This window comes from Kitasatospora sp. McL0602 (assembly GCF_052076145.1).
In the GTDB taxonomy this organism is placed as follows: Bacteria; Actinomycetota; Actinomycetes; order Streptomycetales; family Streptomycetaceae; genus Kitasatospora.
The window spans coordinates 224,098-280,584 of record NZ_CP197246.1 but is presented as its reverse complement, the minus strand read 5'-3'; the positions used below and the strand labels follow the sequence as shown (position 1 = coordinate 280,584).

Annotated in this window: 50 protein-coding genes and 3 pseudogenes (1 of these 53 only partly in view); 24 read left to right on the top strand and 29 right to left on the bottom strand. The window is 73.4% G+C overall.

What is annotated here, in order from left to right; genetic code table 11:
• Window positions 1-46: 46 nt before the first annotated feature.
• Window positions 47-335 (bottom strand): annotated as a pseudogene (locus tag ACR68M_RS01385) (pyridoxamine 5'-phosphate oxidase family protein); the annotation flags it as partial.
• Window positions 336-462: 127 nt separating this feature from the next.
• Between ACR68M_RS01385 and ACR68M_RS01380 the strand changes: the two are divergent.
• Entirely contained in the window at window positions 463-1,341 is an 879-nt protein-coding gene (locus ACR68M_RS01380) for a glycoside hydrolase family 18 protein (RefSeq protein WP_441251800.1), read from the top strand.
• Window positions 1,342-1,707: 366 nt separating this feature from the next.
• Window positions 1,708-2,770: pseudogene (locus ACR68M_RS01375) on the top strand (IS630 family transposase).
• Between the two features lie 70 nt (window positions 2,771-2,840).
• Here the strand turns inward: ACR68M_RS01375 and ACR68M_RS01370 are convergent.
• Window positions 2,841-3,008, bottom strand: coding sequence for a hypothetical protein (locus ACR68M_RS01370; protein ID WP_441248510.1), 168 nt, complete (start codon window positions 3,006-3,008; stop codon window positions 2,841-2,843).
• Window positions 3,009-3,167: 159 nt separating this feature from the next.
• Here ACR68M_RS01370 and ACR68M_RS01365 point away from each other — a divergent pair, with 159 nt between their 5' ends.
• Together ACR68M_RS01365 and ACR68M_RS01360 are read left to right on the top strand one after the other, a co-directional pair.
• Complete coding sequence (locus ACR68M_RS01365; RefSeq protein ID WP_441248509.1) at window positions 3,168-4,085, top strand: WD40 repeat domain-containing protein; 918 nt, start codon at window positions 3,168-3,170, stop codon at window positions 4,083-4,085.
• A 71-nt stretch (window positions 4,086-4,156) separates the two neighbouring features.
• A complete protein-coding gene (locus tag ACR68M_RS01360; RefSeq protein ID WP_441248508.1) occupies window positions 4,157-6,949 on the top strand; it encodes an AfsR/SARP family transcriptional regulator in 2,793 nt (930 codons plus the stop codon).
• 7 nt (window positions 6,950-6,956) lie between these two features.
• Here the strand turns inward: ACR68M_RS01360 and ACR68M_RS01355 are convergent, their stop codons facing one another.
• Both ACR68M_RS01355 and ACR68M_RS01350 read right to left on the bottom strand, forming a co-directional pair.
• On the bottom strand, window positions 6,957-7,784 hold the full coding sequence (locus ACR68M_RS01355; protein ID WP_441248507.1) for an ABC transporter permease: 828 nt from the start codon (window positions 7,782-7,784) through the stop codon (window positions 6,957-6,959).
• Window positions 7,781-8,701, bottom strand: a complete 921-nt coding sequence (locus tag ACR68M_RS01350) for an ABC transporter ATP-binding protein (protein WP_441248506.1) — start codon at window positions 8,699-8,701, stop codon at window positions 7,781-7,783. The genes ACR68M_RS01355 and ACR68M_RS01350 overlap by 4 nt, the downstream gene beginning before the upstream one ends.
• 172 nt (window positions 8,702-8,873) lie before the next feature.
• Here ACR68M_RS01350 and ACR68M_RS01345 point away from each other — a divergent pair, with 172 nt between their 5' ends.
• The 5 genes from ACR68M_RS01345 to ACR68M_RS01325 all read left to right on the top strand — a co-directional run bounded on the left by ACR68M_RS01345 (window position 8,874) and on the right by ACR68M_RS01325 (window position 14,121).
• Window positions 8,874-10,034, top strand: a complete 1,161-nt coding sequence (locus ACR68M_RS01345; protein WP_441248505.1) for a sensor histidine kinase — start codon at window positions 8,874-8,876, stop codon at window positions 10,032-10,034.
• Window positions 10,031-10,696 carry a response regulator gene (locus ACR68M_RS01340; RefSeq protein WP_441248504.1) on the top strand — a complete coding sequence of 222 codons (666 nt, stop codon included), beginning with the start codon at window positions 10,031-10,033 and terminating at the stop codon, window positions 10,694-10,696. Before ACR68M_RS01345 ends, ACR68M_RS01340 begins: the two co-directional genes overlap by 4 nt.
• 120 nt (window positions 10,697-10,816) lie before the next feature.
• Window positions 10,817-11,053 carry an acyl carrier protein gene (locus ACR68M_RS01335; RefSeq protein WP_441248503.1) on the top strand — a complete coding sequence of 79 codons (237 nt, stop codon included), beginning with the start codon at window positions 10,817-10,819 and terminating at the stop codon, window positions 11,051-11,053.
• 20 nt (window positions 11,054-11,073) lie between these two features.
• Window positions 11,074-12,114 carry a ketoacyl-ACP synthase III family protein gene (locus tag ACR68M_RS01330; protein ID WP_441248502.1) on the top strand — a complete coding sequence of 347 codons (1,041 nt, stop codon included), beginning with the start codon at window positions 11,074-11,076 and terminating at the stop codon, window positions 12,112-12,114.
• Window positions 12,115-12,528: 414 nt separating this feature from the next.
• Entirely contained in the window at window positions 12,529-14,121 is a 1,593-nt protein-coding gene (locus ACR68M_RS01325) for a hypothetical protein (protein ID WP_441248501.1), read from the top strand.
• Here ACR68M_RS01325 and ACR68M_RS01320 read toward each other — a convergent pair.
• From ACR68M_RS01320 to ACR68M_RS01290, 7 genes are all read right to left on the bottom strand, one after another.
• Window positions 14,118-16,247 carry an NB-ARC domain-containing protein gene (locus ACR68M_RS01320; RefSeq protein ID WP_441248500.1) on the bottom strand — a complete coding sequence of 710 codons (2,130 nt, stop codon included), beginning with the start codon at window positions 16,245-16,247 and terminating at the stop codon, window positions 14,118-14,120. The two genes, ACR68M_RS01325 and ACR68M_RS01320, sit on opposite strands and share 4 nt — an antisense overlap.
• A gap of 145 nt (window positions 16,248-16,392) precedes the next feature.
• On the bottom strand, window positions 16,393-16,929 hold the full coding sequence (locus tag ACR68M_RS01315) for a hypothetical protein (RefSeq protein WP_441248499.1): 537 nt from the start codon (window positions 16,927-16,929) through the stop codon (window positions 16,393-16,395).
• A complete protein-coding gene (locus ACR68M_RS01310; protein WP_441248498.1) occupies window positions 16,926-18,290 on the bottom strand; it encodes a DUF58 domain-containing protein in 1,365 nt (454 codons plus the stop codon). Before ACR68M_RS01310 ends, ACR68M_RS01315 begins: the two co-directional genes overlap by 4 nt.
• Window positions 18,287-19,303, bottom strand: coding sequence for an AAA family ATPase (locus tag ACR68M_RS01305; RefSeq protein WP_441248497.1), 1,017 nt, complete (start codon window positions 19,301-19,303; stop codon window positions 18,287-18,289). Before ACR68M_RS01305 ends, ACR68M_RS01310 begins: the two co-directional genes overlap by 4 nt.
• 56 nt (window positions 19,304-19,359) lie before the next feature.
• On the bottom strand, window positions 19,360-19,827 hold the full coding sequence (locus tag ACR68M_RS01300) for a hypothetical protein (protein WP_441248496.1): 468 nt from the start codon (window positions 19,825-19,827) through the stop codon (window positions 19,360-19,362).
• Complete coding sequence (locus tag ACR68M_RS01295) at window positions 19,824-20,864, bottom strand: DUF4129 domain-containing protein (protein WP_441248495.1); 1,041 nt, start codon at window positions 20,862-20,864, stop codon at window positions 19,824-19,826. The genes ACR68M_RS01300 and ACR68M_RS01295 overlap by 4 nt, the downstream gene beginning before the upstream one ends.
• A gap of 149 nt (window positions 20,865-21,013) precedes the next feature.
• Window positions 21,014-21,781 (bottom strand): alpha/beta fold hydrolase, encoded by a 768-nt coding sequence (locus ACR68M_RS01290; RefSeq protein WP_441248494.1) that lies wholly within the window; start codon window positions 21,779-21,781, stop codon window positions 21,014-21,016.
• Window positions 21,782-21,942: 161 nt separating this feature from the next.
• Here ACR68M_RS01290 and ACR68M_RS01285 point away from each other — a divergent pair, with 161 nt between their 5' ends.
• Together ACR68M_RS01285 and ACR68M_RS01280 are read left to right on the top strand one after the other, a co-directional pair.
• A complete protein-coding gene (locus ACR68M_RS01285; protein ID WP_441248493.1) occupies window positions 21,943-22,332 on the top strand; it encodes a hypothetical protein in 390 nt (129 codons plus the stop codon).
• A 73-nt stretch (window positions 22,333-22,405) separates the two neighbouring features.
• On the top strand, window positions 22,406-23,260 hold the full coding sequence (locus ACR68M_RS01280; RefSeq protein WP_441248492.1) for an S-methyl-5'-thioadenosine phosphorylase: 855 nt from the start codon (window positions 22,406-22,408) through the stop codon (window positions 23,258-23,260).
• Here ACR68M_RS01280 and ACR68M_RS01275 read toward each other — a convergent pair.
• A complete protein-coding gene (locus ACR68M_RS01275) occupies window positions 23,219-23,785 on the bottom strand; it encodes a GNAT family N-acetyltransferase (protein WP_441248491.1) in 567 nt (188 codons plus the stop codon). The two genes, ACR68M_RS01280 and ACR68M_RS01275, sit on opposite strands and share 42 nt — an antisense overlap.
• Before the next feature lie 301 nt (window positions 23,786-24,086).
• On the opposite strand from ACR68M_RS01275, the gene ACR68M_RS01270 reads away from it, so the two are divergent.
• The 4 genes from ACR68M_RS01270 to fusA all read left to right on the top strand — a co-directional run bounded on the left by ACR68M_RS01270 (window position 24,087) and on the right by fusA (window position 29,291).
• Window positions 24,087-24,770: an alpha/beta fold hydrolase gene (locus ACR68M_RS01270; protein ID WP_441248490.1), complete on the top strand. Its 684-nt coding sequence runs from the start codon at window positions 24,087-24,089 to the stop codon at window positions 24,768-24,770.
• 128 nt (window positions 24,771-24,898) lie between these two features.
• Window positions 24,899-25,609: a hypothetical protein gene (locus tag ACR68M_RS01265; RefSeq protein ID WP_441248489.1), complete on the top strand. Its 711-nt coding sequence runs from the start codon at window positions 24,899-24,901 to the stop codon at window positions 25,607-25,609.
• A 206-nt stretch (window positions 25,610-25,815) separates the two neighbouring features.
• Window positions 25,816-26,880: an acyltransferase family protein gene (locus tag ACR68M_RS01260; RefSeq protein WP_441248488.1), complete on the top strand. Its 1,065-nt coding sequence runs from the start codon at window positions 25,816-25,818 to the stop codon at window positions 26,878-26,880.
• Window positions 26,881-27,242: 362 nt separating this feature from the next.
• Window positions 27,243-29,291, top strand: coding sequence for an elongation factor G (gene fusA / locus ACR68M_RS01255; RefSeq protein ID WP_441248487.1), 2,049 nt, complete (start codon window positions 27,243-27,245; stop codon window positions 29,289-29,291).
• 67 nt (window positions 29,292-29,358) lie between these two features.
• Here fusA and ACR68M_RS01250 read toward each other — a convergent pair whose 3' ends face one another.
• The 5 genes from ACR68M_RS01250 to ACR68M_RS01230 all read right to left on the bottom strand — a co-directional run bounded on the left by ACR68M_RS01250 (window position 29,359) and on the right by ACR68M_RS01230 (window position 34,805).
• Window positions 29,359-31,392 (bottom strand): alkaline phosphatase family protein, encoded by a 2,034-nt coding sequence (locus ACR68M_RS01250; RefSeq protein ID WP_441248486.1) that lies wholly within the window; start codon window positions 31,390-31,392, stop codon window positions 29,359-29,361.
• Between the two features lie 162 nt (window positions 31,393-31,554).
• A complete protein-coding gene (locus ACR68M_RS01245) occupies window positions 31,555-32,277 on the bottom strand; it encodes a YcnI family copper-binding membrane protein (RefSeq protein WP_441248485.1) in 723 nt (240 codons plus the stop codon).
• 147 nt (window positions 32,278-32,424) lie between these two features.
• A complete protein-coding gene (locus ACR68M_RS01240; protein ID WP_441248484.1) occupies window positions 32,425-33,192 on the bottom strand; it encodes a hypothetical protein in 768 nt (255 codons plus the stop codon).
• A 45-nt stretch (window positions 33,193-33,237) separates the two neighbouring features.
• The gene (locus ACR68M_RS01235) at window positions 33,238-33,675 is read right to left on the bottom strand and encodes a hypothetical protein (RefSeq protein ID WP_441248483.1); all 438 of its coding nucleotides are present in this window, start codon (window positions 33,673-33,675) and stop codon (window positions 33,238-33,240) included.
• The gene (locus ACR68M_RS01230; RefSeq protein WP_441251799.1) at window positions 33,675-34,805 is read right to left on the bottom strand and encodes a molybdopterin-dependent oxidoreductase; all 1,131 of its coding nucleotides are present in this window, start codon (window positions 34,803-34,805) and stop codon (window positions 33,675-33,677) included. Before ACR68M_RS01230 ends, ACR68M_RS01235 begins: the two co-directional genes overlap by 1 nt.
• A gap of 213 nt (window positions 34,806-35,018) precedes the next feature.
• Here ACR68M_RS01230 and ACR68M_RS01225 point away from each other — a divergent pair, with 213 nt between their 5' ends.
• A complete protein-coding gene (locus tag ACR68M_RS01225) occupies window positions 35,019-36,341 on the top strand; it encodes a hypothetical protein (protein ID WP_441248482.1) in 1,323 nt (440 codons plus the stop codon).
• 240 nt (window positions 36,342-36,581) lie between these two features.
• A complete protein-coding gene (locus ACR68M_RS01220) occupies window positions 36,582-36,926 on the top strand; it encodes a hypothetical protein (protein WP_441248481.1) in 345 nt (114 codons plus the stop codon).
• 115 nt (window positions 36,927-37,041) lie between these two features.
• On the opposite strand, the gene ACR68M_RS01215 is transcribed toward ACR68M_RS01220, so the two are convergent.
• The 3 genes and pseudogenes from ACR68M_RS01215 to ACR68M_RS01205 form a co-directional block, all read right to left on the bottom strand.
• Window positions 37,042-37,713 (bottom strand): methyltransferase domain-containing protein, encoded by a 672-nt coding sequence (locus tag ACR68M_RS01215; protein ID WP_441248480.1) that lies wholly within the window; start codon window positions 37,711-37,713, stop codon window positions 37,042-37,044.
• Window positions 37,710-38,390, bottom strand: coding sequence for a TIGR04282 family arsenosugar biosynthesis glycosyltransferase (locus ACR68M_RS01210; RefSeq protein WP_441251798.1), 681 nt, complete (start codon window positions 38,388-38,390; stop codon window positions 37,710-37,712). The genes ACR68M_RS01215 and ACR68M_RS01210 overlap by 4 nt, the downstream gene beginning before the upstream one ends.
• A pseudogene (locus ACR68M_RS01205) lies at window positions 38,364-38,951 on the bottom strand (glycosyltransferase family 2 protein); the annotation flags it as partial. The pseudogene ACR68M_RS01205 and the gene ACR68M_RS01210, both read right to left, overlap by 27 nt.
• Before the next feature lie 250 nt (window positions 38,952-39,201).
• Between ACR68M_RS01205 and ACR68M_RS01200 the strand changes: the two are divergent.
• Both ACR68M_RS01200 and ACR68M_RS01195 read left to right on the top strand, forming a co-directional pair.
• Window positions 39,202-39,960 carry a response regulator transcription factor gene (locus ACR68M_RS01200; protein ID WP_441248479.1) on the top strand — a complete coding sequence of 253 codons (759 nt, stop codon included), beginning with the start codon at window positions 39,202-39,204 and terminating at the stop codon, window positions 39,958-39,960.
• Between the two features lie 6 nt (window positions 39,961-39,966).
• Window positions 39,967-41,118, top strand: a complete 1,152-nt coding sequence (locus ACR68M_RS01195; RefSeq protein ID WP_441248478.1) for a sensor histidine kinase — start codon at window positions 39,967-39,969, stop codon at window positions 41,116-41,118.
• Between the two features lie 130 nt (window positions 41,119-41,248).
• On the opposite strand, the gene ACR68M_RS01190 is transcribed toward ACR68M_RS01195, so the two are convergent.
• Window positions 41,249-42,304, bottom strand: a complete 1,056-nt coding sequence (locus tag ACR68M_RS01190) for an NAD-dependent epimerase/dehydratase family protein (protein ID WP_441248477.1) — start codon at window positions 42,302-42,304, stop codon at window positions 41,249-41,251.
• A 97-nt stretch (window positions 42,305-42,401) separates the two neighbouring features.
• Here ACR68M_RS01190 and ACR68M_RS01185 point away from each other — a divergent pair, with 97 nt between their 5' ends.
• A complete protein-coding gene (locus ACR68M_RS01185) occupies window positions 42,402-43,193 on the top strand; it encodes an Fpg/Nei family DNA glycosylase (RefSeq protein WP_441248476.1) in 792 nt (263 codons plus the stop codon).
• Window positions 43,194-43,248: 55 nt separating this feature from the next.
• Here ACR68M_RS01185 and ACR68M_RS01180 read toward each other — a convergent pair whose 3' ends face one another.
• From ACR68M_RS01180 to ACR68M_RS01170, 3 genes are all read right to left on the bottom strand, one after another.
• A complete protein-coding gene (locus ACR68M_RS01180; protein ID WP_441248475.1) occupies window positions 43,249-43,656 on the bottom strand; it encodes a hypothetical protein in 408 nt (135 codons plus the stop codon).
• A 185-nt stretch (window positions 43,657-43,841) separates the two neighbouring features.
• Window positions 43,842-44,756, bottom strand: coding sequence for a DUF2797 domain-containing protein (locus ACR68M_RS01175; protein ID WP_441248474.1), 915 nt, complete (start codon window positions 44,754-44,756; stop codon window positions 43,842-43,844).
• A 43-nt stretch (window positions 44,757-44,799) separates the two neighbouring features.
• Window positions 44,800-45,432, bottom strand: coding sequence for a uridine kinase (locus ACR68M_RS01170; RefSeq protein ID WP_441248473.1), 633 nt, complete (start codon window positions 45,430-45,432; stop codon window positions 44,800-44,802).
• 140 nt (window positions 45,433-45,572) lie between these two features.
• Here ACR68M_RS01170 and ACR68M_RS01165 point away from each other — a divergent pair, with 140 nt between their 5' ends.
• Window positions 45,573-45,755, top strand: coding sequence for a hypothetical protein (locus ACR68M_RS01165; RefSeq protein WP_441248472.1), 183 nt, complete (start codon window positions 45,573-45,575; stop codon window positions 45,753-45,755).
• Window positions 45,752-46,042: a dsRBD fold-containing protein gene (locus ACR68M_RS01160; protein WP_441248471.1), complete on the top strand. Its 291-nt coding sequence runs from the start codon at window positions 45,752-45,754 to the stop codon at window positions 46,040-46,042. Before ACR68M_RS01165 ends, ACR68M_RS01160 begins: the two co-directional genes overlap by 4 nt.
• A 299-nt stretch (window positions 46,043-46,341) precedes the next feature.
• Here ACR68M_RS01160 and ACR68M_RS01155 read toward each other — a convergent pair whose 3' ends face one another.
• A complete protein-coding gene (locus ACR68M_RS01155; protein WP_441248470.1) occupies window positions 46,342-49,422 on the bottom strand; it encodes a tetratricopeptide repeat protein in 3,081 nt (1,026 codons plus the stop codon).
• A gap of 186 nt (window positions 49,423-49,608) precedes the next feature.
• Here ACR68M_RS01155 and ACR68M_RS01150 point away from each other — a divergent pair, with 186 nt between their 5' ends.
• A complete protein-coding gene (locus tag ACR68M_RS01150) occupies window positions 49,609-51,987 on the top strand; it encodes a tetratricopeptide repeat protein (protein ID WP_441248469.1) in 2,379 nt (792 codons plus the stop codon).
• On the opposite strand, the gene ACR68M_RS01145 is transcribed toward ACR68M_RS01150, so the two are convergent.
• The 4 genes from ACR68M_RS01145 to ACR68M_RS01130 all read right to left on the bottom strand — a co-directional run bounded on the left by ACR68M_RS01145 (window position 51,894) and on the right by ACR68M_RS01130 (window position 55,115).
• Window positions 51,894-52,358, bottom strand: coding sequence for a hypothetical protein (locus ACR68M_RS01145; RefSeq protein ID WP_441248468.1), 465 nt, complete (start codon window positions 52,356-52,358; stop codon window positions 51,894-51,896). The two genes, ACR68M_RS01150 and ACR68M_RS01145, sit on opposite strands and share 94 nt — an antisense overlap.
• A complete protein-coding gene (locus tag ACR68M_RS01140; RefSeq protein WP_441248467.1) occupies window positions 52,355-53,563 on the bottom strand; it encodes a hypothetical protein in 1,209 nt (402 codons plus the stop codon). The genes ACR68M_RS01145 and ACR68M_RS01140 overlap by 4 nt, the downstream gene beginning before the upstream one ends.
• 181 nt (window positions 53,564-53,744) lie before the next feature.
• Window positions 53,745-54,710, bottom strand: a complete 966-nt coding sequence (locus ACR68M_RS01135) for a peptidoglycan-binding protein (protein WP_441248466.1) — start codon at window positions 54,708-54,710, stop codon at window positions 53,745-53,747.
• A gap of 129 nt (window positions 54,711-54,839) precedes the next feature.
• The gene (locus tag ACR68M_RS01130; RefSeq protein WP_441248465.1) at window positions 54,840-55,115 is read right to left on the bottom strand and encodes a hypothetical protein; all 276 of its coding nucleotides are present in this window, start codon (window positions 55,113-55,115) and stop codon (window positions 54,840-54,842) included.
• Window positions 55,116-55,305: 190 nt separating this feature from the next.
• Between ACR68M_RS01130 and ACR68M_RS01125 the strand changes: the two genes are divergently transcribed.
• On the top strand, window positions 55,306-56,487 hold the 5' portion of the coding sequence (locus tag ACR68M_RS01125) for an FHA domain-containing protein (RefSeq protein WP_441248464.1). Its footprint extends 1,155 nt past the window's final position; 1,182 of the gene's 2,337 nt are visible here — the first part of the coding sequence; the start codon lies at window positions 55,306-55,308; its stop codon lies off the right edge, out of view.

Genomic DNA, 56,487 nt, shown 5'->3' with positions numbered 1-56,487 from the left:
ACGGTGAGGATGACTTCCTGGTCGGGGGCGGCCTCCTTCATGTCGGGTCGAGGCGCAGGACCGCGACGTAGCTCAGCTCTTGTTCGTTGGGCCGGCCTGGTGTCCTGGGCGCGGCCCGGGACGACGTGGTTGACGATCGCTTCCAGGGCGTGGCGCTTCTCGTCCTCGTCGGTGACCTGGTGTGCCAGCCCGTGGGCGACGACGGAACGGTAGTTGACGGAGTGACGGAAGGCGGAGCGGCCCAGGATCAGACCGTCGAGATGAGTGACCGTCACGCAGACCGGGAGGCCGCCTGGTCGGCCGACCAAGTGGATCGGGCGTAAATGACCCGACCCGGGACAGAGTCTGAGACGATGGTCGGCGTCAGATGAGCAGTTCGCCGAACCGCTTCCCAGGGGGGATATTTTGTCGTCGACATCGTATCGTTACGCCGTCTACTACGAGTCCTGGGCCGACTCATGGGTGGGCGATCCAGCACGCGCGAAGTTGGCCAACCTTCCGGCCTACGTCGGCACGGTCATTTTGTGTTTCATGCAGCCCGACGCGCGATACACCAAGGGCAGCTATTCGCTTGGGGGGACCGGCATCCAGTTCTCCTACGATGGGACTGTCGTCCGCGATGCGGTGTCCCTACTGCGCCAACGCAATCCCGGCGTCGAGGTGCTCGTCGGGATCGGCGGCGCAGTCTACGACAACTGGTCGGGGCTGAACGTGACCGAGATTGCCGATTTCGTCAGCGACTTCGGCCTCGACGGTGTCGACGTCGGCTACGAGCCAACATACCCGGGGTGCGCGCCATCTCGGAATGGGTACGCGTGTGCAACGGATGAAGAGTACGTAGGGGTAGTGCGTAAGCTTTCCAAGGGGCTGCCCGCGGGATCGACTCTCTCGGTTTCGGTTTTCCACGTGGGTGCCTACGGTGAGGGGCAGTGGGCCAAATCCCAACCGATGAATAAGTACACCGGGGTCTCGCTCGCCCTGCTGCGCTCGGATGTGGCCGAAAAGATCACCCGGCTCAATATCATGGCCTATGACGCCAGCACCGCATACGACCCGCTGGTGGCCCTGGCCGCCTACCAGAATTATTTCAAGGGACCCATCCTGCTGGGTGTCGAAGTCGCACCCGAGGCATGGCCCCAGCAAGCGGCGCCGAACGCCCACGTAATCACGCTGCCGGAGGTCGAAGCGCTGGCCAATGGGGTCAAGGCCCAAGGCGGTGGCGGCATGATCCTCTGGAGCATGTTTAAGCGGGCCCAAGCCGGCACACCTACTTCCAACGAGATCTCCAAGCAGATCTGCGTAACCCTGGACCTGGGCGACTGTGATAAGCCGTTGGTTTAAGGCGCTCCTGCGGGCGGGACGGAAATGTAATTCAAGCAGCCGTTACGCTTCGCGATGACGTGGCGACCGCATCGGATTCGAGGATTGAAACCCTCTGGCTCTGGCTGGATTCGGGTCGGTGGTGTCCGTTCTCCGGTGCGGTCGTGGCTGTTCTGGACCTCGGTCGACCCCGGTCGGCGCGATTCCGGGGTTGGATTGGTAGGCCCGCATGTTCAGGGGTCGCGTATTCGGGGTTGAGACTGGTAGGCGCGCATGTTGAGGTGTCAGGTATTCCTGATACTGAAGTTGAAAGCGTGATGTCGCTCGGATGGGTGAAGCAGTAGCGTTCGCCTGCCGGTGGAGGGTCGGCCCCGGTAGTCGTGTGCTGTGAGGTATGCGCAGGGCGGCGGCTTGACCGACGCCGAGAGGGCTGCTCGGGAGCGGATCCGGCTGCAAGCCGTGGAACGCTTCGAGGGCGGCGAGAAGAGCCGGGACATCGCGGTGGCGCTGCGGGTGAGCGTGCGTTCGGTGGAGCGTTGGCGCCGTCAGTGGCGCGAGGGCGGTGCGGCGGGAATCACCTCGAAGGGCTCGCCCGGTCGTCCGAGGCTGTCCGATGCCCAGATCGAGCGGCTGGAGCGGGAGTTGGAGTGTGGGCCGTTGGCCCACGGCTGGATTGACCAGCGGTGGACTCTGGCGCGGGCCAAGACGCTGATCGGTCGGCTGTTCCACGTCTCCTACACCGTGGAGGGCACCTGGGCCCTGCTCAGGCGGCACGGCTGGTCCTGGCAGCAACCGGCCCGCCGCGCGATGGAACGCGACGATTCGGCCATCGAGTTGTGGAAGAAGGACACGTGGCCGCGGGTAAAAGCACCGCGGCGGCCCGGGGCGCCTGGCTCGTCTTCGAGGACGAAGCCGGGCAGTCGATGAGGCCGCCGCGTGCCAGGACCTGGGGCAGAGTCGGCTGCACGCCGACGGTTCGCGTTCGTGGCCGGGGAGCCGGCCGGGTCTCCATGGCGGGGCTGAGCTGCTACAAGTCCGGTCAGCGGTCGCGGATGTTCTACAGCTTCCACGTCTACCGGGGCGGCAAGGGCGAGAAGAAGGGCTTGGGCTGGCAGGACTACCGGGACCTGCTGATCCGTGCGCACATCCAGCTCGGCGGTCCGATCGTGCTCGTGTGGGACAACCTCCGCGCCCACCTGATGCCCCCGATGCGGGAGTTCATCGAGGCGAGCAGAGACTGGCTGACGGTCTTCCAGCTCCCCTCGTACGCACCGGACCTCAACCCGCAGGAGGGCATCTGGTCGCTGGTCAGCGCACCATCGGCAACCTCGCCGCCGCCGACCTCGACCAGCTCGCCCGCGCCGTCAGACGCAGCCTGAAGCAGATCCAGTACCGGCCCCACCTGGTCGACGGATGCCTCGCCGCCACCGGCCTGATCATGGACGGCTGACCGCTCTCAGCCCGACATCACGCTTTCAACTTCAGTAGCGATGTCACCGTGTGTGGTCACCGGGGGCGTATCAGCTCCAGGCGCCGCCGGCCTCGGTGACGAGCCGAGTGGCGGTCTTGTCGTGGTAGCCGAGGGCCTTGGCGATGACCGGCGCCGGGGCCTGGAGGACGAGGTGCCGGATGGCGGAGGTGCGGGCGCGTTGGGCCGGGACCCCGAGGTCGCGGAGGGGGCCGAGCAAGGTGGTCGGGTTGATCGGCTGGCCCAGGCGGCGCCCGGGGAAGAGTCAGCGGGTGGAGAGGTTCACCGAGGGTGTGCGGGCTGGGAGCGATCGGAGGTAGTCCCGAACAAGATCGGCGACGGGCTCGGGTAGGGGCGAGGGCGGGTCTCCGAGCCGGAGTTGGACCTGCTGGCCGTCGTCCAAGACGTCGTCGCCGCGACCATCCCCGACGGCCGCACCCTGCTCGTCACCGCCACCCCCCGAGGCGCGGTCCGGCTGTGGGATCCGGACACCGGTGAATGCGTCGGGCGCCTCAACCCCTATGGCAGTCCGATCCGGTCGATCGCCGCCGTCCCGATCGCCGCCGGCCACACGCTGATCGCGGCCTCGGACACCGCGGGCCGCCTCCAAGTGTGGGATCCAGCCGTCGACGACCCCGGGGAGCCGGGCGCGGCCGTGCAACTGAGCGCACGTGCGCTCGCCGATGCCCTCCACCGTGTGGCGGCTGTGGCGGCTGTGCCCACACCCGACCGAACCGTGCTGGCCACGGGAGACGACCGCGGCGTGGTCGTGCTGTGGGACCTGGCCACCGGCGCCCCGATCGGTGACGGTCTGCCCGCCTCGACAGGCACCGCCGGCCTGCCGGTCATCACCGCCACCACCCCGCAGGGCGGGCGCACGATCCTGGTCACCGGCACCCATCACGGTCACCGACTGCGGGTATGGGAACCGGAGACCGGCACGGTGGAGCACATCGCCCTGGATGCGGCGCTCACCTGTCTGGCCACCGCGGGTCCGGACCTGATCGTCGGACACGACCGTGGAGTACTCAGCCTCCCGCTCACCAGGCAGAGAACGCGTTCGGCCGCAACCCCTCTCCTGCCCGCGCCCGCCCGCGCGCCGAGGCCGACCCCCGTTGTTCTTGTCGGCCTCGGCGCGCAGCACGGGGGGCCGACCGTTCTCACGGCACGGCCCGGAACCCGGCCGCGAGCGGCTGCGGCCGGAGGACATGGGACGCCGGTGCGACTCTCGGTCGACCGGGTGGCTGGGCGGGCTTGCGTTCAGAGGCTATGGACACGCGTCCTAGGTTCGTCCTAGGTTCGTCCGAGCATGATCAACCGGGCGTGTCGAGCTCGGTGGACGACAGCGGTGGACGACAGCGGGGGAAGATGAGATTCGGCGTCCTGGGGCCGTTGTCGGCCCGCGTGGCCGAGCGGGAGGTCAGGCTCAACGGGCCGCGCCAGGCGAAGGTGCTGGCCGCACTGCTGGTCGAGGCCAACCAGGTGGTCACGATCCAGCGGATGGTCGACGTGATGTGGGACGGCGAGGTGCCCGGTACGGCCGTCCGGCAGATCCAGGACGCGATCTCCGGGGTGCGCCGCAACCTGCAGCAGTGCGGTGCGCCGCCCGCGCTGATCAGCACCCACCAGCGTGGGTACCGGATCGGGCTGGAGCCGGGGCAGCTCGACCTGCTGGAGTTCCAGCAGGAGCGGCAGCAGGCGGACCGGCTCGCTGCCGCCGGTGACCAGGAGGGGGCCGCCGCCGCGCTCCGGCGCGGGCTCGCCTGCTGGCGCGGCGGCGCGCTGGCGGATCTGTCCAGCCGTCAGCTGGAGGTCGAGGCCAGGCGCCTCGACGGGTACCGGACGGCCGCGCGCCGGCAGTGGCTGACGCTCGAACTCGCGCTGGCCCGGCATGTCGAGGTCGCCGAGGAGCTGCTCTCGCTGGTCGGCGAGCACCCCTTCGACGAGGGGTTCGTCGGGCAGGCGATGCTCGCGCTCTACCGCAGCGGGCGCCAGGGCGAGGCGCTGGAGCTCTACCGCACCACCCGCCGGGTGCTGTCCGAGGAGATCGGCGTGGAGCCCGGCCCGCCGCTGCGCGAGCTGCACCGCCGCATCCTGGCGGCCGACCCGTCGCTGGCCGTCCCGGCTCCGGTCGTCCCGGGCCGGGCCGTCCCGGTGGGCGCAGCTGTCGACGGACCGCCCGTCCCGCGCCAACTGTCGGCCGGGCTGCCCGACTTCACCGGCCGGGCGGCGGTGGTCGCGCAGCTGGGCGCGCTGCTCTCCGGCCCCTCCGAGCAGCCGAACTGCCCGAGGGTGGTGTCGCTGGTCAACGGCGCGGGCGGGGTCGGCAAGACCTCGCTGGCGGTGCATGTCGCGCACAGCCTGCTGGCGGAGTTCCCCGACGGCCAGCTCCAGGCCGATCTGCGCGGCGTCGGCGGGCAGCCGTCCAACCCGAACGACGTACTGGCCCGCTTCCTGCGCGCCCTCGGCACGCCGCCCGAGCGGATCCCCGCCGACCCCGACGAGCGCGCGGCCGGCTACCGCAGCGCCGTCGCCGGGCAGCGCATCCTGATCCTCTTGGACAACGTCCACAGCGCCGCCCAGGTGCGGCCGCTGCTGCCCGGGTCCGCGACGTGCTCGGTGCTGATCACCAGCCGCAGTACGCTGCCGGGGCTGGACGGAGTGCGCAGGTTCGCCCTCGACGTCCTCGACGAGGAGGAGGCGCTCGCCCTCTTCACCCGCATCGTCGGCCGCGAGGCCGTCGAGGCGGAGCCCGAGGCGGTCTCGGCCGTACTGAAGGTCTGTGCCGGCCTCCCGCTGGCGATCAGGCTGGCCGCCAGCCGGCTCGTCGCCCGGCCGGAGTGGACGGTCGGACGGCTGGCCGACCGGCTCGGGGACGAGCGGCGGCGGCTCGGTGAGCTGGCGGTCGAGGACCGCGCCGTCCGGGCGTCGTTCGCGATCGGCTACCGCGACCTGAGACCGGACGAGGCCCGTGCCTTCCGGCTGCTGGGCCTGTGCGAGGGGCCGTTCGTCAGCCTCCCCGCCGCCGCCGCGCTGTTCGCCCTGCCGCTCCCCGACGCCGAGCGGCTGCTGGCCGCCCTGACCGACGTCCACCTGGTGCAGGCTCCCCGGGCGGGCTGCTACCAACTGCACGACCTGCTGCGGGTCTACGCGGCCGAGTGCGCACAGGAGCAGGAGCCGGAGGTCGAACGCGACGCGGCCACGCACCGGCTGCTCAGCTGGTACCTGCACTCCAGCGCGGCCGCCTCCCGGGTGCTCAACCCTGCCCGACGGCACGTCAGCCTCGCCGAACCGGGGCCGGAGTGGGCCCCGCTCGGGTTCGCCGACCACGCCACGGCCCTCGCCTGGTGCGAGAGCGAGCGGACGAACCTCGTCGCGGCGGTGGCCCAGGCGCAGCGCACCGGCCGGTACGAGATCTGCTGGAAGCTGCCGATCACGCTGTGGGACCTCTTCACCCTGCGCCCGCAGTACGAGGGTCGGATCGAGTGCTTCGAGGCGGCCCTGACGGGTGCTCGGGCGCTCGACGACACCGAGGCCACGGGCTGGGTGCTCAACTCCCTCTCCAGCGCCTACCAGGCGGCCGGCCGACTGGAGGAGGCGGCCGACTGCCTGGGTCAGGCACTGGAGATCCGCCGTCGGCTCGGTGACACCCGGGGTGAGGCCTCGTGCCACATCAACCTCGGTTACGTCTACATCGAGCTGGGCCAGGTCGCGCGGGCGGTCGGCGTGCTCGAACTGGCACTGGCGGGCTTCGCGGCCGTCGGCCTGCGGGTCGGTGTCGCCGCCGCGCACGGCAACCTGGGCGAGGCGCACAAGCAGCTCGGTGACTTCCCGTCCGCCCTGGAGCACTTCCGGCAGGCGCTCGCGATCGACCAGGAGGAGTCGGACCAGTTCACCGTCGGCAGGGGGCTGAGCAACCTGGCCGAGACCCTCTGCCTGCTCGGCCGGTACGACGAGGCGGCCGAGTACGCGACCCTTGGCCGCACCACCAACCAGCAGGCCGGGAACCGGGTCGACGAGGCCGTCGCCCTGGACGTGCTGGGCCGGGTGAACGCCGCCGCAGGCCGCCGGTCGCTCGCGGAGCAGCAGTGGGAGCAGGCCCGCGCCATCTTCACCGACCTCGGCAGCCCACGGGCGGCCGAGGTCGGCGGCGGCAGCTGACGCCGGGTCACACGTCGCGGCGGCGGACGGTGAGCACCGCGAGGGCGACCGCGATCAGCGGCCAGGCCGCGTAGGTGACCCAGGAGCCGGTGACCGTGGCGATCAGGTGGAAGGTGTCGGTCGGCGACGGGTCCCAGTCCTGGACCAGGCGGTTCCAGGCGGTCTGTGGCATCGCGTTTCGGACGTCGGCGGACCAGCGTGTGCTCGAGGAGAAGATCGGCGGCAGCATCAGCAGGGTGAAGGTGGTGGTGGCCATGGTGGCGCCACTGTGCCGGATCAGGACACCGAGGCCGAGGCCGATGAGTGCGCAGACGGGGCCCAGCAGGGCGGTGGCCACCAGAGCCTGGAGGGCATGGGGGTGGGTGATCGGGAAGCTGGGGTGCCAGCCGTTCAGCGCGGTCTGGGAGAGCCCGAAGGAGGCGGCGGCGATGACGGTGCCGAGCACCGTCCAGGCGGCGGCCAGCACGGCCGCCTTGGCCAGCACCACCGAGCCGCGGTCGGGCACGGCCACCGTCGTGGTGCGGATCAGCCCGCTGCTGTACTCGCTGACCGCGGTGATCGCGCCGACGCTGCCGGCGGCGAGCATCAGGGTCAGGTAGCCGGTCGGCGGGAAGGCGTCATGGAGCACGATCAGCTGCTGGCTGTGGTCCGTCAGTGCGGTCACGAGGGCGGACCCGATGACGAAGAGGGCGGTGAAGGCCGCCGCCCAGAAGGTGGACCGCAGTGAGCGCAGCTTGATCCACTCGGCGGCGAACAGATCGGCGAACAGGACTGGGGAGTGGGCTGCGGAGTGGGCTGCGGAGTGGACGGGGGATGCGGTGCGAAGTGTGCTCATCGGTGCTGTCCTGCCTGGTGTTCGATGCTGTCGGCGGTGAGTTCCATGAAGGCCTGCTCCAGTGAGGCCGTACGGGTGGTCAGTTCGGTGAGGGTGATCCGGCTGTCGGAGGCCAGTGCGCCGACCCGGTCGGCCGCGAGCCCGGTCACGGTGAGCCGCTCGACGCCCGCCGAGCCCTCCGGCTCGACCGACGCGCCTGCGGCGGTCAGCACCGCCGCCAGCTCGGCGGCCTGCGGAGTGCCCACCACGACGGTGCGCTGGGAGCTCCGGGCGGCGAAGTCCCGTACCGACTCGGCGGCGAGGAGCCGCCCCCGGCCGATGACGACCAGTTGGTCGGCCGTGTTCTCCATCTCGCTCATCAGGTGGCTGGAGAGGAAGACCGTGCGGCCTTCGGCGGCCAGCCGGCGGAAGAGGCGGCGGGCCCACAGCACGCCGTCCGGGTCCATGCCGTTGACCGGCTCGTCGAACATCAGCACCGGCGGATCGCCGAGCAGCGCGGCGGCGATGCCGAGCCGCTGCTTCATGCCGAGCGAGTACCCGCCGATCCGGCGGTTCGCCGCCTCGGCGAGGCCCACCTCCTGGAGCACCTCGGCGACCCGGCGCAGCGGGATGCCGTTGCTGCGGGCCAGCGCGGCGAGGTGGGCCGAGGCGGTGCGCCCGCCGTGGACCTGGGTGGCGTCGAGGAGGGCGCCGACGTGCCGCAGCCCTCGCGGGTGGGTCCGGAAGGGGACGCCGCCGACGGTGGCGGTGCCGCCGGTCGGTGCGTCCAGGCCGAGCACCAACCGCAGGGTGGTGCTCTTGCCCGCGCCGTTGGGGCCGAGGAAGCCGGTGACCTCTCCGGGCCGCACGGTGAAGGAGAGTTGGTCGACGGCGGTCCTGCTGCCGTAGCACTTGGTGAGTTCGTTGATTTCGATCACGAGGACAACCTTGCCGGGAGGCCCTGGGTGCGGGCATCGGTCCCGGGGCCAGGACTGCCCGGCCGGGGTTGGCCCGGGGGCGTACGTCCCCGGGCGGATGCCTCCCCGGGAGGGGGCCGGTTAGGGTCGCGGCATGAACGCCACACCTAAGCCCCCAGGTAGGGGAACAGCCTTGACCTGGGCGGGCGCCGTCCTCCACCCCTTCATGGTGCTCCTGCTGGTGACCGGTGCGCCGCGCGCCTCCGGCACCGTCCACGCTCTCGGATCGCTGTTCGCGCTGGCGCTGCTCGCCGGAGTGCTGCGCCGGATGCCGCTGCTGGCCCTGGCCCTGACGCTCTGTGGGGCGGCCATCGTGGTGGTCGTCCCGCCCAGCTCCGCCGCGGCGCGGCTGTCGCTGTCGTACCAGGGGCAGTTCCTGTCGTACCTGGCGGTGGATGTCGTCCTGGCCCTCGTCGTCGCCACCCGCACCCGGCTGACCTCGATCGTCGCGGTGGCGCTGGCACTGCTCATCCAGCTCCTGCTGGTCGGCGGCTTCGCGCACGGCGACAACCTGGTCGCCAACGCGGTGATCACCCTGCTGGCGATGGCGGCCTCCTGCACGGTCGGCCTGCTGGGCCGCGAGCGCCGCGAGCACGCGGTGGCGCTGCGCAGCCAGGCGGTGGCCGAGGCCGTGACCGCCGAACGGCTCCGGATAGCAAGGGAGTTGCACGACATGGTGGCGCACAGCATTGGCATCATCGCGATCCAGGCCGGGGTGGGCAGCCGGGTCATCGAGACCCAGCCGCACGAGGCCCGAGAGGCGCTGCGTGCCATCGAGACCACCAGCAGGGAGACCCTGTCGGGGCTTCGCCGCACGCTGGTGGCACTCCGTCAGGCCGACTCGAGCGCAGCCTCGGGCAGCGCGCCGCTCGCGCCCGTGCCGGGCCTGGCGGACATCGAACGGCTGGCGGCGGCAACGGCGGACGCGGGGGTCCGGGTCGAGGTGCGTCGCAGCGGGGAGGAGCGTCCGCTGCCGCCCGACATCGACCTGTCCGCCTACCGTATCGTTCAGGAGGCGCTGACCAACGTGGTCCGCCATGCGGGCACCGGGCACTGCCAGGTGGTCATCGACTTCGGGGGCGAGGAGCTGTCGGTGGAGGTTGTCGACGAGGGGCGGGGCTCCGGAGCGAGTGGTTCGACCCACGGCTTCGGCATCGTGGGTATGCGCGAGCGGGTCGGTCTGCTGAACGGCCGGCTCAGCGCCGGGCCGCGTCCCGAGGGCGGCTTCCGGGTGGCGGCCCGGCTGCCGCTGCCGTCGGCCGAGCCCGTCGGAGCTTCGGGGGTGGCCCGGTGACCGTCCGCGTCGTCCTCGTGGACGACCAGCCGCTGGTACGGTCCGGCCTGCGCGTGATCATCGCCGACCAGCCCGACCTGGAGGTGGTCGGTGAGGCCGCCAACGGCACCGAGGCGGTTCAGCTGGTCGGGGAGCTGAGCCCCGACGTCGTGCTGATGGACATCCGGATGCCCGGCATGGACGGGATCGAGGCCACCCGCCTGATCACGGCCGGTCCGTCGCCGGCCCGGGTCCTGATGCTGACCACCTTCGACGAGGACGACCACGTGTACGGCGCCCTGCGGGCCGGCGCGAGCGGCTTCGTGGTCAAGGACATGGCGGTGGACGACATCCTCGCGGCGATCCGGGTGGTCGCGGCCGGCGACGCGCTGATCGCGCCGGGAGTGACGCGCCGTCTGATCGCGGACTTCGTCCGGCATCCCGGCGCGGCCCCGGAGCACTCGCTGCGGCCGGTCGAGGGCATCACCGAGCGGGAGCAGGAGGTGCTGACCCTGGTCGGACGCGGCCGGTCGAACACCGAGATCGCGGAGGACCTCTTCATCACGGTGGCCACCGCCAAGTCGCACGTGTCCCGGCTGTTCACCAAACTGGGCGCCCGGGACCGTGTCCAACTCGTCATCACCGCCTACGAGATGGGGCTGGTCACACCGACGTCCGGCTGATCTCCCGACCGGCGGGCGACGACCGCAGTGCCGCTGCAAGGTGCGCACAAGCCGGGGCGCCCAAGCTCGCTGGGCGCAGCTCGCTCCCGGGGCTGCGGACCTGCGACCGAAGGGGACGCCGTGATCAGCACCGCCGACTTCATCCGAATCGTCCGGGACGAGCTGGACCTTCCGCTGGCCAACGCGGATCTGGAACGTGACTTCGACCAGGTCGTGCACTGGGACTCCATGCACATGATCAGACTGATCGCCGTGCTGGAGAGAGAGACCGGCCGAAGACTGCCGATCGGGAGACTCCTCGTGCAGCGCAGCTTCCGCGACATCTACCAGCTCGTCAGCGCGCCCGCAGCGGCCTGAACCGGAAGGGAGCCAAGGCCATGCGCTGGAACGACATCTACATCTCCGGGCTCGGCAAGTACCTCCCCGGGGCGGTCATGACCGCCGAACAGGCGGTGGCCGAAGGGCTCTACGACGCCACGGAGAACATCGCCAACGGCATCCGGGCCGTCCGGATCGCCGGGCCGGGCGAAGCCCCGGTCGAGATGGCGGCGGCCGCCGCCCGGCAGGCCGTGGCCCGCTCCGGCCACCGGCCGGAGGAGTTCGGCCTCGTCCTGCACGCCGGTCTCGGGCACCAGGGGCAGGACTACTGGACCCCGGCCTCCTACGTGCAGGACCACACCGTCGGCGGCGAGGGCGCGGCGATCGAGATCCGGCAGGGCTCCAACGGAGGGCTGGCCGGGCTCGAACTCGCGGCTTCCTACGTCGCCGCCCGCCCCGACGTCACCGCCGCCCTGGTGAGCACCGCCGACTCCTTCCACCTCCCGTACTTCGACCGCTGGAAGACCGACGTGCAACTGGTCTACGGCGACGGCGCCGGAGCGGTCGTGCTCTCCTCCCGTACCGGCTTCGCCCGGCTGGTCGCCACCGTCTCGATCGGCGACGGCTCCTTCGAGCCGCTCTACCGGGGCTCCGACGCCTGGACCCCGCACCCATTCGCCTCGGGCAAGCCGATCGACCTGCGGGCCCGCAAGCGCGACCACCTGCTCAGGACGGAGGACGGCTACGAGGGCGCCGTCGCCCGGATGGGCCGTCACATGTACGAGGTGATCGAGCGCGTCGTCGCCGAGGCGGCGACCACCGTCGGCGGCATCGACTGGTTCGTCCACGCCAACCTCGGGCAGACCATCGCCCAGTGGGCGTTCTACGACCAGTTCGGCATCGATCGCGCCCGCACCGTCTACGACTGGGGCCGGGACCTCGGCCACATGGGCGCCGGTGACCAGCTGATCGGCTTCACCCACCTCGTGGAGAGCGGGCGGCTCTCGCCGGGCGACCTGGTGCTGACGGCGGGCGCCGGGATCGGCTTCATGTGGACGGCGGCCGTACTGGAGATCATCGAACCGCCGCACTGGACGTAGCAGTCCGGACCGCACCCCGGTGCCGGTGTGTCCGGACCGACGGACGATCAGTTCATCCGCCGTTGGTCCGGACCACCCGCGGGTAGCCTAGGACCCGGGCGTGACGACGCCCACGCCCGCGCCGGCCGTGACCGCGCTCCCCCTCCACACTGCTACCGCCGCACCGGTTCACCGCAGGCAGGCTGCTCGGCCTGGCCTTCATCAGGACACAGCGGCGGGGACACAGCGGCGGGGACACGGGGCGGGGGGCGTTCGGCGCAAGGGGGGAGAACAGTACGATCTCAGGGAGATCGCCACGATGCTGCTGCCTGAGAGGTCCGGACACTGTTCAGCCTGCTGTCGAGTCTGCTGTCGTCCGGACGCGCCGGTGACCCGCGCTGGCGCACCCGGCCCACGGCGGCCCATGTGCTCGCGGTGACCCGCACGCTGACCTCGGCGACCCGGGTGATGGACGTGCTCCCCATGCTGCGCCCGCACGACGGCGTCGAGCTCTACATCACCGTCAACCCGGGCTCCGCCTTCGCCGCCGGGCTCGACGACTACCTGGCCTCGCTGCCCGGCATCACCGTGCTGCCCTGGCGGGAGGCGACCCGGCGGTCCTTCGACCTGGCGGTCGCCTGCACGGTGCACCGCTCGATGGGCCAGCTCCGGGCGCCGCTGGTGGTGCTGCCCCACGGCGTCGGCTACAACCGGCTGGTGCGGCAGGCGACCGGGGACGACCACTCGCCGGTGGGCCTGTCCCGGCACGAGCTGACCTGGCGCGGGCGGGTCTTCCCGGCCGTCATCGGGCTCTCCCACGGCGAGCAGCTGGAGCGGCTGCGCCGTTCGTGCCCGGAGGCGGTGCCGCGCGCCCAGGTGGTCGGTGACCCGTGCTTCGACCGGATGCTCGCCAGTCTGACCCGGCGTGACCACTACCGGCGGGAGCTGGCCGTGGGCGACGGCCGCAAGCTGGTCGTGGTGAGCTCCACCTGGAGCAAGCACTCGCTGCTCGGCCGGAGCCCCGAGCTGCCGCTGCGGCTCGTCCGGGAGCTGCCGGTCGACGAGTACGCCGTCGCCGTGGTGCTGCACCCGAACATCTGGGCCATGCACGACCCGCTCGGGATGCTCCGCGAGGCGGAGGAGGCGGGCCTGCTGGTCATCCCGCCGCAGCACGGCTGGCAGGCCGCTCTGGTCGCCGCCGACCTGGTGATCGGCGACCACGGATCGGTGTCGTTCTACGGCGCCGCGCTGCGCCGGGCCGTCCTGCTGGCCGCGACCGGCGAGCTGGAGCTCGACCCGCAGTCCCCGGCCTACACCTTCGGCCAGGCCGCGCCCGCGCTCGACCTGGACGGCGACCTGGAAGCGCAGCTGCGGTCGGCGGCCGAGCCGTCCCGGCAGGCCGGGCTGACGGCGCTCACCGAGCGCTCGCTCGGCGAACGCGGGCACTCGGCCAGGCTGTTGACCAAGATCCTGTTCTCCCACCTGGCGGCGGTCGAGGCGCCCGCCGAGGCCGTCCTCCCCGTGCCGTATCCGGACCCGGTGCCGGTGCCCGCAGGCCGGCCGACGGCCTACGACGTGATCGGCGAGGCCGGCCCGGACGGCGTGCGGATCCGCCGCTACCCGGTCGGGCCCGGCCACCGGGGCGCCCGGGGGTTCTACGCCGTCACGGCCGAGGAGAGCGGCCTGCGCCGGCGCCAGGGCGCGGAGGTGATGGCCCGTACGGTGACCGTGGCCGACCCGGACCCGCACACCTGGCTGGCCGACACAGCTGGCCAACTGCCGGGCGTCGGCGTGCTGGTGGCCGCACTGGCGGCAGACCGGCACCTGGTGCGGTTCCGCTCGGGAGCCGTGCTGGAGGCCCGGGTGGTGCAGCCCTGGGGGCAGGTGCCCCACGACCTCGACCCGGTGGTCCTGGGCGCGGCCGTCGCCCTGTGGCAGGCCGCACACCCCGGCGCCGAACTGACGGCCACCGAGCTGGTGGTGCACGCCGGGCGGCGCGTCGAGGTGCGCTTCACCGCAGGACCCTAGGGACCGTCGGCCCCCGGGTCGGGCGGCAGCACCCCGGCCGAACGCCGCAGGGCGAGCAGCCGCTCGCTGCTGCTCCGCTCCAGTGCGCCGTCACCGACCTGCGCCGCGAGCTCGACCAGCAGGCCGAGTGCCTGGTCCTCCTTGTGGTGCTGCTTCATCAGGTCGGCCTGCCGTGCGGCCAGCAGGAGTTGGGCGATCGCCTGCTGCGGATCGCCCGTCGCCCGGTGGAGGCGGCCGCCGAGCAGCGCCAGGCGCATCAGCATCGGCTCGTCCTGGGTGCGGGCGGCCTCGGCCGTGGCGGCGGCCAGCGCCGAGGCCGCCTCCTGGTGGCGGCCTGCAGCCAGCAGCGCCTGGGCGAGGTTGTAGCCCTGCACCACCAGGCCGTGCGGGTCGTCGGCGTTCGCCTCCCGGGCCCGGGTGAAGAGGGCGATCGCCTGGCCCGGCTCGCCCTGGGCCAGCGCGAGCAGACCCTGCGACTCCCAGATCACCCCGCCCAGCCGGGGGTCGGTGACCAGCGGCAGCTGCTCGGCCGCCAGTGCCAGCTGCTCGGCGGCCTGCCGGTACTCACCCAACTCATAGTGGGCGCGGGCGAGTTGGTTGTGCATCCGGATGCCGACGTCGGGGCGGGCGTCCCAGCGGGCCGCCTGCACGCCCAGCTCGTGGGACTCGATCCAGTCGGCATAGTGCTTACGGCTGTGGAAGAGCGCCCAGAGCGACTCGCACAGCCGCCACACGGCGCCGTGCCACCCCCGGGCAGCGGCCTCCCGCACGACGGCCATCAGCTCGGCCCGCTCGCTCTGGAGCCACTCCAGCGCCTGCGCCCGGCCGGTGAAGGCCAGGTACGGCGGCAGCGGCGCCTCCGACTCCTGGAGCCGGAACCGCTCTCCGAGGACCGCCCGGTCGGCCGCCGCCGCCCGCACCCGGAAGTAGTCGACGATCCGCCGGGTCTCCGCCTCCCGCTCGGCGTCGGAGAGCGCGGCCCCGGCGGCCCGGCGGGCATGCAGGGCGACCAGGTCGTGGGCGCGGTAGCGCTCCTCGGGCCCCTCGTCCGGAGCAGTCTCGTCCAGGAGATGCGCGGCCAGCAGGTCGTCGATCGCCTCGGCCGCGCCCTCGCCCCCGAGCGCCCGTGCCATCTCCGGGGTCAGTTCACGCCCCGGGTGGACACCGATCAGCAGGTAGAGCCGCCGAGCCTGCTCGGGCAGCGTGCGGTACACGGCTTCGAACGCCTCGTCCACGGTGCTCTCCCCGGAGCGCAGCGGTTGCAGGGTGTGGTGCCGGTCGGCGAGCTCGGCGACGACCCGCCCGACCGCCATCCGGCGGCGGGTCAGCAGCTGCGAGCCGACCGCGCTCAGGGCCAGCGGCAGCCCGCCGCAGAGCCGGACGAGCTCGGTCAGCTCCTGGTCGCTGCCGCGCTCCTCGCCGAGCCAGCGGCGCACCAGCTCGACCCCGGCCGAGGGGGCCAGCGGCTCCACGCGGTGGACGTGCGCGCCGTCGGTCACCAGCCCGTCCAGGCGGTGACGGCTGCTCACCACCACCAGCCCCCGGAACGGCAGCAGGGCCCGGACCTCGGCGGCGTGCTCGACGTTGTCCAGGAAGAACAGCAGACGCCGGGTCGCGGTGACGCTGCGGAAGAGGTTGACGCGGTCGGCGAGCGAGTGCGGCACGTACTCCTCGCGGACACCGAGCGAGCGCAGGAAGCTCGCCAGCACCTCGCCGAGGTCGACGCTGCCGTGGTGGCGGACGGCCCCCAGATCGGCGTAGAGCTGCCCGTCGGGGAAGCGCTCCGCCTCCCGCTCGGCCCAGTGCGCGATCAGCTCGGTCTTGCCCACGCCACCCAGCCCGGTGAACACCACCACCGACAGGCCCTCGGCCAGGCCGTCGACCGCCTCGGTCAGGGACGTCAGCTCCGCCGTCCGGTTGACGAACGGGCCACGGGGCCGCCGGATCTGGCGCGGGGTGCAGGACTCCGCCGCAGGCACGGGGGTCGGCGCGTAGAAGTACGCGGTGTTGATCGTCCCCGCCTGCACGAGCTGGGCCACACTGCCGCCGGACACGGCGTTGTGGGTCGACCCGCCGGAGCCGCTCGCCCCGTCCGGTCCGCCCGTGCGCGCCTCGCGGTCCGCCATACCCGCCCCTTCCCACTGCCGCCCGCGCGGGGCGCCATGCTCGCCTGCCACTGGGACAAAGCCTACGGCGTGACCCGCCGCCCCGACCCGCAGTTGACGCCATCACGCCACCCGAGCCGCCCGGCCGCGCGCCCGGAGGCTGCGATCAGGCATCACCGGCCCGGGTCCAGAGGGCCAGCCCGGCGACGGCCGCCGAGCCGACGACCGCGAGGGCCGCCACCGCCCGGCCCCAGGGCAGGCCGTCCAGCGGCAGGCAGGCTGCCGCCAGCACCAGGGCACTCGCGCCGTACGCCGCCGCGGGCACCGCGCGGGCCCGCCACTGGCGGACGCCCGCCGGGCCGGCCGCGAAGGCGTCGACCAGGAGCAGGTAGCCCAGCAGCAGCGCCGTCACGCACCCGGCGAGCCAGAGCGGCGGGGTCTGCACGGCGGCCAGCAGCACGCAGCCCGCCGCGAACACCGTGTTCCGGTGCCGGACGAGCATCGGCCGCAGGGCGGCCGACTGCCGGACCGGCCGGGCGGCCACCACCGGGCCCGCCCACCAGGCGCCCAGCACGGCGAGCGCCGCCACGAACAGCGAGCCACCGGAGAGGCCGGGCGCGGCCGCGCCGAGCGCCAGTGCGACGGCGACCGCACGGGTGAGCGCGGTGGGTGCCATCACTGCAGGGGACTTCGGTACGGTCATCGGGTGCTCCCCTGGATGCGGGTGCGCAGCAGCGGCGCGAGCGCGAGGTCCAACTCCTCGCCCGGCTGCGGCGTGAGGACGGGGATGCCCCGGCTGCGCAGCGCGTACCGCATGGTCTCGCGGTCGGCCTCCCAGAGCGGCAGTGCCAGCTCGCCGGCCAGCACGCCGGCCGGATCGCCCGACTCGGGGACGGGCGCGCCGATCGGTATCTCGACGACTACCAGCGGGTTGCCACGGGCCGTCAGATCGCGCAGCAGATCCAGCACGCGCTGGTCGGTGAGCGTGGTGACCGCGTACACCAGGGCGCCTGCCGGGACGACCGGGCGGGGCAGCCTCTCGAGATCCGGCACCTGGTACCCGAGATCGCGGCGGACCTCCAGGACGGATTCGACCAGCCGGTAGAAGTACCCGCCGCCGGTGCCCGGCCGGAGCCAGCGGGTGACGCCGCCGATCGAGACCACGCCGACGCGGTCGTGGCTGCGCAGGTACGCCCTGGCCACCCCGGCGGCGGTGCGCAGCGTCTCGTCGAGGCTGGAACGGCCGGTCGCGTGATCGACGTAGTCGCCGAACGCGTCGATCAGCACGACGGTGTCGGCGGCGCGCTCGGCGGCGAACTGGGTGAGCTGGACGCTGCCGCGCCGGGTGGTCGACGGCCAGTGGATGCGCCGCTGCCGCTCGCCCCAGATGTGCGGACGGACGCCCTGCACCTCGACGCCCTCACCGCGCTGGCGGGCGGTGTGCTCGCCGAGGTGCTCCGGCAGCCGCACCGGGATCGGCGTCACCGAGGCCTGGGCCGGCACCGGGAAGACCTGCACCTCGCCGAGCTGGACGCGGAGGGTACGGCGGGCCAGCCCGCCCCGGTCGTACACGTCGACGTCGAGGGTGCCGAGCGTCCACCGGCCCCACCGGCCCGCGATGAGCCGGAGCTCGATCACCGGGCCGGTCACGGTGAGGCTCTCCAGCGTCATGCCGGGCCCGGGGTGCAGGCCCGGGTCGACCCAGCCGACCGTGCCGTCGAAGGAGAGCTCCACCCGGGCCGTGACCGGCTCGCCCTCGAAGCAGCGGCGCGGGCCGATCTCGGCCTCGGCGGTCAGCCGGGTCGGCCTGCTGCTCCCGGCAGCGGCCAGCACCAGCAGCACGAGGGGGCCCGCCGCGCAGGCCAGCACCCAGGCGTGACCGGTCAGCAGGGCGGCGACGGCCGCCACCGCGGCGACCGACAGCAGCCGCAGCGCTCGCTCGCTCGCCCGCCAGACCGACGGCGGGGGCGCGGGCGGGCTCAGCAGCGTCAGCTCGCTCGTCCCCGTCTCCTGCACCGGCCCGAGCACCCGGGCCACCGGAGCCGTGCGACGGGGGCTGCTCACGGAGCGGTCCGGGGCGCCGGGACGGTCTCGACCAGCGCCGCGATCACGTCGTCCGCGTTGATCTGACGCACCCACAGCTCCGGACGCAGGCTCACCCGGTGCGCCAGCGCGGGCACCGCGAGCGCCTTCACGTCCTCCTGGACGAGGTAGTCACGGCCCTCCAGGACAGCACGGGCACGCGCGAGTTGGAGCAGCGCGAGACCACCGCGCGGGGAGGCGCCGACCTGGATCTGCGGGTGCGAGCGGGTCGCGTCGACGAGCGCCACCACGTAGTCGACCAGGTCGTCCGCGACCTCGACGCGCTCCAGCGCCGCCCGCATGGCCAGCACCTCCGCCGGGTCGGACAGCTGCTTCAGCACCGCCTCGGGCGCGGCCCGGTCGATCCGGGCCCGCAGCATCGCCGCCTCCTGACGCACCGGCAGGTAGCCCATCCTGACCCGCAGCAGGAAACGGTCCAGCTGCGCCTCGGGCAGGCTGTACGTGCCCTCGTACTCGATCGGGTTCGCGGTGGCTATCACCATGAACGGGTCGGGCAGGCGGCGGGTGACGCCGTCGGCGGAGACCTGGGCCTCGGCCATCGCCTCCAGCAGCGCGGCCTGGGTCTTCGGGGGCGTTCGGTTGACCTCGTCGGCGAGCAGCAGGTGGGTGAAGACCGGGCCGGGGCGGAAGACCATCTCGCCGGTGCGCTGGTCGTAGAACGGGGCGCCCGAGACGTCGGAGGGCAGCAGGTCCGGGGTGAACTGGATGCGCTGGAAGTCCAGGCCGAGCGCGGTGGCGAACGAGCGGGCCAGCAGCGTCTTGCCGAGACCGGGCAGGTCCTCGATCAGGACGTGGCCGCCCGCGAGCACGCCGAGCATCACCAGTTCGAGCGACTCGGGCTTGCCGACCACGGCGCGGCCGACCTCGTCGAGCACCTGCTGGGCGCGCTCGCCCGCCTGGCGGGGCGTCAGTCCGACGGCTGTCGCGTCCGTGGCTGTCGCGTCCGGGGCGGGGTTCGGGTGGGTGCTGGTCACGGTACTCCTCGGGACGGGTCGGGTCGGGACGGGTGGTGCGGTGCGCGCGGTGTCGTTCAGAGCGTGCGGAGGCCGTCGACGGCGGCGCGCAGGGTGCGCTGCGGGACGGGCCTGGGCGGGGTGCCGCGCGGGTCGATCAGCGACCACACCTCGGGGCCGACCAGTGCGGCGGCGGCCTCGGGCTGGTCGTACAGCGAGACGGCGTGCCGTTCGGCCAGCCGGGCCGCGTAGATGCGCTGGAGGCGGCGGACGAGCGACTCGCCGTGGTCGCCCCGGCCGGTGAGCCCGTCCTCGACGGCCCGCTGCCAGTCGCCGAGCCCGGCCTGCCGGGCGTGGAGCATCCGCATCGGCAGCCGGATGCCGCTGTCCTGCGAGGCGAAGCCGCTGACGTACCGGGCGGTGACCAGGGCGGTGGCGGTGAGCACCGCCGCGCCGAGGGCGGCCGGGGCGGTGCCGCCGACCAGGACGAGCGCGGCCTCGGCGCCGGCGGCGGCGGTGAGCAGCAGGGCGAGGGAGCGGTTCATCGGGCCTCGATGGTGGGCTGCGGTTCCTCGGACGGGACGGTGGCGGGGAGTTGGGCGGCGATGGCGTCGAGGGCGGCGCGGGCCCGGAGCAGGTGGTCGTCCGTCATCGGGTGGCTGGAGTAGCGCGCCTCGCGGAAGAGCGCGGCGAGCGTCTGCGGGTGGTTCCGCAGCTGCGGGCCGGTGCCGAGCAGGCCGCCGGCGGCCGCCCGGTCGAGCAGGTCGCTCGGGGTGTCGGCGGCCCGGCCGGTGACGCCCGAGGCGGCGAGCGAGGCCGTCATCGCCGCGTAGCAGGCGATCACGGCGGCGCGGGCGTCGTCGCCGTGCAGCGCGCGGCGCCCGTCGGCGACGGCATCGGCGAGGGCCGCGCCGGTCATCGGGGCAGCCCCGGCCGGGTCGATCGCATCGTGCGCGGGCGCCCGGAGCAGGTGGCCGAACCGGCGCCAGAGCGCGACCAGCCCGACCACGGCGACGGCCACCACGAGGACCGTGCCGAGGACGGTCAGCAGCAGCTGCGGGTCGAACCGCCCGTGGGGCCGGTCGACGGGCGGCGGCGGGGCGGACGGGCTGGGTGAGGCGGTCGGCGACGGCGTCTCGGGCGGCCCGCCCGGCAGCGACAGTGAGCCCCGGGGCGGCGGGGTGACATGGTGGTTGGGCAGCAGGAGCAGCAGCAGCGGTACGGCTGCGGCGGCGATCGGCAGCAGCACGTTCGCGGCCGAGGCGAGGCGTTCCGCGGCGGGGGAGTCGTCGCCCGAGCGGGTGTTCGCCCCGCCGCGTCGGTGGCGGCCCGTCAGAACGGCGCCGCCGACGATGCAGCCGAGTATCAGCAGCACCCGGAGCCCGCGGTGGACGCCGAGCACTCCGCCCGCGTGCCAGAGCCGCTCGCCCGGCACCGGCCGCAGGGCGAGCGCGGCCAGTGCCAGCCCGCCCGCCGCCAGCGCTGCCAGTGCCGCGCGGAGCCGGAGTTGGAGCCGGCCCCGGCCCCGGAGCCGGCCCCGGCCGTGCTCGGTGCCTGGCGCCCGCCGTACGTTTCTGCGCATGCCGATCACATCCCCCGTGGTCCCGGCGGCCGGGTGGGGTCCGGGCCGGGTGTACTGACCGGCAGCAGCCTTGCACAGTCCGTTCGGGTACCGGCGGGGAGGGGGTGTCAGGGCGTACGTGTACGGCTGTTGGGCGCCGCCGAGCCGGGTCAGGCGTGCGAGGGGAGCGGGAGGTCGAGGCCCTCTGCGGAGGCCGGGCCGAGGGCGAGCGCGGTGGTGACCTCGGGCGGCAACGGGCGCAGCCCGAGCAGGCCGGCGGTGAGGTGGGCGGTGGCGCGGTGCCAGTCGCGGGAGCGGCGCAACAGGGCATGGTCCGAGTTGTGCACGGTGTACCCGGCGACGTGCGCGCCCGCCGCGCGGGCGCGGGCGGCGAACCGCCGGGTGGCGCCGGGGTCGGTGACGCTGTCGTGGTCGCTGTGCAGGGTCAGCAGCGTACGGCCGTCGAGCTGGGCGGACGGATCGCCGTCCGGGCACCAGGGCGCGAGGGCGACGACGCCGGTGACGCAGGGGTTCCCGGCCGCACGCAGGGCCGCCCGGCCTCCCATCGAGTGCCCGATCAGGACGGTGGGGACGGGCCCGAGCTCCTCGGCGAGGTCGTTGAGCGCGGCTGCGGCGTCCCGGGCGGCGTCGGCCCGCGAGCCGTTCCAGCCCCGGTGCCGGTAGCGGACCACGCCGACGGCGATCTGCGCCCCGGCGGTCTCCCGGGCGACGGCGCGGACGAAGCCGCTCATCCGTAGACCGGGCAGATTGACCGGGCCGGGCCGCCGTTCGTCGGTCTCCTGCCCGCCGTGCAGCAACAGGACGGCCGCGACCGGGGCCTCGGGCCGCACCCGCCAGCGCAGCGCCTGATGGCCGGTCGCCCTCGGACCGGCCTTCGCACCGGCTCGCGTACCGGCTCTCGTACCGCTCCGGCTCATGCCCGTTCCTCCGACCGCCGTGCCACACCTGCCCACCGAGGCGGCCACTGTACGCCGCTGCCGTCAACGCCGGGGCGGGAAGCCTGTACCCGCAACCCTACCGGCGAGTAGGGTCGGCGGAGCCCCTCCTGTCGCCACCCGTTGCCTGATCGAGGAGAGACGTGTCCCGTCACCGCGCCCCGCTCGCACTTGCCGCCCTGCTCGGCCTCGCAGGCGTCATGCACTTCCGCAAGCCCGAGTTCTTCGACCCGCTCGTCCCCGAGCAGCTCCCCGGCGGCCCGCGCCGATGGACGCACGTGAGCGGCGTGGCCGAACTCGCCGTCGCCGCAGCCGTCGCGGTCCCCGCCACCCGCCGCACCGGCGGCCTGGCCGCCGCCGCGCTCTTCGTCGCCGTCTTCCCCGGCAACCTCAAGATGGCCCGCGACTGGCGCACCCGCAGCACCGCCGAGCGCGCCGTCGCGTACGGGCGGCTGCCGCTCCAGGTCCCGCTGGTGCTCTGGGCACTGAAGGTACGGCGCTCGGCGACCGCCGGTGGCGTACGGGAATCGTAAGACCGTCCTGCGGCCGGAGCAGGGTGACGGCTCGTAGGGTGAAGGTCAGGACGCGACCGAAAGGCAGGGCATCATGGCCGGCACCTCGTCAGGAACCACCTCTCCGCCCGCTGCGGAGCTAGGAGTGATCGGCGGCTCGGGCCTGTACGCCCTGCTCGACGACGTCACCGAGGTCGCGGTGCAGACCCCCTACGGCCCGCCCAGCGACTCGCTCTTCCTCGGCGAGATCGCCGGGCGCCGGGTCGCCTTCCTGCCCCGGCACGGGCGCGGGCACAGCCTGCCGCCGCACCGGATCAACTACCGGGCCAACCTCTGGGCGCTGCGCTCGCTCGGCGTACGCCAGGTGCTCGGCCCCTGCGCGGTGGGCGGGCTGCGCGCCGAGTACGGACCGGGCACGCTCGTCGTCCCCGACCAGTTCGTCGACCGCACCTCGGGGCGGCCGCAGACCTACTACGACGGACTGCCGCTGCCGGACGGCCGCCTGCCCGAGGTGGTGCACGTCTCGATGGCCGACCCGTACTGCCCCGACGGCCGCAGCTCGGTGCTCGCCGCCGCCCGTGGCTGCGCCTGGGAGCCCGTGGACGGCGGCACGCTGGTGGTGATCGAGGGCCCGCGCTTCTCCACCCGCGCCGAGAGCCGCTGGTTCACCGCCAACGGCTGGTCGGTCGTCGGCATGACCGGCCACCCGGAGGCCGTGCTGGCCCGCGAGCTGGGCCTCTGCTACACCTCCCTCGCCCTCGTCACCGACCTCGACGCGGGCGTCGAGACCGGCGAGGGCGTCACCCACGCCGAGGTGCTCGAGGTCTTCAGCCGCAACGTGGGCCGCCTGCGCACCGTCCTCTTCAAGGCCCTCGAAGCACTCCCGGCCGACCGCGACTGCATCTGCTCACACGCCCTGGACGGCCTGGCCACCGGCCTCGACGGCTGACCGGAGGCCGAGCCACTGCTCGGCGTCCCAGGCCCGGTACCGCTCCACCTCGGTGAAGCCCAGCTTCGCCGCGAGGCGCATCGAGCGGGCATTGGCGGTCTGGGTGGCGAGCACCACCGGCTCGCCGGGAAGCACGCCGTCGAACCAGTCGAGTGCCGCCGCGCACGCCTCGGCGGCGTACCCGAACCCCCACGCCTGCGGCAGGAACAGGTAGCCGAGATCGGCCTTCCCCACGGCGGCCGGGCGATGGTGCTCCGGCGCTCGCCTGAGCAGGATCTGGCCGATCATCGCCCCGTCGAGATCGACGACGAGACTCCCGGGCCACCGCTCGGGCGTCTCGGGCAGCTCGCGCTCGAGCTCGTCCCGGGGCCGGGGGCCGCCGAGGTAGGTGTGCACCTCCGGCGAGGCCAGCAGCTCGACGAACGCCGCACGGTCCCGGGCCTCGGGCTCGCGGAGAACGAGCCGCCCGGCCTTGATCGGGGCAGCCGGCCAGGGGATGGGGCGCACGGTGGTCTCGTCCGGCACGGAGCGACTCCTGATCCTCTCGGCCACCCGGTTCGATCCGGTACGGCCTTTGTGGGCAAGGCCTGCTGACCTCGCCACACCTCGGGACGCGCTCCGACCAGGTGCCGGTTGCCTGCGCCCGGTTGCCTTTGCCCGGTTGCCTCTGCCCGGGTGTTCGTTCGGTCGGGTGTTCGTCCGGTCGGGGTGAATGTCGGGCGGCTGCGGCGCGGGCCGCCGGTTCCGGTGGGGGTGTGGTGTGGACTCGGCGCATCTGATCGAGTGTGCGGGCCGGGTGGCCCGCGACGAGTGGAGGAACGTGCCGATGACGTCGAACAAGCCCAGCATCGTCTTCGCCCACGGCCTGTGGGCCGACGGCTCCTGCTTCAACAAGCTGATCCCGGTGCTCCAGAGCGAGGGCTACGAGGTGGTGTCCGCGCAGAACACCCTGGACTCGCTGGAGGGCGACGTCGACGCCGTCCACCGCGCGCTCGCGCGAGTGAGCAGCCCGGCGATCCTGGTCGGGCACTCCTGGGGCGGGTTCGTCATCACGGCCGCCGGCACCGACGACCGGGTGGCGGGCCTGGTCTACATCGCCGCGCTGGCCCCCGACGCGGGCGAGACGCTGGAAGACTTGATCGGCAAGTTCAGCACGCCGCCGCTCTTCGCCCACCTGGACAGCGAGGACGGCCGCCTGTGGATCGCCCGGGACGGCATCTCGCACTTCTGCGGTGACCTGCCGGAGGCGGAGCAGCAGGTCGTCTGGGCGACCCAGGGCGCCCCGCGCGTCGAGGTGCTCGGCGCCAAGACCGACGGGATCGCCTGGAAGTCCAAGCCGAGCCAGTACGTGCTCGCGCTGCAGGACCACGCCGTCAACCCGGACCTGCAGCGCTTCCTGGCGGCCCGGATGGGCGCCACCACCGTCGAGGTCAACTCCAGCCACGTTGCGATGCTCTCGCACCCGGACGTCGTCCTCGACTCCATCCGCGCCGCGGCCCGCGCGGTCTGACCGGGTCATCCGAAGGCCGCGCCCTTCCGTACCTGCCTGCCTGAAGGGCAGGCACGGGCGGGTGGAAGAATGGGGGGCGGGCGTCGATCCGGGGGTCCGTCAGTTCAGTCGTTTGTGGGGGTTGTTCCGTGGCTGTCTCGGCTCGTACCGCTGTGGCGCTCGGCGCCGCTCTGCTGGCCGCTGCGGTCGGCTGCTCGCCGACGGCGAAGCACCCCGCCGGGTCCGGCGACCAGGCGGCCGGCCGGGCGACGCCGTCCGTGAGTGCACCGGCAGGTGGTGGCGTGATTCCGGTCGGACCAGGGCCGCAGAGCTCGTACACCGCGCAGGTGCAGCCGAAGGCGGGGAGTTGTCACTACCGGCTGACGGCGGCGAAGCAGCCGCTGCCGGACCCGGTGTGCACGCCTGGGGCGTTGAGCCCGGCGGTGACGCAGGCGACGATCGGGTCGACGATCTGCAGGACCGGTGGGTACACCTCGACGATCCGGCCGCCGGTCAGCGTGACCGGCAAGGAGAAGATCGGCAATGCCGCGTCCTACGACTACACCGGCCCGATGGGCGACGCCGAGTACGATCACCTGATCAGCCTTCAGCTCGGTGGCGACCCGAACGACCCGCGCAACCTGTGGGTCCAGCCGCCGTCCCCGGATCACGTCCCGGGCAAGGGGCCGAACAACCCGAAGGACGCCGTCGAGACCCACCTCCACACGGCGATATGCAAGAACCAGGTCACCCTCGCCGCCGCCCAGCAGGCCATCGCCACGGACTGGACGACCGCCGAGGCGAAGCTCGGCATCAAGTCGGCCACGGCAGCGAGCGAGCCGGTCGACTCCGACGGCTGAGCCGCATCGCATCCGGGACGAGGCCGTCATTCTCTCCGATGTGCTTGCCATATCATCGACGGCGTCGACCGGTGTCACCGAAGCTCGGTCCGGAGGATCGGGGTCGGATGGCGCATCGGCGATCACACCTGCGGCAGGAGCCTGAACCGCCCACCATCCGGAGACTGGACTCACTCACCGGGCTACGGTGGTTCGCCGCTCTGGGAGTGTTCGGCTTCCACTGCGCCTACCTCTTCACCGGATTCCCACGGCTGCTGGCCGCCCTGCAGCTCGGCTACGAAGGCGTCCCGTTCTTCTTCGTGCTCTCCGGGTTCGTGCTCACCTGGGTCCACCGGCCGGGAGACGGTGCGCTGCGTTTCTACTGGCACCGATTCGCCCGGATCTGGCCGGTGATGACGTTCCTGTCGCTCGTCATCATCGTGACCGACTACTCCTGGACGCGGCAGCTCGCCGCCGTCCCGGACATGCTGTACTCGGTGAGTCTGCTTCAGGCGTGGACCGTGGACCACTTCTACGCCATCAACACGACGGCTTGGACGCTCTCCTGCGAGGCGTTCTTCTATCTGCTCTTCCCGGCACTGATCCGCCTGCTGCGGCGGCTCCGCCCGGCCGCGCTGGCAGCGGTCCTGATCGTCATGGACGCCCTCAGCGCGGGGACCAGGATCTGGATCGCGCACCACACCTACAGCCCCGGCGTCACCCGCCTGGTCGTCGCCTCGCCGCTCTCGCTCACCCCGATGTTCGTCGTCGGGATCTGCACGGCCCTGCTGGTCCGGCGTGGGTGGCGGCCGCCGGTCGGCGCCCGGGTCTCGATCCTGCTGTGCCTGATGGCGGCCGCGTTCTGCTGGGGATGGCTGCGACACCCGGAGTGGTTCACCGCCGTGAAGCCCGGGATAGGCGTCTTCGACGCGGTCCTCATACCGTTCTTCGCCCTGATGGCCGCCGCCGTCGGCCTGCGGGACGTTCGCGGTGGCCGATCCCTGCTGGCCCGCCCGTGGTTGGAATTCCTGGGCCGGATCTCCTTCGCGTTCTACCTGGTGCACTACTTCGTCCTCGACGCCTTCCGCCACTACGGCATGCTCGGCCACTGGTCCACCGCCGCCGTCGTTCCCTTGCTCGCTGCGTTCGGGGCCACCCTGCTCGCCGCCTGGGCTCTGCACGCCGGAGTGGAACGGCCGGCCGAGCGCCTCCTGCGCGGCCTGCTGCCCGTACGTGAACCTGTGCCCACCGCGGCTGTGCAGCCCAGCGGGCAGGTGCTCGACCGCGTCTGACGCGAGCGGGGCGTCCGACGCGAGCGGGGCGGCGGAAAACCCGGTGCCCCGGGCGGCGGGTGTTCACTATGCTCACCACGAACCGTGCGCCGCCAACACCGGCGGGTGCGCGCCGTGACGATCGAGGGGGGACAACCATGCGGTACTGCACCGCTGTTGTCGTTCCCCAGGCACGGTACGAGGTGATCCTGGTGTCTTCGGACGCCCGGTGCGGGCTGCGCGGCCCGCACCGGTAGTCCGCGACGGAGAACTGCCCCCCGGCCGATGTGTGTCGAGCCGTCGGTGGGGGCGACCCCAGTGTCCCGTCCCGTCCCGGAAATCGCGTTGCCTGCTCTCCGAACCGCCTTGAAAGGCCACGGGCCGTGCGCACCGAACAGCACCCTCGCCAGACCACTCCGCTGACCGCCGTCCGCAATCTGGGCATCCTCGCCCACGTCGACGCCGGGAAGACCACCGTCACCGAACGCGTCCTCTACCTGACCGGCGCCACCTACAAGCGCGGCGAGGTCCACGACGGCACCACCGTCACCGACTTCGACCCGCAGGAACGCGACCGGGGCATCACCATCTTCGCCGCAGCGGTGAGTTGCGACTGGGACGGCCACCGGATCAACCTGATCGACACCCCCGGCCACGTCGACTTCGCCGACGAGGTGGAGCGTTCGCTGCGGGTGCTCGACGGTGCGATCGCGGTGTTCGACGCCGTCGCGGGCGTCGAGCCGCAGAGCGAGTCGGTCTGGCGACAGGCCGACCGGCACGGTGTGCCACGGATCGCCTTCGTCAACAAGCTCGACCGGGCCGGTGCCGACCTCGACAAGGCCGTCGCCTCGATCCGCGAACGCCTGCACCCGGCGCCGCTGGTGGTACAGCTGCCGATCGGCACCGAGGACAGCTTCAGCGGCGTCGTGGACCTGCTGCGGATGCGCGCTCTCAGCTGGGCCGACGGTAGTGACACCGCCGAGGAAGGCCCGGTGCCGGCAAGCCTGTTGGCGGAGGCCCGGCGCCGCCGGGTGCTGCTGGAGGAGGCGGTGGCGGAGCTCCACCCGGGCGCGCTGGAGGAGTACTGCGCGTCGGGATCGATCTCGGCCCCGACGCTGGCCGCAGCCCTGCGCGAGCTGACCCGCACCGGCGACGGTGTGGTCGTGCTCTGCGGCTCGGCCTACCGCAACCGTGGTATCGAGCCGCTGTTGGAGGCCGTGGTGGCCTACCTGCCCTCGCCGTCGGACGTGCCGCCGGTGCGCGGCACCCTGGACGGCGAACCGCAGGAGCGCGCCGCGGACGCCGAACTGCCTTTTGCTGCACTGGTGTTCAAGGTGAACTCGACCACCACCGGGCGGCTGACCTACCTGCGGGTGTACTCGGGCACGATCGAGAAGGGAGCCACCGTGCTGGACGTGGGTGCGCGCCGCACCGAGCGGATCGCCCGCATCCTGCGGGTGCAGGCCGACCGGCACGCCGAGGTGGACCGGGCGGTCGCCGGGGACATCGTCGCGGTGGTCGGGCCGAAGGCCGCGCGCGCCGGGGCGACGCTCTGCCTGCCCTCGGCGCCGCTCGTTCTCGAACCGACCAGCGTCGCCGACCCGGTGGTCACGGTCGCGGTCGAGGCCCGCAGAAGCACCGACACCGACCGGTTGGCGTCCGCGCTCGCCCGGCTGACGGAGGAGGACCCGTCGATCGCGGTGCGGACCGACCCCGAGACCGGGCAGACGGTGCTCTCCGGCATGGGTGAACTTCACCTGGAGGTCGCGGTCGAGAAGATCCGCCGGGCCCACGGGCTGGAGGTCAACGTCGGCCGACCGAAGGTCGCCTACCGGGAGACGGTCGGGCGCGGGGTCCAGGGGCTGGTGTACCGGCACGTCAGGCAGACCGGCGGCGCCGGTCAGTTCGCCCAAGTCGTCCTCGACGTCAGCCCGTTGGGTGTCGACGAGGGCTTCGACTTCCGGTCCGTCGCGGTCGGCGGCCGGGTGCCGCAGGAGTACGTCCGGGCGGTCGAGGCAGGCTGCCGGGACGCGCTCGCCGAGGGGCCGCTCGGCGGTCACCCGGTGACCGGCCTGCACGTCACCCTCACCGACGGGGCCACCCACCCCACGGACTCGTCCGAGCTGGCCTTCCGGACGGCCGGGCGGTTCGCCCTGCGGGAGGCGCTGCGGGCCGCCGCGATGGTGCTGCTGGAGCCGCTGGCTGAAGTCACCGTCACGGTGCCGGAGGAGGCGGTCGGCGGAGTGCTCGGCGATCTGGCCGCACGGCGCGGTCGGGTCCTCGGCTCGACCTCGCGGTCGGGCACGGCGGTGGTCACCGCAGCCGTCCCGCTCGCCGAACTCTTCGGCTACGCCACGGCGTTGCGCAGCCGTACGCAGGGCCGGGGCGGCTTCACCACCCGGCCGGCCGGCTACGCCCCGGCGCCCCGCTAGCCGGCGCGGCTGCCCCTGCCCCGGAGGCATCAGTCTCCGGGGCAGGGGCAGGGGGTGGGGCGTTCGGTCAGGAGACGGTCACGTCGTCGTAGGAGGTGTAGGTCGGGTCGCCCGCGTAGTTGTCGTCGTGGTTGGCGAGCGTCAGGGTGTAGCGGTGCCCGGGGGTGACGGGGGTCGAGGCCGTCTTCCAACCGGCGCCGTTGGTGCAGGTATTGGGGAGCACGGTGGTGGTGGCTCCGGTGGTGGTGTCGGTCAGGGCGGCCGAGGCCCAGTCGTACTGGACGGTGTCGTCGCAGCTCACCTGGTACGAGAACGACAGCGTGCTGCTGCCACTCGGAGCGGTGAAGCTCTGGACGGCGGAGGAGTCGGTGCTCGGGCCGGTGGCGCCGACCTGGACTCCGTAACCACCAGTGTGGGCGGCAGAGTTGGTGACCAGGGTGGAGCCGGTGGAGGTCCAGCCGGTGAGGTTGCCGGCCTCGAAACCGCCGTTGGTCAGGGAGGCCGGGGCGGTGGCGGTGGTGAAGACGTCGTCGTACGGGGTGGCCCAGGCGTCGTTGGCGGTCATCGGCGCGAGGCCGAGGGCGTCCCGGATCACCCGGGCGGTGCTGTAGTGGTCGTACCGGTTCGGGCTCCGGTACCCGGCCTTGACGGTGCCCTGCGACCCGACGGCGACGGTCATGACCTGGTTGGTCTGGCCGGGGCCGAAGCCGCCGGGCAGGCTCTTGCCGTCCTCGTCCACGGTGACGATCAGCAGTGAGCGGTCGTTCTTCCAGGCGGGAGAGTTGAAGATCAGCGGCAGGGTGTTCTTCAGCCAGGTGTCGCCGCTGGAGATGCTGCAGAACTCGAAGTCGTTGCAGGCACCGGCCGCGAACCAGTTGAAGGCGGGCGTGGTCGAGGCGGCTTGGAGGTTGCCGGTGAACTGCGACCAGGACGGCCAGTGGGCCTGGCAGTAGGCGCTGTCGTTCTTCATCCGCGCGGCGTAGTAGAACGGCACGTCGTCGTTCTCGTAGTTGCCGCTGGAGGCGGTCTGGCAGGCGCTGGTCTGGCCGTAGGTGCTCTGCGCCCAGGACTTGCCCGCCTGGTCGGCCTTGTCGCCCAGGCTGTCGTTGGTGGCGGTGCAGGCCGTGCTGGTGATGCAGTTGCTGTTGTTGCCACCGGGTGCCTTGGCGCTGCGGCCGTAGCTGTCGCCGAACGCGACCTGCTCGTAGTTCGGGTCCGAGTTGTGGGTGCCCGCGTGGTAGTCGGTGAGCAGCGAACCCATCGGGATGAGCGTGTTGTTGAGGTACGGCGCCTCGGTGGTGTTCCCGACGAGACCGGTGCTGCCGGTCGCCGTGTTCGAGGCGGCCGAGTAGTTGGTGTTCTCCATCATCACCATGAACACGTGGTCGTAGCCCGGCACGGCCGAGGCCGGGGCGGTGAGCGTGGCCGGGGTGATCGAGGTGTCGAGCGTGAGCGAGAGGTCGTCGGCGATGCCGTCGTTCTGGGTGCCGGTCATCGAGAAGTCGACCGTGACGGTGATCGAGCGGGTACCGGCCGGAACGGCGGCGGTGCCCGTCCGCTGCGCCATGCCGGTGACGCTGCTGCGGTCGGCGGCAAGCACCGGCCCGATCGCCGAGCTGCCGAGCGGGCCGCCCGAGGCGTTCAGGTACGTCGCGGTGACCTTGGCGTTGTCGTTGTACGTCCCGATGCCGCCGAGCCAGCCGGAGAGCGTGGACGAGACCGATCCGCCGTCGATCGTGGTGGCGGCGGCGGACACGTCGACGGTCTGGGTCATCGTGGAGCTGCCGCGCGAGCCGCCCTGGAAGTACGCCGTGCCCCGGGCGGGGGAGCCGGGGGAGGTGGAGGCCGGGCCGCTCGGCATGCCATAGCAGTCGATGACCGGATCGCCGGCGGAGATCCGCCATCCGGGCAGCGTGGTCTCCTCCCATCCACCCGGGCTGCACCGGCTGGTCTCGGCGCTGCCGTTCAGCAGCAGGTTGGCACTGGCCGTCGCATGGGCGGCCGGGGCGGCGAGGACGGGGAGCACGGTCACCAGGGGCAGCAGGGCCGCCGCGCGGGCGACCAGGCGGCGGCGCAGGCGGGGGCCGAACGCTGACGTCATGGGCTTGGTCTCTCTCTGAGGGGCACCGGTCGAACGCCCTCAGCGTGCCGATGCGACCCGCAACATGTCTGCACAACTTCCTTGACCGGAACATGAACAGTTGACGTCCGAGACCCCCGCGCCCGCCGTCGGAACGGCGCGGGGGCCTCAGGCCGGGCAGGGCTACTTCGTCGGCGCTGCGCCCCGGCGGCGGCCGAGGACGCCGGTCAGGACTCCGGCCGCGCCGATGGCGATGCCCACGATGCCGAGAGTGCGGGCGGTGCCGTCGGAGGAGGCGGGGGCGGCGGCCTCGGCGGAGTCGGCCGCCTTCGGCACAGCTGCGGCGGCACCGGCGGCGTCGGCCTTGGTGAGCGTCAGGGTCGGGGCCGGATGGGCGGGTTCGGGCTGGCCGGCCTTGGTCTCGTCGATCCAGCGGACCACACTGCCGTCGTCGTAGGTCTGGAGCGTCTTGAAGACGACCCGCTCGGTGTCGGTCGGCAGGGCGCCGAGCGAGATCCGGAACTCCTGGAACTGGCCGGGGCGGATGCTGCCGGTGGCGTCCGCAACCCAGGTGATCTTCGAGACGACCTCGGTGATGCTGTCGCCGTCGTCGGTCTTCACCGGGGTGGCGAGCTTGGTCGTCTCGACCGTCGCCTTCCAGCCCGGCAGCGGCTGGGTGGCGACCGAGGCTATCGGGTGGTCGGTCGGGACGCTCACCTCCAGCTTGGTGGTGGCCGCGGTGTCGCTCTCGTCCGGCACCCGGAATGAGACGGCGGTGTACTCGCCCTGCTGGGCGGCGCCGGGTTGCACGGTCACGTGGGCGAAGGCCGGCGAGGCCACGGCGAGCAGCGTGACGGTGGCGAGGCCGGCGACGCCGGCCAGGTGGCGGGTGGAAAGGGAACGCATGAGGTGGTGATCTCCGTCCGGAGGCGGGCACGGCGCAGCCCGGGTACGAGACACTCGTACCGGTGGCCGCCCGTGCACTGGCGTGAGGGTGTCCGCCCGCACCGGGAGCGGTACGGGCTTCGCGAGCGGTTCGCCGACGGATCCTGTTCAGCTGGTTGGTGAGGTGACGGTCCGTCGGTGAACGCAGGCCGCCCTCGGAGGTCCGCGTCGGATCACGCTGTGCCGCAGCGAGGCGGTTGCCGGGAGCGGCGGCTCGCCGTCGTCCGGCCGCCGTCGCCGGGGCGCCGTCGGGCGTCCGGCGAGGGTGTCCAGCAGGGCACCCAGCAGTACGAACACGGTGCGCAGCAGGGCAGCCCAGGTACGCGCGGACACCGCGACCACCTGCACCAGCGCGACCAGCCGCCACAGCGCGGCCTCACCCCGCCGTAGCCACCAACCGGCCACCAGCGTGGCGACCGCGTGGCCGCCGAGCATCGCCGGGTTGAGCCCGAGCAGCGCGGTGTGCGCCGCCGCTGCCGCCGTGGCATGGGCGTGGGCGTGCTGACCGTCGTCCGGCATCGCCATCCCCGCCATCCCCGCCATCCCCGCCATGCCCGGCATCTCCGGCGCGGGCAGTGGCCGCGCGCTGGGGGAGAGGTGGAAGAGGAGGTGGAGCCCGAGTTGGGCCGTCGCGAGCCCGCCCGTGATCGCCGTGAGCGACCGCTCCCGCCGGGCCCCGAAGGTCGCGGCCAGCGCGGTCGCGGCCCAGCCGAGCAGGACCGTGCCGGGCGGCACCGCGTCACCGGAGGCGAGGGTGTGCCCGGCGGCGGCCAGCACGACGCAGACCGTCGCGAAGGGCAGGGCCCGAAGCAGGCGAAGGTCGAGCGTGGCGGCACGTACCGGCACGGGCACGGCCTCGGTTCCCGGGGCAGTCATGGCGCGGCCATCATGGCACCTCGGCCCCGGCACTGGGAGTGCGCGTCAGGCCGGCCGATGCGTAGCCCGGCGCGTGGCCCGGCGCGTGGCCCGGCGGCGCCGTCGCCTTCGGGCCAGCGCCCAGCCCAGCGCCAGGACGGCGGTGGCCGCCAGCACGAGCAGGTAGTTGCGCAGGTAGGGCAGCGGCAGCAGGGTGTCGTTGCCGTGGTCGACCCCGGCCCGCAGGACGGCGGGCAGGCCCACGGCGCTGAGCGCGGCCACCACCACCAGCCAGCCGCGCAGCACCGGCCCCCGGGCCAGCCGGGCGCCGGCCAGGCAGGCCAGTGGCACCCACAGCCCGTCGTGGATCAGCAGGCCGCCGACGGCCCACTCCAACACGTCGAGCGGGTCGGTGATGTAGTGGTCGTTGAGGAGCCCGTACAGGCCGTACGCGATCAGGGCGGCCCCGCCCAGCCCCGTCAGCAGCCGCAGTGTCCGTGCCATCAGACGGCCTCCATCCGTGCGACCCACTTGGTCTGCAGCACGCCGGGCCGGTTCGGCGCGATGATCCGTGCCGGGTAGCCGTGGTCGGCGGCCAGTACCTGCCCGTTCACCCGCAGCGCGAGCAGCGTCAAGGGATCGCGGGCGTACGCGGCGGGCATGTCCATCACCCGGTACGGGCCGTCGGCCTCCAGTGAGGTGACCCGCAGCCGGGCGGAGGCCGGGGCGCCGGCGCGTGCCAGCAGGTCCGCCACCCGGACGCCGCCCCAGCGTGCCGAGGCGCTCCAGCCCTCGACGCAGGAGATCGGCAACTCGGCCTCGTGTTGGGGCATTTCGAGCAGCTGATCCATCGTCAGCTCGTACGGCTGTGGCCCGTCGACCCGCAGCCGCCAGTCGGCGGGGGCGGTGGTCGTCCCGGCCTGGGCGGCGGTGCGGTTGACCGGCAGGCCCTGCGGGCCGATGTCGGGGCGGCGCGGGGCGAGCAGGTCGAGCCGGCGCAGCCACGGCACGCTCTGCCCGGCGGTGGTGAGCGTCACCACGGCGACGGAGGCGGTCACCGCGCCGAGGAAGGCCCGGCGCTGGGCCAGGCCCGGCCTGACCCGCCGCCAGTGCTGCGCGATCAGTGGCGCCTTGGCGGCGACGTGCAAGAGCAGACCGCCGGTGGCCAGCCAGCCGATCCAGAAGTGTGTCTGGCGGAACGGGAATGGCCACGGGTACCACTGGAGCGTGTTGAGCAGCCCGGTGAACACCTCCAGCAGCATCGACGCGACCAGCACCGCGATGCCGAGCCGCTCCAGCGCGTGTGCCACGCTCCGCGCGGGCGGCCACTCGAAGAGCCGGGGGTACACGGCCCAGAGCTTCGCCCCGAGCAGTGGGATCGCGGCGATGCCGCTGATCACGTGCAGGCCCTGGGTGACGCGGTAGCCGTCCACCGGTCTGCTGGGCAGGTGGTCGCGCAGCCAGGTCGGCGGCTCCTGGAGCAGATGGCTGAGCAGCCCGGTCAGGAAGCACGTCAACAGCGCCGCGCCGAGCCAGCGGCCCAGCACCACGGCCGTGCGCGGCTCGTGCAGCGCCGAGCCGAACGTGCCTTCGCGCAGCGGGCCCTGGCGCAGGAACCGGGGCGGGGTCGGCAGCGGCAGGTCGTACCAGCGGCGGCCACGGGGGGCAGGGGTGTCTTCGTCCACACCGCCATGAGACCCCCTCGGAGCCCGCCGGAGCCGCTTCGACCTGCTTACGGAAGTCGTACGGCGCCCACTTGCCGCACCGCGCATGACGAGCCCTTACGGAATCCGAACGGCAGCCCGCAGATCGCCCTCGGCCGGTCCACCCGGTGGCAGGGTGAACCCGTGCTCACCCGTACCGTGCTGCCCTGCGCCGCCGCCCTCGCGGCCCTCGTCACCTCCCTCGCCCTGACCGTCACCACCGGCGGCACCCTCGCCGACCCCGGGCGGCTGTACGGCTGGTACCTCGCCGACGCCGCGCTCTTCGCGCTCGCGATCGCCCTGCTGCGCCGGGTGCCCGCCCGGCAGGTCACGGCGCTGGTGCTGGCCGGCAGCGCCGCCGTCGCCGCCGTCGGGCTGCTCGCCCCGCCGCGCACCAGCGACGACGCCTACCGCTACGTGTGGGACGGCAGGGTGCAGGCTGCCGGGATCTCCCCGTACGCCCACGCCCCCGACGACCCGGCGCTCGCCCGGCTGCGCGACCCCGGGCTGTTCCCCGCCGGGCCCTGCACCGGCTGGGACGAGCGCCGCACGGCGGCGGGCGACTGCACCCACATCAACCGGCCCGCCGTGCACACCATCTACCCGCCGGTCGCCGAGGCCTGGTTCCTCGCGCTGCACCCGTTCGGCGGCGGAGTGCGCGGGGTGCAGGCGGGTGGCGCGCTGCTCGCCGTCGCGACGACGGGTGCGCTGCTGCTGGTGCGGCGGCGCAACTGGCAGGCCGCACTGTGGGGTTGGTGCCCAGGGGTGACGGTCTGGTCGGTCAACGACGCCCACGTCGACACGCTCGGCGCGCTGCTGATGGTCGCCTCGCTCGGCTGCGTCGCCGCTCGGCGCAGCCTCGCGGGCGGGGCGCTGCTCGGCGCGGCGGTGGCCACCAAGCTGCTCCCCGGGCTCGCCCTGCCCGGAGCGCTCTCCGGCCTGCTGGCCCGCCGCCCGACCCGGCGCGACCTGCTGCTCCCCGCCGCCGCCCTCGGCGCCTTCGCGCTCGCCTACCTCCCGTACGTGCTCGCCTCCGGCGCGGGCGTGCTCGGCTACCTGCCCGGCTACCTCCGGGAGGAGGGGTACGACCAGGGGCACATCGAACGCTTCGGCCTGCTGCGGCTCGCCCTGCCGGACAGCCTCGCCCCCTACGCGGCGGCGGCCCTGCTGCTCGGCGTCGTGCTGTACGTGTTGCGCCGGGGCGACCCCCGGCGGCCGTGGGGCGGCGCCCTGCTGGTGACCGGGACGGCCCTGCTGCTGGTCGCTCCGGCCTACCCCTGGTACGGGCTGCTGGTGGTCGCCCTGGCCGCCCTCGACGGCCGGTGGGAGTGGCTGGCCGTCCCCGCCGCTGGGCAGGTTCTGTACTTGGCGGGCGGCGAGCCGGCGCAGCAGGCCGCGTACGGCGCCGCGCTCGCCGTGGTGCTCGGCGGCACGGCCTGGCGGCACCTTCGGCGGAGGCATTTCTGACCGCCGGGGAACGGGATGATGCTGGTGATCCCTCGAACGAGTGGCGCCCGGCGTGCGGCCACTGGGCTGTACGGGCGGGTACGGACCGGCTCTGAGCTGCGACAACGCCGTGCCAGTCGGGTGTCAACTTGGCGCCACGCGAGAGCACTTGGGCGAAACGTTTCGCCGGACTCGGCCCTCTCTACGCTGGTCCACGACCCGACTCGTTCCACCAGTTTTTTCGGAGAGGTACCCCCGCTCATGCGCCTCCGCAACGCCGTTCTCGCTGCTTCCGCCGCTCTCGCGCTCGCCGTGTCCCTGCCCGCATCGGCGATGGCCGCCAGCGGCGAGTTCCGGTACAGCTACCTCGACTCCGACGGTTACGAGCAGCCCGGCATGCTCTTCTATCCGCCGAGCGGTGAGTGCATCGACCTGCCCGGCGCGGAGTCCGACGACCTTGCCCCGGCCTACGCGCCCAAGAACGGCACCCGCTCCACGGCGACGGTCTTCCTCGCCGCCGACTGCGTGGGTGACGTCTACTTCACCCTGCGTCCGGGCGGCTCCGCGAGCGACCGGCTGAAGGTCCGCTCGGTGGTCTTCTCCTGACCCGACTCCTGAGCTGACCCCCGAGCCGACGCCTGAGCCGACTCCCGCCCCGGCCGCGCCCGCGAATCCGCCCCGGACCGCAGACGCGGCCGGGGCGGGATCAGCTCTCCGACCGTTACGGAAGCTCCAAGGCGGTGCCCTTGCGCAGGGCCAGGAACCGCCGACCGTGCGAGACCCAGCGCTCCACCTCCGTCAGCCCGGCGCGGGCTGCCCGGTGGGCGGCGGCCTCCGCGCCCAGCCGGGCCCAGGCGAACGGCGGACCGCACCGGCCGCCCGCGCCCTCGACCCGTACGGTGCACCGCTCGTCGACCTCCTCCGGATCGACCTCGGCGAGCAACACCCCGCCGGGGGCCAGGAGTTCGGCGGAGCGCCGGAGCAGTGCGTCCGGGTCCCCGCCGATGCCGAGATTGCCGTCGGCGAGCAGCGCGGCGCCCCAGCGACCCTCGGCGGGCAGCCGGTCGAAGACCGACCGGCAGAGCGCCGGGCCGCCGAGCCCGAGTGTGCGGGCGACGGCGGCGCCGGTCACGTCCACCCCCAGCGCCGGGATACCGAGCGCGAGCAGCTCCGCCACCAACCGCCCCGGCCCGCAGCCGAGATCGAGCACCGGCGAGCCGAGCTGAAGGCAGCGCAGCAGCAGGCTGTGGTCCGCCCCGGCGGCGGGCTCGCACCAGCGCTCGACCTCCAGCCGCAGCCGTCCGCCGTCCGACCGGCGCAGCCAGAGCGGGCCGCGCCCGCTCTGCATCGCCTCCGCGAAGGGGTCGTCCACCCAGGCCGTGGTGAGGCTCACCCCGCCACCTCCGGCGAGAGCCGGAGGCTGCGCACCTGCGCGGCGAAGCGCCCGCCCGGCGCGAGTGCGGCGACCTGCTGCACCTCACGTGCGGTGTCCACATCGGTGAGTGCCGGGAGATGACTCACCGTCAATCCCTCGTCCGTCAGCCGGTCGAGCAGGGCCGCGCCCGTCCCCGGGGTGGACATCGGCACGCCCACCAGTAGTCGCCGTGCCAGCGCGGCGCTCGGCCGGGCCAGGCCGAGCGCCCAGAAGCCGCCGTCCGCCGCGGCGCCGTACCAGGCGTCAACTCCCTTGCGCCGCACGGAGGAGAGCGGCTCGGCCAGCATCGGGCCGGTCAGCTGCGGGGTGTCCATCCCGACCAGCAGCGCCGGAGCGTCCGGGGCGGCGTGCGCGAACGCCGCCGCGAGCCGCTCGTCCAGACCGCCGCCGCACTGCGGCACCACCTCCCAGCCGGGCGGCAGCCAGCCGCCCGGCTCACCGTCCAGCACCAGCAACCGCCGCCCGGCCGGCACGGCCGAGAGCGTCCGGAGGGTGTCGGCGAGCGCCGCCTCGGCCAGCGCGGCGGCCTGCTCGGGTGAGTACGGCGGGGTGAGCCGCGTCTTCACCCGGCCGGGGACGGGCGCCTTGGCGATCACCAGCAGGGTCGGCGGCGGCGCCGCGAGCACGGCCCGCATGTCGCGCACCGCCTGCCGGGTGCCGCGCAGCGTGCCCGTCACCTTCGACCGGCCCGAGCGCGGCAGGTAGTCGACCGGGCGCTCCACGATCCGCATCCCGGCCGCCGAGGCCGCGAGCACCATCTCCAGCGGGTAGCCGGAGCGCCGGTCGCCCAGCCCGAGCGCGAGCAGCCGCTCGCGCCGGGCCGCCCGCATCGGCCCGAGATCGTGCAGCGGTGCACCCGTCCGGGCTCGCAGCCGCCGGGCCAGCTCCGCGTTGGCGAGCCGCGCGTGCAGCGGCCAGGCCCCCAGCGAGACCGGCCGCCGCCGGCCGAGCACCAGCTCCGCCGTGCCGTCCAGCACCGGCGCGGCCACCCGGGTCAGCTGCGCCGGGTCGAGCGAACCGTCGCAGTCCATGAAGCACACCAGCTCGGCCGTGGCCGCCAGCAGCCCCGCGTGGCAGGCCGCGCCGAACCCGCGCCGGGGCTCGATCACCACCGTCGCCCCGAGCTCCCGGGCCAGCTCGGCCGAGCCGTCCCGCGAGCCGTTGTCCACCACCACCGCACGCCACCCGGCGGGCATCCGCCCGAGCACCCACGGCAACGCCGCTGCCTCGTCCAGGCAGGGCAGCACCACATCGACAGAACCAGGAAGGGGAGAGATCACGTTTTTCACGCTACCCACGCAGTCACCCGGCGCGACCGCACAGCAGCCTTACGGAAGTCGTACGGCGCCGGACCGGCCCGTCCCCGGGGCCCCGGGACCTTACGGAAGTCGTACGGCACCCCATGCGGTGTCCGCGCGACCCCGCGGACTTCCTATCCTCGGAGGTGTGACAGAGAATCCCGCCGTCAGCGCGCCCGGCCCCGTCGGCCGGATCCTGGTGGTCGACGACGACCCGACCGTGGCCGAAGTGGTCGCCGGGTACCTGACCAGAGCCGGCTACCAGGTCGACCGCGCCGCCGACGGCCGCCAGGCGCTGGCCCGAGCCGAGAGCTTCCGGCCTGACCTGCTGGTACTCGACCTCATGCTGCCCGAGATCGACGGGCTCGAGGTCTGCCGCCGCCTCCGGGCCACCGAGCACGGCGCCACCCTGCCGGTGGTGATGCTCACCGCCAAGGGCGACGAGGCCGACCGCATCCTCGGCCTGGAGCTCGGCGCGGACGACTACGTCACCAAGCCCTTCAGCCCGCGCGAGCTCGTCCTTCGGGTCCAGTCGGTGCTGCGCCGCGCTCGCGCCGCCACCCCGCCCCCGGCGCCGGGGCTGCTCACGGCCGGTGATCTCACGCTCGACCCGCAGGCCCGCCGAGCCAGCCGCAACGGCCGCGAACTCGCCCTCACCCTCCGCGAGTTCGACCTCCTCGCCTTCCTGCTCCGGCACCCCGGCACGGCCTTCGGCCGGGAGGAGCTGATGCAGCGCGTCTGGGGCTGGGACTTCGGCGATCTTTCCACCGTCACCGTCCACGTCCGCCGGCTGCGCGAGAAGATCGAGGACGACCCCGCCGCGCCGGCCCTGATCAGCACCGTCTGGGGCGTCGGCTACCGTTTCGACCCCGCCGCTCCCGTGTCCACCAACCCGCCGAAGGGCTGAACCGCCTTGAAGGACCTGCTGCTCATCGCCCTCTTCGCCGCCCTCGGCGCAGGCGGTGCCGGACTCCTCGGCTGGCCGGTGATCCGCCTGCTGCGGCGCCGTTCCGTTGCCCTCTCGCTCTTCTGCGTCGCGGTCGTCACCGTCCTCGCCATGACCTCGGGGACGGTCGCCGTCGCCCAGGCGATGTTCCTCTCCGGGCACGACCTCGGCGTGGTGATAACGGTGCTCTGCATGGCCGCCGTGGTCTCCCTCCTGACAGCGGCCCTGCTCGGCCGCCAGGTGGTGGCCGGCAGCCGGGCGCTCACGCTCGCCGCCCGCACCGTCGGCAGCGACACCGGCTTCGCCGCCCCCGCCCAGCCGCTCGGCTCCGAACTCGAGGCGCTCAGCCAGGAGCTGGCCGCCACCAGTGCCCGGCTCGCCGAATCCCGCACCCGCGAGCAGGCCCTCGAACGCTCCCGCCGCGAGCTGATCGCCTGGATCTCGCACGACCTGCGCACCCCCCTGGCGGGCCTGCGCGCGATGGCCGAAGCCCTGGAGGACGGCGTCGCCGACGACCCGCCCCGCTACCTCCTCGGCATCCGCACCGAGGTCGACCGGCTGACCGGCATGGTCGACGACCTCTTCGAACTCTCCCGCATCCAGGCGGGCGCCCTCAGCCTCTCGCTGGCCCGGGTCTCGGTCTACGACCTGGTCGGCGACGCGATCGCCGGGGCCTACCCACTGGCCCGCCAGCGCGGCATCCGGCTGGAAGGCGAGCAGGTCGCGGCCGAGCCCGTCGAGGTCGACGGCCGGGAGATCACCCGGGTGCTCGGCAATCTGCTGGTCAACGCCATCCGCTCCACCCCCGAGGACGGTGTCGTGGCCGTCGCGGCCCGCCGCGAGGCGGACGAGGTGGTCCTCTCCGTCACCGACGGCTGCGGCGGCATCCCCGAACCCGACCTCGACCGCGTCTTCGAGACCGGCTGGCGCGGCGGCGCCGCCCGCACCCCCCGGCCTCCGGCCCCCGGCGCCCGCCAGGACCACGGCGACAGCGGCGCCGGCCTCGGCCTCGCCATCGTCCGAGGCATCGTCGAAGCCCACGCCGGCCGGGCCAGCGTCCGCAACGTCACCGGCGGCTGCTGCTTCGAGATCGCCCTCCCCGCCGCAGCCAGCCGCTGACGCATGCACCGGGGCGTTGACCCCAGGGGCACGGGGAACTGCGCGCTACGGGAGGCACCGGACCGTCACTCCGATTTCGCGCAGTTCCCCGCGCCCCCCGGGGCTCACCAGTTGCGTACGCCCCCGGCCGTCAGGCCCGCAGCGGTGCAGCCGCGAACTCGGCCATCCCGGCGGCGAACGAGACCTCCGGGCGCCAGCCCAGCTCACTGCGCAGCCGCGTCGAGTCCGCCGTGATGTGCCGGACGTCGCCGAGCCGGTACTGGCCGGTCACCACCGGCGCCGGGCCGCCGTACGCAGCCGCCAGCTCGCCCGCCATCTCACCCACCGTGTGCACGGTCCCGCTCCCGACGTTGTACGCCCGCGAGCTGCCCGCCGGCCGGCCCCCGACGGAGTCGAGAGCGGCGAGGTTGGCCGAGGCGACGTCCTCGACGTGGACGAAGTCCCGCCGCTGCCCACCGTCCTCGAACACCCGGGGCGCCTCGCCCCGGGCCAGCGCGGAGCGGAACAGCGAAGCGACCCCCGCGTACGGCGTGTCCCGTGGCATGCCCGGCCCGTACACGTTGTGGTAGCGCAGGGTGAGCACCCGCCCGCCGCTCGCCCGCGCCCACGCGGAGGCCAGCTGCTCCTGTGCGAGCTTGGTGACGGCGTACACGTTCCGGGGGTCGCCGGGGGCCTCCTCGGCGACGAGGCCGGGCGCCAGCGCCGCACCGCAGCGCGGGCACGGCGGCTCGAAGCGGCCCGCGTCCAGATCGGCGGCCCGGCGCGGCCCGGGGGCGACCTCGCCGTGTTCGGGGCAGCGGTAGCTCCCCTCGCCGTAGACCACCATCGAACCGGCCAGCACCAGCTGTCGTACGCCGGTGCGGGCCATCGCCGAGAGCAGTACCGAAGTCCCCAGGTCGTTGCAGCTCACGTAGTCGGGCGCGTCGTCCAGATCGAGGCCGAGGCCGACCATCGCGGCCTGGTGGCAGACGGCGTCCACCCCGGCCAGCGCCCGTTCGACCGCCGCGCCGTCCCGGACGTCCCCGTGCCGGAACTCGACACCGTCGGGCAGTTCAGGTGAGCGCCCGGAGGGGTGGACGGCGGGCAGCAACGCGTCCAGCACCCGTACGCCGTGCCCGGCTGCCGCCAACCGCCGCGCGACAGCCACCCCGATGAACCCGGCCCCGCCGGTGAGCAGAATCTCCATACGCGTGACGCTAGCCCGGCCGACCGGCCGTGAGGCCGTCCGCCGCCACACCGTCAGGAGTTCGTAAGCAGGCCGCCGACCGGGGCATGATGGGGGAGTGCCCGAAGGTGACACCGTCTACCGCGCCGCCGCACAGCTGCACGAAGCCCTCTCCGGGCAGCTGCTCACCGCCGCCGACCTGCGAGTCCCCGCACACGCGACGGCGGACCTGACGGGGCGTCACATCATTGACACCACCCCACGCGGCAAGCACCTGCTCACCCGCCTGGAGGGTGGCCTCACACTCCACACCCACCTGCGGATGGACGGCCGCTGGGAGCTCTACCGGCCCGGCGAGCGCTGGCGCGGCGGCCCGGCGCACCAGATCCGCGTCATCCTGGCCACCGCCACCCGCACCGCCGTCGGCTACCGCCTGCCGGTCGTCCAACTCCTCCGCACCGCCGACGAGTTCCAGGCGGTCGGCCACCTCGGGCCGGACCTGCTCGGGCCCGACTGGGACCTGGCGGAGGCGCTCCGCCGCACCGCCGCCGACCCGGCCCGCCCACTGGGCGAGGCGCTGCTCGACCAGTGCAACCTGGCGGGCATCGGCAACGTCTACGCGATCGAACTCTGCTTCCTGGCCGGTGTCACACCGTGGACACCGGTCGGCGAAGTCGCCGCCCTGGAGCGGCTGCTGGCCCGCGCCCACCAACTCCTGGAGGCCAACAAGCTCCGCCCCGGCCACGTCACCACCGGCAACACCCGCCCAGGACACCAGCACTGGGTCTACGGCCGAGGCCGCCGCCCGTGCACCCGCTGCGGCACCACCATCCGGACGGCCACCCACGACCGCGAACGCCCGGCCTACTGGTGCCCCCACTGCCAACCCGGCCCGACCGCTGACGGGTGAGGCGAGCCCGGCCGGACCAGGGGGAGACTTGGTCCGGCCGGGCTGTCAGGGGGTGTCAGTACGGCGCGGTACAGGTGGTGATCTGGCGGGTCACGTCCAGGGCCGGGCCGGTGGTCGCGCAGACGATCGAGCGGTCGGTGGTGGCGACCTTCGGGGTGGCGAGGGTGAAGGTGGCCGAGCTGACGCCGGAGGTGGTGGCGACGGTCAGCCAGGGGCTGCCCCAGGCCCGCTGAGTCTTCAACTCCACGCGGATGAGCGTGGGTTGGAAGTCCTCGACGGCGATCTGGGCCATCCCGGCGACGCCGGTCGCATCCTGGGCCTTCCAGAGGCAGGGCTGGCTGGTCGTCGCCGCGCAGGTGGCCGGGGTCACCGGTGCCTGGGCGGAGGCTGCCCACGAGGGTGCGGCGATGGTGGCCGTCATCCCTGCCGCAGCGACCAGAACAGCTGCGATACGAGCGCGCATTACATCAACTCCCTTAGAAACAAAGGCTTGTGGCCTGATGGGGTGAGTATATGCACATGGTGTTCGTATCATCACTGTGCGCTGCGTCACACGGTGGGTGGTCAGGTGAACACCAAGGGCGACGGAGGTGGATGGCACGCTGCCCCCAAGGGGCGTGCCTGACAGACCCGGTGACGGGGGCAGGGTCAGAAGAGCGAGTCCTGCGCGCCCGGCTCGGCCGGGCGGCGGCACGGCCGGATCGTCAGCCCGGAGAGCGGGCCGGGGGCGGCGCCGGCCAACGCCCAGCCGGTCAGTAGGCGGGTGTCGAGCAGCAACGGCCGCTCCGGGTCGTCGGCCGTGTCGATGAAGAGATACCGCCCGACGGGTGCGCGGAGCACTCCACCGAGGGTGGCGTCGGCGCTGAGCGCCGTGATCTCCCGGTAGGCGGGCGGCGCGCCGTCGGCCAGGCCGAAGAGCCCGCACTGGTCCACCAGCGGGCCGTCCGGCAGGAGTTCGAGTGCGTGGCCGTCGAGCAGTCGCAGCACCTGCCCGCGGAGCTCCGCCAGTCGGTCGAGCCGTCCACCACCGTCGGGCAGTGCCCACCACCCGGCGGTCTTGGCCCGGGTGGTCAGCCGCTCCCGCGCCAGCCCGGCCTGTGCGACCGTCAACTCCGCCCGCCGCACGGCGGGGAGGCGGCCGCGCCCGACGAAGGTGAAGGCGAGCGCGGCCTGCTCCTCCAGGCGGGTGGTGCCGCGCTGCTCGGCCGTGATCCCGATCTTGAGCAGGCCGGTGCCGAACCACGCGAGGTAGAGCCGGTAGGTCTGCCCGTTGTCGAGGATCTGGTCGCGGGCGAGGGCGAGCCCGACGTCGGCGCCCTGGCAGGGCTCGCACTGCACCGACTTGGCGGCCGCCTCGATCACCGCCCGGTGCGGGCATGGCCGCTGCCCGGCAGCCGTCCGTGCGCCGGTGCACCGGCGTGGGCCGAGCACCCGCCAGCCGACCTCGGTGCCGGGGGTGACGATGCGCTCGTGCGCCCGCAGGCCGCTGACGGCCGTCAGTGACGGCCGACCGCCCTGCCACCGCAGCCCCGTCGCGGTCCACCCCTGCGCCTTCGTCTCCACAGCAGGTCAGCGTACGTCCCGGCTCTGACAACGCCGCTGCCGGTCACCGCTCCAGCAGTGCCGGGTGCCGGGGGTCGTCGGAGCGGACGGTCAGATCGGCCGCCCCCGCCGGGTCGGTCTCCGCCTCGTAGCGGGCGAAGGCGGGCAGCGTCCAGGCCAGTTCCGCCGGAGTCCGGCGGGCCAGGGCAGCGGGGGAGAGCATCAGGTGCACGGTCAGCTCGAACGGCAGCCACCGCCCCAGCAGCAGCGGCCCGTCCACGATCAGTACCCCTCCCGGTGGCAGTTCGGTGTACGGGGCACGAGTCGCCCGGTCCGCTACGGGGTCGCGGAGCGAGGGCAGCACCCGCCCGCTGCCGCCGGGCTCCAACGGGTCGAGCACCTCGCGCAGCAGGGCGCCGTCGTCCAGCCACAGGTCGTGGTACGCGTCCGGGTCCTGCTTGCCGTACTCCAGCCGTACCGACGCCGGGCGGAGGAAGCCGTCCGCAGGGACGCGGAGCACGGGGTGCCCGCGCAGCCGTAGCGGCTCGACCAGCGCGTCGGCGAGCTCGCCGGGCCGGGCGGCCGGGGCGCCGTCGATCGCGACCCGGGCCCGGCGGCCGCCGTCGGTGGGGAGTGCGGCGATCCGCTCGGCGAGCAGTTCGGCCAGCTTCTCGGGGGAGATCGGGGTCACCTGCACGGGCTCCGGGGTCCTTCCTGCGGGGTCGGTCCGATCATCCTCCCGGATGGGTGCGGCGAAGCCGAAACGCGACTGGACTGGCCGTCGGGGCGGGCGCAGGCTGGAGTGTGGGGGACGACGGGGCAGGAAGGGAGCCAGCGATGTCCGACATGCAGGAACGGTTCAGCGACAAGGCGGACCGGGACGCGGACGACGTCCGTGCGGCGGACCCGGAAGAGGGCATCACCAGCTACCAGAACGCCCATGCCCAGGACCTGCAGGCCGCCGAAGGCGCCCCCTACGAGGAGCAGCAGCCAGGCCGGCAACAGGACACGGCCCGATGAACGAGACCTTCGCCGCCACCGCACCCCAGTCCGAGGAGTGGCACCTCAGCCTCCGCCTCACCGAGGACGGTGACCTCACCCGGGCCCACGCCGAACTCCGTACCGCCACCGCCACCCTGGAGTCCGACGCCCAGGCCCTCCGCAGCCCCCACGACCCGCCCACGCCCCTCATCGGTGACGAGCTCGCCGCCGGCCGCGCCCTGATGGACCTCGGCCACCAACTCCTCCGCGCCGGAGCGGTCGCTGCCGAAGCCGCCGAATCGGCCCGCCGCCGGGATGCTGGGTAGTCGGCCTGCCTCACGGCGGAGGCAGGCCGGTCCGGGTGCGTCAGATGTGAATACAGACGAACCCGACTGCCAGGGCGATGAGCACCCCGGCGTAGTGGAACGGCGAGAACACGGTCGTCTCCTTCTGGATACGTGCTAGCCTGACGTGAATCTAATGAATTAACTTTAGTCATGTTCATATCCGCAAGGGCGATTCGCACTGCCCTGCGAGTTGCACCGTAGCGCCTGCGATCTGGTCGCAGAAAATCTTGCGGATTGCCCCCGCATGCCCGCCGGTGGATCACTACGATTGCGCTGGGCTATGCCCGCCGACTGTCACGCCGATCGCGGCGGATTTCGACCAGTGCCTGCTGCGCTCGGGCGGCGTCGCCCGGTGAGTGGAGCTGTTCGGCAAGCGCCAGCGCCTCGGTGAGGTAGTTCTCGGCCCGGTCCAGATGGTGCCGCGCGGCCTCGGCCTCGCCCGCACCCTGCAAGGCCAGGATCTCCTCGCTGCCTGCGCCGATGCCCTGGGCGATATGCAGGGCGTCGAGGTACTTCGGCAGGGCCTGGTCGTGCTGTCCGGCCCCGGCGTAAAGGGCCCCGATCGTGCAGAGGGCATCGGCCTCGTTCTTCTGGTCGCCCAACCGCCGCCAGATCGCGAGGGTCGATCTGCCGAGCTTCAGGGCGACGGGGAATTCCTCCGGAAGGTCCAGAGTCTTCGCGAGGTTGATCTGGATGGTCGCGCTGTAAACCTCGTTGAAGAATTCCGAGCTGAGAGCCAGCGATTGTTCGAACGCCTGCCGGGCCGATTTCCGGTCGCCGGTCGCGAAATGCAGTTCGCCCAGGTTGTTGAGTACGGCGGCTTCGCGCCGGGTGTCCCCGCCCTGTCGCATGCCTGCCAGCGCGGCGGTGAGCTCGGTGAGCGCTTCTTCGTGCCGTCCCAGCAGTAGCAGCGAAATGCCGTAGCTGTTCCGGCTCCGGGCCAGATCGAAGCGATTTCCCGACAGTTCTCGGATCTCCAGCACGTCCCGCTGGTGTGCGAGTGCCCGCTCGTGGTCGCCGGTGCTCCAGCTGGCCAGCCCGAGCTGGGTGAGCCCCTCGGCGACTCCGTCGGCGTCGTCGAGGGACTGCGCCAGCACCACCGCTCGCTCGCCGACGCTCGTCGCCAGCGGGAAGCGTGAGGTGCGGCAGTACGTCAGGCCGAGGCTGATCAGGGCGCGGGCCTCCGCCCGGCGGTTGCCGGTGCGGTTCCAGTGTGCGGCGGCTGCCGCGTGCATGGGCTCGGCCTCGGGCCAGTAGCTCTCCAGCTCCAGGAACTCGGCCAGGATGTGGGAGAGCCAGGCGGCCTCCTCGGGGAGCCCGTGCTCGCGGGCGTGGCGCTCGATGTTGAGCAGCGAAGCCCGGCTCTCCGCCAGCCAGTTGGCGGCCTGCTGGTCGTCGTCCCAGCGCGGGTCGGCCTCGCCGTCGTCCAGCAGGGGGAGCGGGAGGCGGACGCGGCGCGGGTGGAGGGTGCGGTCGGCGCTGTCCGCGGCGCGCAGCGCGTAGGTCACCAGGCGGTGCACGGCCTGGGTGCGCTCGGCGGCGGAGTCCTCGGCATCGGCCAACTCGACGGCGTACGAGCCGAGGAGGTCGTGGAAGCGGTAGCGCTCGGCGGCCGGCTCCTCCAACAGGGAGCTGTACAACAGGCTTTCGAGCATCCGCTCGGCGTGCTGGACGGAGCTGCCGAGCAGCGCGGCGGCGTCGCACGGGCCGAAGTCGGGGCCGGGGTGCAGGCCGAAGCGGCGGAAGGCGGTCTGCTGGTCGGGCGTGAGGGAGACGTACGACATCGAGAACGCGGCCCGGACGGAGTCCACGTCGTCGCCGAACTCGTTCAGGCGGCCGTGCTCGCGGGCCAGCCGCTGCGCGAGGTGGGTCAGGCTCCAGGTCGGTCTGCCTTTGAGACGGCTGGCCACCAGCGTGATCGCGAGCGGCAGCAGACCGCACCGCGCCACCACGTCACCCACCTGCTCCACGTCCTCCATGTCCTCCGTCCGGTCGGGGCCGACCAGCTGGCGGAACAGCGCGGCGGCGTCCTCCGGCGGCAGCGGGTCGACGAACAGGGCCCGGGAGCCGGGGAGTTCGACCAGGCGGTGGCGGCTGGTGACCAGGACGAGCGAGGGGGATCGGGGCTCCAGCAGCAGCGGCCGCACCTGCTCCGGCCCGGCCGCGTCGTCGAGCACGACCACCGCCCGCCGGGTGGCCATCTCGCTGCGCCACAGGGCGCGCAGCTCGTCGAGGCCGTGCGGGATGGCGGAGGGGGAGATGAGCAGCGAGCGCAGCAGGGCGGCGAGTGCCGCCTCCGGGGTGAGCGGCTGCTGGGTGGGGTTGTGGGCCCGCAGGTCCAGGTAGAGCTGGGCGTCCGGGAAGCGCTCGCGCAGCCGGTCGGCGGCGTGCACGGCGAGCAGCGTCTTTCCGATTCCGCCCATCCCGCACACCGTCTCGATCCGCACCAGCCCGCCGGCCCGGGTGTCGAGCCCGGTGAGGCGCGACAACTCGGCTCCGCGTCCGATCAGTTGCGAGAGACCGGGCAGGTTCGACGGGCCTCGGTGCCGGGCCGCGCCGCGCGGCCCGGAGTCGGCGGGCGGGATCAGCTCGGCGATCGGTGCCTGGCGCAGCACCAGCGCGTGGGTGTGGGCGAGTTGCGCGCCCGGCTCGGCGCCGAGGGTCTCCAGCTGGCGCCGCCGGAGCTGTTGGAACACCTGGAGGGCCTCGCCCTGGCGCCCGCAGCCGTAGAGCGCCACCATCAGCTGTCCGCCCAGGCTCTCGTCGGCCGGACGCTGTTCGAGCCGGGCCCGTAAGTCCGGTACGGCCTCGGCGAACCGGCCCAGGCGCAGTTCGACGGCGGAGCGCGCGAGGGCGGCGGAGTGCCGCTGCTCGGCCATCAGGGTGCGCGCCGTCTGCGCCCAGGCGCCGGGGAGCCCGGCGAGGGCCTCGCCGTGCCAGAGCCGGTCGGCCGCTTCGTAGGCCTGGAGGGCCCGCTGGTCGTCACCGGATTCGGCGAGCGAGCGGGCCTGGGCGGCGAGGCGGCCGAAGTGCCGCCAGTCGACGGCCTCGGGCTCGGCCTCCAGGGTGTAGTGGCGGGCGCCGGTGACGATCACGGGCTGCCCGGCCTCGTCCCCGCCGGCCTCCTGCAACCTCCGCCGGAGTCGGGACACCAGCACGTGGAGGTTCGACTGTGCGTTGGCGGGCGGTTCGTCGTCCCAGATCCGCTCGGCCAGGAGATCCAGCGAGACCGGCTTGCCGAGATCCCGGGCGAGGATGGCGAGCAGCGTGCCGCGATGGCTGCGGCCCACCGGAAGGGCGGCCGTCGGTGTGCGGAGTTCGATGCTGCCCAGCAGGCGGATCATCATCAATGCCCCCACGAGGCTGGTTTACCCCCACCCGCCTGTGGGAGCATGGCAGACCTTGGACAACAGTGCCGTACCAACCTAACAAGGGGAACAGAAAGCCACCGAAAAATCCACCAACTTCCCTTGCCCGAATCACCATTGAGGATCTCTCAGGAGTATCGGGCAACTGATCGGAAGTCATGGACGGAAGGATGGCCTATGGGGGCACCGGCGATCGGCACGATCGAACGGGCGCTGCGGCTCGCGACCCCCGATCAGTGGTTCGAGCTGGCCCGCGCGATTGCCGAGTTGATCGACAACCAGGCCGAACTGCGGGGTCTCTGGGACTACGAGAGAGCGGAACCGGCCGTACCGGAACGACTGGGTGAGCTCGCCGCGGCACTGGCCCGACATCCCCAACTCTCCCGCCGGATCCGGAAATGGATCGACGAGACGCCCGAAGAGCCCGGAACTCCGTACCGGAACACGATCAGCGGCGCGCCGCAGTTCAACGGCGCGACGGTGCAGGCCCGCGACATCCGGGGCGGGGTGCACTTGCACAGCCCGCCTCCCCGACTGCCCGTCCCGCGCCAACTCCTACCGCCACCGGCCCACTTCGCCGGACGCGCGGCCGAGCTGGCGGCACTCGACCGCAGCAGCCGCAACGCCGACAGCGGCGGCGGGCTGCTCGTGGTGGTCAGCGGGCCGGCCGGGGTCGGCAAGACGGCGCTGGCCTCGCACTGGCTGCGGCGGCTCGCGCCGGACTACCCGGACGGGCAGCTCTACGTCGACCTGCGGGGCTACGCGCCCGGCGGCCCGGCCGACCCGGCGGAGGCGCTCGGCGAGCTGCTCCGCGCCTTCGGCGTCAGCCCGGTGCCCGCCGGGACAGCCGAAGGGTCGGCGCTCTGGCGGTCGCTGACGGCTGGTCAGTCACTGGTGGTGATGCTGGACAACGCACTGACGGCGGCCCAGGTGCGGCCGCTGCTGCCCGGCTCGCAGCAGAGCGTGGTCGTGGTCACCAGCCGCCGGTGGCTGACCGGGCTCGGCATCGACGGCGCGGTGTTCCACCAGCTCGGCTGTCTGGGCGCCGACGAGTCCACCGAGATCCTGCGCGGACGGCTCGGCGCCGAGCGGGTGGCGGCCGAACCGGAGGCGGCCCGTGAGGTGGTCGAGCTGTGCGACGGTCTGCCGCTCGCGGTCTGCGTCGCGGCGGCCCGGATCGCCGCGCGGCCTCGCCAACTGCTGGCCGTGACGGCGCAGGCGCTCGGGCGGGAGGCCGACCGGCTCTCGGTGCTCAGGCTGGAGGGTGACAACGCCGTCCAGGGCGCGCTGGACGCCTCGTACCGATGCCTGCCCCCGGAGGCGGCCAGGCTCTACCGGCTGCTGGGCCACCTGCCGGTCGCGACCTTCGGCCGGTCCGTCGCGGCCGCCGCGCTCGGGGAGGCGCCGACGGCGGCGGAACTGCTGCTGGAGGTGCTCGCCGAGGTCAACCTGCTGGAGGAGCTCGGGCTCGACCGGTACCGCTTCCACGACCTCGTCCGCCTGCACGCCCGCACCCTCGACACGGCCGCGGCCCACGAGGCGGCAGTCGCCGTCCGGCGGGTGGCTGAATGGTTTCTCCAAGCCACTACCAAGGCAGAGGAGTTGATCACCCCGACCCATCGCAGCCTGGCCCGCGACTACACCCCGGGCCCACCGCTCCCGCCGGTACCCTTCGCCGAGCCGGGGGCCGCTCTCCGCTGGCTCGACGAGCAGCAGTCCGAGCTGATGGCGGTGCTCCGTGCGGTGGCCGGCCACGGCTGGGACGGGACGGCCTGGCAGCTGGCGGACGCGATGTGGCCGCTCTTCCACCGGCTGCGCCCGTACCCGATCTGGATCGAGGGGACGGAGATCGGCCTCGCCGCCGCCCGCCGCTCGGGCGATCTCGCCGCGCTCGGCCGGATGCTGACCGACAGCGGCGGCGGGCTGCGCAACGCGCAGCGGCCCGAGGAGGCGGTGCCGCGCTTCGTCGAGGCCCTGGAGCTGGCCCGGCGGTGCGGCGGGGCCCGGGAGGAGGCCCAGGCCCTGCACGGCCTGGGCCAGTCGCACCACCGGGCGGGCCGGCCGGCCGAGGCCGCCGAGTACTACACGGCCGCGCTGACCCTGCGCCGGGAGATCGGGTACGCGCGCGGCGCGGCGCTCTCCGTCCTCGCCCTGGGTGAAGTCCGGCTCGACACCGGCGATCTGGAGCAGGCGGTCGGCCTGCTGGCCCAGGCCCGGACGGAGCTGCTCGCGCTCCCGGACCGGTACGAGGCCGCCCGCGCCGCTGCCCTGGCCGGGCGGGCGCAGGGCAGGCTGGGGCGCCCGGAGCCGGCCGCAGGTCTGCTCGCCGAGGCGGTCGCCGAGTTCCGGGCGTGCGGCTCCCGCCACTGGGAGGCCTACGCGCTGGAGATGGTGGGTGAACTCGCCGAATCCCGGGGCGACTTCGAGGAGGCGCTCCGGTGGTTCGGCGAGTCCCTGGGCATCTACCGGTCGGTGCGCGCCCCCGACGCGGCCCGGCTGGCCGACCGGATCGCCGGACTCCCCGGCGCCGCCGACCACGACATCCTCGACACCTGACCGGAGCCGGGAGCCGCTGCCCCGGCGGCCAGCCAGGCGTGGGTCAACGAGCCGATCGCGAAGGCGTTCCGGCCGGGGGAGTGTTCGGCGGGCAGTCGGATGACGAAGCTCTGCCCGGTCGCGCAAAGCACGGTGACGGCGCCGTCCGCCGTGCCGACGGCGGCCACCGCACAGCCGGGGTGGCGGGCGAGCGCCAGCGCGGCGACGTGGGCGGCCACCACGCGGCTCCTGCCCCGACCCCGGCCGGGCAGGCCGAGGTGCAGCACATCCGCGAGCCGGCGCCACCGGCCGTCTCCGGTCAGGCAGACGTTCAGGTGCTGGTCGACGAACTCACGCCCACCGAACGAGACTTCGATCTCGACCTGGTTCACGGGCGCCGCCCCCCGAGCAGCTCCGGCACGTCCAGCAGCTCGGTGGCGGGCTCGTACGCCGGCTCGCCGAGCCCGAGCACGCGGTAGAGCAGGCCCCGCGCCTTGCGGTTGAAGCAGCCGGGCTCGGAGGAGATCCCCCGGGCGATCGCGGCGTAGTCCTCCGGCCGGTAACGGTCCTGGGCGTAGGCGAGTTGGTCGGTCAGGGTGTGGGCGGCGGAGAGCGCCGGGGCCGTCCGGGCGAGCTGGACGGCGGCCGAGTCGGGGTTGACGTCCTGGAAGGGGAAGCGGGCCAGCAGGATGGGCGCCTGCGTCATGGTGGCGTAGAGGGTGACGGAGCCGTGGTCGCCGATCACGTAGTCGGCGGCGATCAGGAGCTGCCGCCAGTCCGTCTCCGGCGGCAGCAGGTGGATGCCGTGGCGGCCGGAGAGCCAGGCGTCGAGCTGCCAACGGCTGTGGTTCGCCCAGACGTTCGGGTGCACGAGCAGGGCGGTGCGGAAGCGGTCCGGCGGCAGTTCGGCCGCGAGTCTGGGCAGCAGCGCGTCGAGCCGGTTGAACGAGGAGCCCAGCCCCCAGGTGGAGGAGACCAGCACGAAGCTCTCCCCCGTACGCAGGCCGAGCGCCCGGCGGTAGACCTCCCGCAGGTGGAGGCTGGCGGCGATCCGGTCGTGGCAGGAGTCGCCGATCACCTCGGCGACGGGCAGCGCCTCGGGGCAGCCGCTCGCCAGCAGCTGCAGCTCGGAGCGGTGCGCCAGCGCGATCGCGGCGGGCACCACCCGGCCCGCCCAGGTGAGGTACGGGCGGCCGTAGCCGCCGACGCTGCGCTGCGGCCCCTCGACCGGCCGGGAGAGCTTGATCGCCCCGGCGCCGTGCGGCAGCCGGACGAGCGGGCCGCGGATCTGCTCGATGCCCTGCGACCCGGCGGCGAGCACCAGGTCGAAGTCGGTGCGGACGGCCTCGCTCCAGGGCAGCACCGTGCCGCCGAGGCCCCGGAGCAGCTCGCGCAGCCCGCCGTTGAAGGCGTGCGGGGCGACGGTGAAGACCACCTGGATGCGCAGGTCGGCCCGGAACAGCGAGACGATCTCCCGCAGCCGCGACCAGTAGACGTGGGTGTGCACGACCGCCAGCACCCGCCGGCACTCGGGCAGCGTCGACCACTGGCCGGGCGAACGGCGCACGGGCCCGGGGGCCTTGTTCTTGGACGGCATCTGCCTGTCCCCCCTCCAGGGTCCGTCCCACGCTTCCCGCGAATCGTGAGACAGACCCTGACTTCTCGGCTTCCGGCCGCGTGTTCGCGGCCGTGCCGGAGAGTTGCCCGGGGGTGCTGGCGGAAGGCCTTCCGTGGCCTTGCGGAAACCTTGCAGGGTCTTACCCGCCAGGCGCCCGCCGCTACTTGACGATCCGGAGGATCTGCCCGGCCTCGATCCGGTCGGGGTCGGCGAGGTGGTTGGCCTCGGTGAGGCGTTGGACGGTGGTGCCGAACTCGGCGGCGATCGCGGCGAGGGTGTCCCCGGGCTGGACGGTGTAGCGGCGACCGCCGTAGTCCCGTTCGAGGTGGTGGAGTTGGCGCGGGCCGGGGATGCCGTCCGCGTCCGGGCCGGTGTCGCCGATCTGGAGCTGGTAGGCCCGGAAGCTGTCGGTGTCCGCCTGCACCCAGGCCGGGCCGGGGCCCTCGGCGTAGCGGGCGCACCCGGCGGCGGTCAGCATCTCCCGCATCGCGGCCAGGTGCGCCCCGCTCGCGCCCGGCCCGTACGCCCGCCCGTCGATCACCACGGGCCGACGGCTCTGCTCGGGGAGGCCGACGACCCCGGCGGTCGGGAGGTCGTCGATGCTCGCCTCCTGCCCGAAGTACGTGACGCCCGAGCGCCCCCGCCAGGCCGGGTCCGCGCATACCAGGCCCTCGGGGTAGTCCGGGTAGCCGTACGAGTCGACGTACGACGAGCGGCGCTGGTAGACGCGGCGGTAGACGCCGTCGCCCTGGGGTGAGCCGGTGTCGTTGGTGTTCCCGGCGACGACGGTGAGGGTGTCGGCGTCGTACGCGATGCAGACGCCGGTGTGCTCGCCGCCCGGACCGTAGGGGTTGCCCGGGGCGCCGAAGAGCACCTGCGCGCCGATCGCCGGGTAGACGGAGAGCCGGCCCCGGTGGTCGAACCAGTCCCGGGCGACGGAGCAGGAGGCGGTGTTCGGGAAGATGCCGGCGTTGCCGCTCTCCCGGGCGACGGCCGAGACGAAGTCGGCGCACCAGCTCTCGGCCGGGCGGCCCATCTCGGTGGAGAAGCGGTTGCGGTTCGCCGCGCCTTCGCGGTAGCCGAGGTAGCTCTCGGCGGTCTCGATCATGGCCCTCGCGCCGGACATCAGGCCTCCAAAAGTGCCGGGGCCCTGCCAACGAGTGTCGGCGGGCCCCGGTTACGGAGACTGTTCGTCAACGAGCCGACGGATCGGCGCAGTTCGGGCGGCGTGCACGCCCGGCGCGCGCCGCCGGGATCACTGCGGTGCCCGCGCGCCCCCGCCGGCCTTGGCCGCCTCCACCATCGCCTGGTGGACGTTGCGCGCCGTCCCCTCGTCCTCGGCCCGGACGGGACTGCCCACGACCGTGAACCAGTCGAGCGCCCCGGTGTACTGCACGGTCAGCCGCGCCTCGTTCTCGATCCACATCGTGTGCAACGTGAGGTCACCGGTGATGACACCGATCTCCTCCGTCAGGACCCCGCCGTGCCCGGCGTGAATGGACTGCGTCGTCCAGGTCGCCCAGGTGTTCACATCGCCTCCCCGGTGTGCGGCCCGTCGGCCATGAGTGAGCATGCGTCAACAGTTACCCGCCACCGTACCCCGCGACACGGTATGTCACCTGTGCGTGGGCGGTTCGCCACCGGGGGGTGACGGCCCCGCCGGGAGGCGTACGGAACGCGCTGAGAGGTGGGCAGGAGGTCGGGAGACTAGCATCGACCGTATGGGAGAGCGACCCGTCGCGCCCGGATCGGCGCAGCTCGTACTGGAGACGGACGGCGACTCGCAGCTGATGAGCCCGAGCCGCGAGTACCACATCGGCCGTGACCCGACGGGTGAGATCGTCCTCACCGACCCCCGGGTCTCCTGGCACCACGCACTGCTGCACGTCGACGACGGCCACTGGGCGCTGGACGACACCGGCAGCACCAACGGCACCTGGACGGACGGCCACCGCGTCCAGCACCTCGACCTCGGCCCCGGCACCACCGTCCGCTTCGGCAGTCCGGACGGCCCCCGGGCCACCGTCGGCGCGCTGCCCGAGCCGACCGCCACCGGTCGGCGCGCGCCCAGCGCGCTCACCTCGATCACCGGCTCCTACCGCCCGCCGACCAACGTGATGCAGCTGCCCGCCCGGGTCGTCCGGATCGGCCGCGCCACCGACAACGACCTCGTCGTCCCCGACCTCTCCGTCTCCCGCCACCACGCCGAGCTGCGCTCGCGCCCGGACGGCCGGTACGAGATCGCCGACACCGGCAGCCACAACGGCACGTACCTCAACGGCCAGCCCGTGCTGACGGCCCTGGTCCGGCCGGACGACCTGATCGGCATCGGGCACTCGATGTTCTGCCTGGTCGGCGACGAACTCCAGGAGTTCGTCGACAGCGGCGACGTCGACCTCGACGTGGAGGGCCTGGTCGTCCGCGCCGACGGCGGCCGCACCCTGCTCGACCACGTCACCTTCCCCGTCGGCCAGAAGTGCCTGCTCGCCGTCGCCGGGCCCAGCGGCGCCGGCAAGTCCACCCTGCTCAACGCGCTCACCGGTCTGCGCCCCGCCGACGAGGGCAGCGTCCGCTACGACGGCCGCGACCTCTACCGCGACTACGCCGAGCTGCGCCGCCGGATCGGCCTCGTCCCGCAGGACGACATCCTGCACACCCAGCTGACCGTCCGCCGCGCCCTCGGCTACGCCGCCGAACTGCGCTTCCCCGGCGACACCGCCCCCGCCGAACGCGCCGCCCGGGTCGCCGAGGTGATCACCGAACTCGGCCTCGACCAGCGCGCCGACCAGATCATCTCCAGCCTCTCCGGCGGTCAGCGCAAACGCGTCAGCGTCGCCCTTGAGCTGCTCACCAAACCCTCCCTGCTCTTCCTCGACGAGCCGACCTCCGGGCTCGACCCCGGT

What these genes read in the sequence shown, in the direction of transcription:
- ACR68M_RS01360 (WP_441248508.1), top strand. Translation starts at nt 4,157, where the DNA reads ATGAGATTCGGCGTCCTGGGGCCGTTGTCGGCCCGCGTGGCCGAGCGG.
- ACR68M_RS01355 (WP_441248507.1), bottom strand. Translation starts at nt 7,784, where the DNA reads ATGAGCACACTTCGCACCGCATCCCCCGTCCACTCCGCAGCCCACTCC.
- ACR68M_RS01330 (WP_441248502.1), top strand. Translation starts at nt 11,074, where the DNA reads ATGCGCTGGAACGACATCTACATCTCCGGGCTCGGCAAGTACCTCCCC.
- ACR68M_RS01320 (WP_441248500.1), bottom strand. Translation starts at nt 16,247, where the DNA reads ATGGCGGACCGCGAGGCGCGCACGGGCGGACCGGACGGGGCGAGCGGC.
- ACR68M_RS01315 (WP_441248499.1), bottom strand. Translation starts at nt 16,929, where the DNA reads ATGACCGTACCGAAGTCCCCTGCAGTGATGGCACCCACCGCGCTCACC.
- ACR68M_RS01300 (WP_441248496.1), bottom strand. Translation starts at nt 19,827, where the DNA reads ATGAACCGCTCCCTCGCCCTGCTGCTCACCGCCGCCGCCGGCGCCGAG.
- ACR68M_RS01295 (WP_441248495.1), bottom strand. Translation starts at nt 20,864, where the DNA reads ATGCGCAGAAACGTACGGCGGGCGCCAGGCACCGAGCACGGCCGGGGC.
- ACR68M_RS01290 (WP_441248494.1), bottom strand. Translation starts at nt 21,781, where the DNA reads ATGAGCCGGAGCGGTACGAGAGCCGGTACGCGAGCCGGTGCGAAGGCC.
- ACR68M_RS01280 (WP_441248492.1), top strand. Translation starts at nt 22,406, where the DNA reads ATGGCCGGCACCTCGTCAGGAACCACCTCTCCGCCCGCTGCGGAGCTA.
- ACR68M_RS01270 (WP_441248490.1), top strand. Translation starts at nt 24,087, where the DNA reads ATGACGTCGAACAAGCCCAGCATCGTCTTCGCCCACGGCCTGTGGGCC.
- ACR68M_RS01250 (WP_441248486.1), bottom strand. Translation starts at nt 31,392, where the DNA reads ATGACGTCAGCGTTCGGCCCCCGCCTGCGCCGCCGCCTGGTCGCCCGC.
- ACR68M_RS01245 (WP_441248485.1), bottom strand. Translation starts at nt 32,277, where the DNA reads ATGCGTTCCCTTTCCACCCGCCACCTGGCCGGCGTCGCCGGCCTCGCC.
- ACR68M_RS01240 (WP_441248484.1), bottom strand. Translation starts at nt 33,192, where the DNA reads ATGACTGCCCCGGGAACCGAGGCCGTGCCCGTGCCGGTACGTGCCGCC.
- ACR68M_RS01235 (WP_441248483.1), bottom strand. Translation starts at nt 33,675, where the DNA reads ATGGCACGGACACTGCGGCTGCTGACGGGGCTGGGCGGGGCCGCCCTG.
- ACR68M_RS01220 (WP_441248481.1), top strand. Translation starts at nt 36,582, where the DNA reads ATGCGCCTCCGCAACGCCGTTCTCGCTGCTTCCGCCGCTCTCGCGCTC.
- ACR68M_RS01210 (WP_441251798.1), bottom strand. Translation starts at nt 38,390, where the DNA reads ATGCGGGCCGTGCTCGCGGCGCCGCCGCCGACCCTGCTGGTGATCGCC.
- ACR68M_RS01190 (WP_441248477.1), bottom strand. Translation starts at nt 42,304, where the DNA reads ATGGAGATTCTGCTCACCGGCGGGGCCGGGTTCATCGGGGTGGCTGTC.
- ACR68M_RS01180 (WP_441248475.1), bottom strand. Translation starts at nt 43,656, where the DNA reads ATGCGCGCTCGTATCGCAGCTGTTCTGGTCGCTGCGGCAGGGATGACG.
- ACR68M_RS01165 (WP_441248472.1), top strand. Translation starts at nt 45,573, where the DNA reads ATGTCCGACATGCAGGAACGGTTCAGCGACAAGGCGGACCGGGACGCG.
- ACR68M_RS01160 (WP_441248471.1), top strand. Translation starts at nt 45,752, where the DNA reads ATGAACGAGACCTTCGCCGCCACCGCACCCCAGTCCGAGGAGTGGCAC.
- ACR68M_RS01150 (WP_441248469.1), top strand. Translation starts at nt 49,609, where the DNA reads ATGGGGGCACCGGCGATCGGCACGATCGAACGGGCGCTGCGGCTCGCG.
- ACR68M_RS01140 (WP_441248467.1), bottom strand. Translation starts at nt 53,563, where the DNA reads ATGCCGTCCAAGAACAAGGCCCCCGGGCCCGTGCGCCGTTCGCCCGGC.
- ACR68M_RS01135 (WP_441248466.1), bottom strand. Translation starts at nt 54,710, where the DNA reads ATGTCCGGCGCGAGGGCCATGATCGAGACCGCCGAGAGCTACCTCGGC.